Annotated in this window: 49 protein-coding genes (1 of these 49 running past the window's edge); 14 read left to right on the plus strand and 35 right to left on the minus strand. The window is 37.5% G+C overall.

Annotated elements, in window-relative coordinates; translation table 11 throughout:
• Positions 1-13: 13 nt before the first annotated feature.
• The 6 genes from B494_RS0105315 to B494_RS0105340 form a co-directional block, all read right to left on the minus strand.
• On the minus strand, positions 14-1,030 hold the full coding sequence (locus tag B494_RS0105315) for a glycosyltransferase family 2 protein (RefSeq protein WP_017471338.1): 1,017 nt from the start codon (positions 1,028-1,030) through the stop codon (positions 14-16).
• A gap of 17 nt (positions 1,031-1,047) precedes the next feature.
• The gene (locus B494_RS0105320; RefSeq protein ID WP_017471339.1) at positions 1,048-1,683 is read right to left on the minus strand and encodes a hypothetical protein; all 636 of its coding nucleotides are present in this window, start codon (positions 1,681-1,683) and stop codon (positions 1,048-1,050) included.
• On the minus strand, positions 1,680-4,139 hold the full coding sequence (locus B494_RS0105325) for a beta-glucosidase family protein (protein WP_017471340.1): 2,460 nt from the start codon (positions 4,137-4,139) through the stop codon (positions 1,680-1,682). The genes B494_RS0105320 and B494_RS0105325 overlap by 4 nt, the downstream gene beginning before the upstream one ends.
• 115 nt (positions 4,140-4,254) lie before the next feature.
• The gene (locus B494_RS19865; RefSeq protein ID WP_017471341.1) at positions 4,255-7,125 is read right to left on the minus strand and encodes a glycoside hydrolase family 3 N-terminal domain-containing protein; all 2,871 of its coding nucleotides are present in this window, start codon (positions 7,123-7,125) and stop codon (positions 4,255-4,257) included.
• A 378-nt stretch (positions 7,126-7,503) separates the two neighbouring features.
• Positions 7,504-8,832, minus strand: a complete 1,329-nt coding sequence (locus B494_RS0105335) for an ATP-binding protein (protein WP_017471342.1) — start codon at positions 8,830-8,832, stop codon at positions 7,504-7,506.
• Positions 8,829-9,539: a LytR/AlgR family response regulator transcription factor gene (locus B494_RS0105340; protein ID WP_017471343.1), complete on the minus strand. Its 711-nt coding sequence runs from the start codon at positions 9,537-9,539 to the stop codon at positions 8,829-8,831. Before B494_RS0105340 ends, B494_RS0105335 begins: the two co-directional genes overlap by 4 nt.
• A gap of 318 nt (positions 9,540-9,857) precedes the next feature.
• On the opposite strand from B494_RS0105340, the gene glf reads away from it, so the two are divergent.
• Positions 9,858-10,958 (plus strand): UDP-galactopyranose mutase, encoded by a 1,101-nt coding sequence (glf, locus tag B494_RS0105345; protein WP_017471344.1) that lies wholly within the window; start codon positions 9,858-9,860, stop codon positions 10,956-10,958.
• A 723-nt stretch (positions 10,959-11,681) separates the two neighbouring features.
• Here glf and B494_RS21635 read toward each other — a convergent pair.
• Positions 11,682-11,954, minus strand: a complete 273-nt coding sequence (locus B494_RS21635; protein WP_026065160.1) for a hypothetical protein — start codon at positions 11,952-11,954, stop codon at positions 11,682-11,684.
• Positions 11,955-12,424: 470 nt separating this feature from the next.
• Here B494_RS21635 and B494_RS0105360 point away from each other — a divergent pair, with 470 nt between their 5' ends.
• Positions 12,425-13,801, plus strand: coding sequence for an alanine/glycine:cation symporter family protein (locus B494_RS0105360; protein WP_017471346.1), 1,377 nt, complete (start codon positions 12,425-12,427; stop codon positions 13,799-13,801).
• A gap of 401 nt (positions 13,802-14,202) precedes the next feature.
• Here the strand turns inward: B494_RS0105360 and B494_RS0105365 are convergent, their stop codons facing one another.
• The 10 genes from B494_RS0105365 to B494_RS0105410 all read right to left on the minus strand — a co-directional run bounded on the left by B494_RS0105365 (position 14,203) and on the right by B494_RS0105410 (position 25,130).
• Positions 14,203-16,485 carry a glycoside hydrolase family 2 protein gene (locus B494_RS0105365; protein ID WP_017471347.1) on the minus strand — a complete coding sequence of 761 codons (2,283 nt, stop codon included), beginning with the start codon at positions 16,483-16,485 and terminating at the stop codon, positions 14,203-14,205.
• Between the two features lie 264 nt (positions 16,486-16,749).
• Entirely contained in the window at positions 16,750-18,027 is a 1,278-nt protein-coding gene (locus B494_RS0105370; protein WP_017471348.1) for a PTS sugar transporter subunit IIC, read from the minus strand.
• A gap of 87 nt (positions 18,028-18,114) precedes the next feature.
• The gene (locus B494_RS0105375) at positions 18,115-18,420 is read right to left on the minus strand and encodes a PTS sugar transporter subunit IIB (RefSeq protein ID WP_017471349.1); all 306 of its coding nucleotides are present in this window, start codon (positions 18,418-18,420) and stop codon (positions 18,115-18,117) included.
• A gap of 78 nt (positions 18,421-18,498) precedes the next feature.
• Positions 18,499-18,810, minus strand: a complete 312-nt coding sequence (locus B494_RS0105380; RefSeq protein WP_017471350.1) for a PTS lactose/cellobiose transporter subunit IIA — start codon at positions 18,808-18,810, stop codon at positions 18,499-18,501.
• Between the two features lie 188 nt (positions 18,811-18,998).
• A complete protein-coding gene (locus B494_RS0105385; RefSeq protein WP_017471351.1) occupies positions 18,999-19,853 on the minus strand; it encodes an SDR family oxidoreductase in 855 nt (284 codons plus the stop codon).
• Entirely contained in the window at positions 19,843-20,916 is a 1,074-nt protein-coding gene (uxuA, locus tag B494_RS0105390; RefSeq protein WP_017471352.1) for a mannonate dehydratase, read from the minus strand. The genes B494_RS0105385 and uxuA overlap by 11 nt, the downstream gene beginning before the upstream one ends.
• A gap of 12 nt (positions 20,917-20,928) precedes the next feature.
• Positions 20,929-22,335: a glucuronate isomerase gene (gene uxaC / locus B494_RS0105395; RefSeq protein WP_017471353.1), complete on the minus strand. Its 1,407-nt coding sequence runs from the start codon at positions 22,333-22,335 to the stop codon at positions 20,929-20,931.
• 26 nt (positions 22,336-22,361) lie between these two features.
• Positions 22,362-23,381 carry a sugar kinase gene (locus tag B494_RS0105400; RefSeq protein WP_017471354.1) on the minus strand — a complete coding sequence of 340 codons (1,020 nt, stop codon included), beginning with the start codon at positions 23,379-23,381 and terminating at the stop codon, positions 22,362-22,364.
• 1 nt (position 23,382) lies between these two features.
• Positions 23,383-24,024, minus strand: coding sequence for a bifunctional 2-keto-4-hydroxyglutarate aldolase/2-keto-3-deoxy-6-phosphogluconate aldolase (locus tag B494_RS0105405; protein WP_017471355.1), 642 nt, complete (start codon positions 24,022-24,024; stop codon positions 23,383-23,385).
• A gap of 383 nt (positions 24,025-24,407) precedes the next feature.
• Positions 24,408-25,130 (minus strand): GntR family transcriptional regulator, encoded by a 723-nt coding sequence (locus B494_RS0105410; RefSeq protein ID WP_017471356.1) that lies wholly within the window; start codon positions 25,128-25,130, stop codon positions 24,408-24,410.
• A 441-nt stretch (positions 25,131-25,571) separates the two neighbouring features.
• Here B494_RS0105410 and B494_RS0105415 point away from each other — a divergent pair, with 441 nt between their 5' ends.
• Both B494_RS0105415 and B494_RS0105420 read left to right on the plus strand, forming a co-directional pair.
• Positions 25,572-26,288 carry a YebC/PmpR family DNA-binding transcriptional regulator gene (locus tag B494_RS0105415; RefSeq protein WP_017471357.1) on the plus strand — a complete coding sequence of 239 codons (717 nt, stop codon included), beginning with the start codon at positions 25,572-25,574 and terminating at the stop codon, positions 26,286-26,288.
• A gap of 35 nt (positions 26,289-26,323) precedes the next feature.
• On the plus strand, positions 26,324-28,132 hold the full coding sequence (locus tag B494_RS0105420) for a M3 family oligoendopeptidase (RefSeq protein ID WP_017471358.1): 1,809 nt from the start codon (positions 26,324-26,326) through the stop codon (positions 28,130-28,132).
• A gap of 360 nt (positions 28,133-28,492) precedes the next feature.
• Here the strand turns inward: B494_RS0105420 and B494_RS0105425 are convergent, their stop codons facing one another.
• The 8 genes from B494_RS0105425 to B494_RS0105460 all read right to left on the minus strand — a co-directional run bounded on the left by B494_RS0105425 (position 28,493) and on the right by B494_RS0105460 (position 37,582).
• Positions 28,493-29,392 (minus strand): ROK family protein, encoded by a 900-nt coding sequence (locus B494_RS0105425; RefSeq protein ID WP_017471359.1) that lies wholly within the window; start codon positions 29,390-29,392, stop codon positions 28,493-28,495.
• Positions 29,393-29,428: 36 nt separating this feature from the next.
• Positions 29,429-30,088 (minus strand): DUF624 domain-containing protein, encoded by a 660-nt coding sequence (locus tag B494_RS0105430; RefSeq protein WP_017471360.1) that lies wholly within the window; start codon positions 30,086-30,088, stop codon positions 29,429-29,431.
• Positions 30,089-30,117: 29 nt separating this feature from the next.
• The gene (locus tag B494_RS0105435; protein ID WP_017471361.1) at positions 30,118-30,945 is read right to left on the minus strand and encodes a carbohydrate ABC transporter permease; all 828 of its coding nucleotides are present in this window, start codon (positions 30,943-30,945) and stop codon (positions 30,118-30,120) included.
• Positions 30,942-31,784: a carbohydrate ABC transporter permease gene (locus tag B494_RS0105440; protein ID WP_051128221.1), complete on the minus strand. Its 843-nt coding sequence runs from the start codon at positions 31,782-31,784 to the stop codon at positions 30,942-30,944. The genes B494_RS0105435 and B494_RS0105440 overlap by 4 nt, the downstream gene beginning before the upstream one ends.
• A gap of 158 nt (positions 31,785-31,942) precedes the next feature.
• Positions 31,943-33,220 carry an ABC transporter substrate-binding protein gene (locus B494_RS0105445; RefSeq protein WP_017471363.1) on the minus strand — a complete coding sequence of 426 codons (1,278 nt, stop codon included), beginning with the start codon at positions 33,218-33,220 and terminating at the stop codon, positions 31,943-31,945.
• A 61-nt stretch (positions 33,221-33,281) separates the two neighbouring features.
• Positions 33,282-34,367 carry a response regulator gene (locus B494_RS0105450; protein WP_017471364.1) on the minus strand — a complete coding sequence of 362 codons (1,086 nt, stop codon included), beginning with the start codon at positions 34,365-34,367 and terminating at the stop codon, positions 33,282-33,284.
• Positions 34,368-34,369: 2 nt separating this feature from the next.
• Entirely contained in the window at positions 34,370-36,109 is a 1,740-nt protein-coding gene (locus B494_RS0105455) for a sensor histidine kinase (protein WP_017471365.1), read from the minus strand.
• Positions 36,110-36,247: 138 nt separating this feature from the next.
• Positions 36,248-37,582, minus strand: coding sequence for a glycoside hydrolase family 30 protein (locus tag B494_RS0105460; RefSeq protein ID WP_017471366.1), 1,335 nt, complete (start codon positions 37,580-37,582; stop codon positions 36,248-36,250).
• A 195-nt stretch (positions 37,583-37,777) separates the two neighbouring features.
• Here B494_RS0105460 and B494_RS0105465 point away from each other — a divergent pair, with 195 nt between their 5' ends.
• From B494_RS0105465 to B494_RS0105480, 4 genes are all read left to right on the plus strand, one after another.
• The gene (locus B494_RS0105465; protein ID WP_017471367.1) at positions 37,778-39,790 is read left to right on the plus strand and encodes a beta-galactosidase; all 2,013 of its coding nucleotides are present in this window, start codon (positions 37,778-37,780) and stop codon (positions 39,788-39,790) included.
• A gap of 436 nt (positions 39,791-40,226) precedes the next feature.
• Entirely contained in the window at positions 40,227-41,180 is a 954-nt protein-coding gene (locus tag B494_RS0105470) for a hypothetical protein (RefSeq protein WP_017471368.1), read from the plus strand.
• A gap of 1 nt (position 41,181) precedes the next feature.
• A complete protein-coding gene (locus B494_RS0105475; RefSeq protein ID WP_017471369.1) occupies positions 41,182-42,234 on the plus strand; it encodes a hypothetical protein in 1,053 nt (350 codons plus the stop codon).
• Position 42,235: 1 nt separating this feature from the next.
• Entirely contained in the window at positions 42,236-42,919 is a 684-nt protein-coding gene (locus tag B494_RS0105480) for an ABC transporter ATP-binding protein (protein ID WP_017471370.1), read from the plus strand.
• A gap of 162 nt (positions 42,920-43,081) precedes the next feature.
• On the opposite strand, the gene B494_RS0105485 is transcribed toward B494_RS0105480, so the two are convergent.
• From B494_RS0105485 to B494_RS0105505, 5 genes are all read right to left on the minus strand, one after another.
• Positions 43,082-44,098: a Gfo/Idh/MocA family oxidoreductase gene (locus B494_RS0105485; protein WP_017471371.1), complete on the minus strand. Its 1,017-nt coding sequence runs from the start codon at positions 44,096-44,098 to the stop codon at positions 43,082-43,084.
• A 198-nt stretch (positions 44,099-44,296) separates the two neighbouring features.
• Complete coding sequence (locus B494_RS0105490; protein WP_017471372.1) at positions 44,297-45,208, minus strand: PTS system mannose/fructose/sorbose family transporter subunit IID; 912 nt, start codon at positions 45,206-45,208, stop codon at positions 44,297-44,299.
• Between the two features lie 17 nt (positions 45,209-45,225).
• Positions 45,226-46,026: a mannose/fructose/sorbose family PTS transporter subunit IIC gene (locus B494_RS0105495; RefSeq protein WP_241211407.1), complete on the minus strand. Its 801-nt coding sequence runs from the start codon at positions 46,024-46,026 to the stop codon at positions 45,226-45,228.
• A gap of 41 nt (positions 46,027-46,067) precedes the next feature.
• Positions 46,068-47,036 carry a mannose/fructose/sorbose PTS transporter subunit IIA gene (locus B494_RS0105500; protein WP_017471374.1) on the minus strand — a complete coding sequence of 323 codons (969 nt, stop codon included), beginning with the start codon at positions 47,034-47,036 and terminating at the stop codon, positions 46,068-46,070.
• A 466-nt stretch (positions 47,037-47,502) separates the two neighbouring features.
• Positions 47,503-47,874, minus strand: a complete 372-nt coding sequence (locus B494_RS0105505) for a DUF956 family protein (protein ID WP_017471375.1) — start codon at positions 47,872-47,874, stop codon at positions 47,503-47,505.
• Positions 47,875-48,831: 957 nt separating this feature from the next.
• On the opposite strand from B494_RS0105505, the gene B494_RS0105510 reads away from it, so the two are divergent.
• From B494_RS0105510 to B494_RS0105535, 6 genes are read left to right on the plus strand one after another with little or no spacing between them, the layout of a single operon-like run.
• A complete protein-coding gene (locus B494_RS0105510; RefSeq protein ID WP_017471376.1) occupies positions 48,832-49,980 on the plus strand; it encodes a ThiF family adenylyltransferase in 1,149 nt (382 codons plus the stop codon).
• Between the two features lie 6 nt (positions 49,981-49,986).
• Positions 49,987-50,880, plus strand: a complete 894-nt coding sequence (locus tag B494_RS0105515) for a hypothetical protein (protein WP_017471377.1) — start codon at positions 49,987-49,989, stop codon at positions 50,878-50,880.
• A 46-nt stretch (positions 50,881-50,926) separates the two neighbouring features.
• Positions 50,927-51,874, plus strand: a complete 948-nt coding sequence (locus tag B494_RS0105520) for an ABC transporter ATP-binding protein (RefSeq protein WP_017471378.1) — start codon at positions 50,927-50,929, stop codon at positions 51,872-51,874.
• The gene (locus B494_RS0105525) at positions 51,858-52,637 is read left to right on the plus strand and encodes an ABC transporter permease (RefSeq protein ID WP_017471379.1); all 780 of its coding nucleotides are present in this window, start codon (positions 51,858-51,860) and stop codon (positions 52,635-52,637) included. Before B494_RS0105520 ends, B494_RS0105525 begins: the two co-directional genes overlap by 17 nt.
• Positions 52,637-53,377, plus strand: a complete 741-nt coding sequence (locus tag B494_RS0105530; RefSeq protein WP_017471380.1) for an ABC transporter ATP-binding protein — start codon at positions 52,637-52,639, stop codon at positions 53,375-53,377. Before B494_RS0105525 ends, B494_RS0105530 begins: the two co-directional genes overlap by 1 nt.
• Positions 53,361-54,077, plus strand: coding sequence for a hypothetical protein (locus B494_RS0105535; RefSeq protein WP_017471381.1), 717 nt, complete (start codon positions 53,361-53,363; stop codon positions 54,075-54,077). Before B494_RS0105530 ends, B494_RS0105535 begins: the two co-directional genes overlap by 17 nt.
• Positions 54,078-54,320: 243 nt before the next feature.
• Here the strand turns inward: B494_RS0105535 and B494_RS0105545 are convergent, their stop codons facing one another.
• From B494_RS0105545 to B494_RS0105565, 5 genes are all read right to left on the minus strand, one after another.
• Positions 54,321-54,938 carry an NUDIX hydrolase gene (locus B494_RS0105545; protein ID WP_017471383.1) on the minus strand — a complete coding sequence of 206 codons (618 nt, stop codon included), beginning with the start codon at positions 54,936-54,938 and terminating at the stop codon, positions 54,321-54,323.
• 270 nt (positions 54,939-55,208) lie between these two features.
• Complete coding sequence (gene nfsA / locus B494_RS0105550; RefSeq protein WP_017471384.1) at positions 55,209-55,964, minus strand: oxygen-insensitive NADPH nitroreductase; 756 nt, start codon at positions 55,962-55,964, stop codon at positions 55,209-55,211.
• A gap of 301 nt (positions 55,965-56,265) precedes the next feature.
• Positions 56,266-57,108, minus strand: coding sequence for a class II fructose-bisphosphate aldolase (locus B494_RS0105555; protein ID WP_017471385.1), 843 nt, complete (start codon positions 57,106-57,108; stop codon positions 56,266-56,268).
• A 14-nt stretch (positions 57,109-57,122) separates the two neighbouring features.
• On the minus strand, positions 57,123-57,509 hold the full coding sequence (locus tag B494_RS0105560) for a tetratricopeptide repeat protein (protein WP_017471386.1): 387 nt from the start codon (positions 57,507-57,509) through the stop codon (positions 57,123-57,125).
• Between the two features lie 15 nt (positions 57,510-57,524).
• Positions 57,525-57,671, minus strand: partial view of a PTS sugar transporter subunit IIC gene (locus B494_RS0105565; RefSeq protein WP_017471387.1) — the end only. The gene runs 1,137 nt beyond the window's last position; the window shows 147 of its 1,284 coding nt (coding positions 1,138-1,284); its start codon lies beyond the right edge, outside the window; the stop codon is at positions 57,525-57,527.

Here is a 57,671-nt window from a genome sequence, read left to right on the forward strand (position 1 = left end):
ATGGTTGTCGTTTCTAATTAAATCCAATCATTTTTCGAGACAGTTTATAGGCCCCTACTGAAATTCTCCGACCAAACCAACCGGGTAGGTTTATTAAGTGACCTAAAAGTCCAAATCTTATATTATGGTACATTTCCGGGTCTTTGTTTCGAATATAGATCATTAGTTGCTTTTTCTTACGCAAATTCTCTCTCGTGCCTGAACGAATCAGGAAGATAGCAGAAATAACAGTGACAATTTCCAATTGATGAAGCATATAGCGTTGAAGCTTAACATCATCAATTAACCTTAAATCAACTTGCTCGACCATAAGTTTATTGACCTTAATTTGTTGATCAATCCGTTTTATCATCATGTTTTCATTGACAGATTGATCGTCTCGACCAATGAAATAACGGTAAAAATCAACATTCAAATAGTAGATTGTCTTTACTAATGGCAATGGTTGATAGACATAGAGATTATCAACATAGAACGTATGCTTAGGAAGTTTCAACCCAGAATCTCTTAATAATTGTGTTCGATAAATAATAGAATGCATCATCAAATATTGACTTTTTCGGAAATCTTTAATGTCTTTCCACCGAAAGATCGTCCCCTCAGGAAGGACATCATCATATCTCATGACCTTTTTATACTTTGCACCTTCTTTTTCGTAGACAAAATTACTAATGAGCATATCTACGGTTAACTCTTCTTCCTTTAAGCTCCGCAACGTTTTCAAGACCTTTAGATAAGCTCGAATATCTACCCAGTCATCACTATCAACGACCTTAAAATACAAGCCATTCGCATGTCGAATACCTGTGTTTACTGCTTCCCCATGACCGCCATTACGCTGATGAATGACGTTTATCATGTCAGGGTACTTGTTTGCATAATCATCAGCAATAATCCCTGTTTGATCAACCGAGCCATCATTGACGATGAGCAGCTCCACATCCTCACGACCAGGTAAAAGGGATTCAATGCAATCGCTCATATAATCTTGAGAATTATAGCAAGGAATAACAACCGATAACAATTTCATGCTTACACAACCTTTATCTATTTATTAGGCTCTTCAGGCACTTGTTTAAAGATAATTTTGAAGATAGGGAAAAACACCCAAAATGAAATTGCACTATTAATAATCATTGTCACTACATCGGCTACAGTTTCTCCAAAGCTACCCCAACCCAATGTGTCCATAAAAAAGTTGTAGACAGGTGTTTGATAGAATCCTAAGGCAATTGCTGCAACAATGGTAATAATGATATACGCGACAAAATACCAAAATGCCGCCTTCCAGATACTACTGTTTGATTTAAACGTTATACTCCTCTGTGCGAAGAAATTAATAATTTGTGCAACCGCAATACTAATTTGTACCGCTAGAAAAAAAGCGAGACCACCGCCACCACCTTCAGAAATAGGGCCAGCAGGAAAATCAAAGATATAATATGGACTTCCATCGATATTTGTACCTAACTGCCAAATTTGAAAGTTTGTGCTCACTAATGCTGTTTGAGCAAAAACATTTCTAAAGACAGGCATCAATACCAATTGTAGCACCGTCACCCCATTACTCAGCATAAAAAACACAAAAAACTGTGCACTATTCGGGTATTTCTCTTTCATATTATTCCAAAAATTAGCTATCCCTGAAGAGGAATGAATTTTCTCCATACTACCTCTTTTCATAATACCTCTCCTTCCCCAGTTTTTGAAGTGCCAAATTCACCCTTATCCTTATTTAATTTTACCAGTTTTTTTCTTTCTCTTAACACATGTCGCATACCTTTAAAGAAATGTCCATTTACAATCATCAGAACACCATCAACCATCGGCATATTGATCACGCCTCCCGTCATTCGTGCATAACCACGAAACGGCATATGATAGACAGACATCATAATCAAGTTTGCTGTATCTCTTTTTCCTATCTTCCATAAAAATTTATGAGAAAGTTTAATCAACTTAAATGCAAATCGAGCAAACAAGCCCTTCGCATATTGACATTGCGCAATGGTATCGTTATAGCCCAGTGGCTTGTTTCTATCCCATTTAGGATCTGGTACCTTATGGCCAAGGAGAGTCTCAAACTCTTCGATACTAACATCATTTACTTTTCCAGAATAATAAGATGGAAGCTTATCTTTATCATAGGGTAGCGGTGCTTCCGTCCCTTCTATGAAAATAACATCTTCTAAGCGAATATCATCACTTGCTGCACCAATCATAATCTTATAATCAGCTGATTCAATCTCCCACTGGTTGGTTTTTACATTAAAATAACGAAATGTTTTATCATCAAATAACAGGGTTACTGTTTTTGTTTCACCAGCATTTAAGTCGACTTTTATAAAGCCTTTTAATTCTTTATCCGGTCTAAAGATCGCTTTAGACTGACACCTCACATATAGTTGGGCCACTTCTTTACCAGCAACTTCACCTGTATTTGTAATATTAAAGGTAACCCCTTCTTCACTCACTTTTATATCTGAATATCCAAACGACGTATAACTTAATCCGTAACCGAACGGAAAAAGAACATTAACATCAGCTGTATCATAATAACGATAACCAATATACGGACCTTCTCTGTACTCGACACTCACTTCTTTACCAGGGAATTGATGAGAGGCTGGCGTGTCTTCATATCGAAGAGGATAAGTTTCTGCTAGCTTCCCTGAAGGATTGACTGCCCCAGTGATGATCCTTTGAACAGCCTTTGCCCCTGCCTGACCACTTAAATAAGCATGGACTAATCCTTTCACCTTAGTCATCCATGGCATCTCAACTGCTGCACCACAAGAAAGAACAACAACAATATTTGGATTCACCTCATACAAAGCATCCAATAATTCAATCTGATTCGCAGGAATGTCCATACTTTGGCGATCTAAGCCTTCTGCTTCTGTCACTTCATCCAAACCCATATACAATAGCACAACATCAGCTTGTTCTGCTAATGCACAGGCTTTATTTATTTTTCTTGTACTTCGCTTCCCATAGCGATCAAATCCTTGCTCATAACCAATACTGTTTAGCTCAGTTTCCTCCAACAAATCTAATGGATGATCTAAAAACGTTGGATTAACAATTGACGAACCTGCGCCTTGGTATCTTGTTTCTCTGGCAAAATCTCCAATGACTGCGACTGTTTTATCCTGCTGAAGTGGGAGGATATTTGCTTCGTTTTTCAAAAGAATAATCGATTCTTCTGCGACGCGTTGTGCCATCTGATGATGTTCTTTTTTATCAACGGTTTTAGGTTTTTGTTTAAAAGCTTTTTCTGTTGTGAAGACGAGGTCTAGTAGCCGATCAACACATTGATCTAGTACGTCCTCCTTTATTTCCCCACTCTCAATAGCTGTGACGATATCTTGATTGGTTTCACCAGCAGTTGTAGGCATTTCTAGCTCATTCCCTGCAATTAAACCAGCAACCCGCTCATTACTTCCACCCCAGTCTGTAACCACCACACCATCGTAATTCCAGTCATCCCTTAAAATTTGCTTCATTAAATCCATGTTTTCGTTCGTATATTCACCATTTAACTTATTATAAGCTGACATAACAGCCTTTGTTTCACCTTCTTTAACAGCCATTTCAAATGCCGTTAAATACATTTCCCTAAGGGTTCTTTCATCGACAATGGTATCAATCGACATCCGCCGTTCTTCTTGGTTATTGACCGCAAAATGCTTTACACAAGCTGATATGCCGTAAGATTGAATTCCCTTAATCATTCCAGCCGCTAGTTTTCCAGCAAGATAAGGATCTTCACTAAAATATTCAAAATTACGCCCCGACAAGGGACTTCTCTTCATGTTGATTCCTGGTCCTAACAAAACATTAACTTTTTGCTCAACAGCCTCTTTTCCTAGGTAAGTACCCATTTGCATGGCAAGCTCCTCATTCCAACTATTCGCTACCGTTGCAGCTGTTGGAAAGCAAGTTGCCGGAATACTCTCATTAAGACCTAAGTGATCTGCCGCTTCCGCCTGCTTCCGAATACCATGCGGACCATCGGCTAAGAAAATACTTGGAATACCCAGTCTTTCTATGTCCATCGTTTGCCAAAAATCTTTCCCGGACATCAAAGAGGCTTTTTCTTCACGGGTCATCTTGCTAATTATCTCTTTGTACTTCATCGACATCCCTCTTTTTTAGAAATTGGTGGCACTTTAATGACGTGCCACCAAACTCAAACTTTTTCTCGTACAGCTATTTGGTTATTATCTCACTAACATCTTTTAAGTTTGTTGTTCATCCCGTTGTAACATGTGCTTCACTTTCATTATTTTTTCTTCTAAACGTGTAGTAAAAGCCAGCCCCTATAGCTAAAAGAAGAAAGGCATCGACAATAATTGTAATAATAACCCATGTTGGCATTGTAGAACTTAAATCACCCTCAACACCTCTACTATTTGCAACCATATATAGGATATTATGTGATGCATCTCGCATCGCCCATAACGTATCATTACTGCTTGTATCGACCTCTGGCGCGCCCATCGGTGCAACACCGGTTAGCATCATGTCATTACCATTACGAATGGCTTGTTCATAGACCATATAAGGGTAGAAATCAATGATATACATGTCTGTGTTTACTGTTCCTTGGAAGCCCCATTCATTGCGCAGGACTTCTTGAAGCAGACTTGAATTTGCCCCCGCCCAAACAGGTCCAATACTATTAAATCCAGACATAACACCACTTGCGCCGCCTTCTTTTACAGCCATTTCAAAAGGCTTCAAATACACATCTCGCATCGCTTGCTCATTGCTCCAAGTTAGCACGGCATTGGTTCTATTTTCTTCTTGATCATTTAATGCAAAGTGCTTCATATAGACAAATCCACCTTGACTCTCATAACCACTGATCGTGCCCGCTGCCATTTTACCCGAGATTAACGGATCTTCTGAATAATACTCAAAGTTTCTTCCACTAAATGCGGTACGGTGAATATTGATTCCTGGGGCATACCAACCTGTGGTGCCATAAGCTACACCTTCTGCACCTACAGCTTCACCCATCCTTTCGGCAAGCTCAATATTCCATGTCGATGCCAGCACCACGCCGGCTGGAAAAGCAATACCAGCTACGGGTGAGTTAGAAATGTAGGCTGTAATCCCTGAGGGACCATCATAGTCCACTGTTGCCGGCTTGCCAACAGATTCAATTTCATATGTTCGATAACCACCTAATGTTGTCAGATCAACGAGATCATCTACTGACATCTGATCTAATAACTCATCCCATTGCTCATCATCGTAGTCTACACCAGTGAGATCAGCGAGTGTTAAGCCATTATCTGCATTGGTAGTAGGCGCGTCCGAATAGGTGTCTTCCGGAATGTTATATCTAGCAGCATTAACCATATCTACAAAGCTACTTTCTACTAACTTTCCTCTTAACGTCTCGGTCTCGCCATCTGAATTGGTAACCGCAAATTCTTCGTGGTTAACTAGCTGATCCAAATTTTCAAAGCCATTTTCCCTTGAAAGATATGTGTCGATACTGCCCTCGCCCGTAACAAAATCATCAAATTGGTTTATAGGGGCTTGTAAATCAGTAGAACGGCCGGACTCGAACACGACTTCTGACAGCTCTCTAGACTCTATTTCTTCAATGACTTCATGAGAGTTATCCATAAGGTAAATCGTGTATTCTCCTTCTTCTAGCACATAGGCTCCGGTATCGCTATATACCCCGTTATGATCGAAAGCAGCCATATCCTCTGTGTTGTAGGAGATAGTGACCGTTTCAGATTCACCCGGTTCAATCATGCCTGTTTTCTCAAATGCAACTAAATCTCTAGCTGATCTTTCAATGTTACCTGTATATGGTGCAGAATAGTAGGTTTGTACGACTTCTTTCCCAGCCACAGAGCCTGTATTTGTAACCATCACATCAAAGGAAACCTCTGTATCATCCCAGTTTAAACTTCCATCAACTACTTCTTGCTCAAATGTTGTGTAGCTTAGTCCATATCCAAATGGAAATTGCACGTCATTATAGTAATCAATGACACCTTCATCTGCTGCTGTTTCATAATATCGATGTCCCACATAAATGCCTTCTGTGTAATCAACATATTTTAAAGGAACGCCAGCTTGATCCATCGCTTGTTCGTAAGATCCATCTTCCGTTTCAACAATGTAATTGAAATCACCAAAATTCGTTATTGCTGGTGCATCAAGAAGATCTCTAGTATAGATATCTACTGTTCTCCCAGAAGGATTGACTTCTCCGGACAATATTTTCCCTAACGAATTAAAACCACTTTGTCCAGGCCCTCCAATTGACACAACACTTTTAATTTCACTGTAATCTTCTACCCAACTAAGTTCGAGAGTATTGCTACTGTTTACAACAACGACCACATCATCAAAATGTTCTGTAACGATGTCAACCATATCTTGTTCCCGATTACTTAATTGTAAATAGTGTTTAGTTGGGTCAAGATCATCTTCGTAACCATAGCGACTACCCGTAGAGTAAAAATCGCCCTCTCCGAAAGTATCTGGACCATCCATAACTCTTGGAAGATCAGAACCTTCACCACCAGAACGGGCAATAAAAATGATTGCTGTATCTGAAAAGGACGTTGCTTGTTGCATCCGTTCCTCAGTATAAAATTCTGCAGCAATAGGTTCCGGAATCGTCCAGTCTTGATCATTCATTTCAACCTCTGGTCTTTCATCTTGAAAAGCAATGTAGTCCTCATATAATGCTTCATTTATTTCAAACCCTGCATTTTCCAGACCTTTTCTTGGTGTTACTGTCGTTTCAGCATTCACACCACCAGAACCCGTCCCTCCATATACAGGATGGGTAAAGCTCCAACCGAAAACGCTTACTTTTTCGTTGCTATCTGTTGTTGAAATTGGCAACATATCTTCATTGTTTTGCAGCAGAACTATACCTTCATCAGCTATTTGTTCTGCAACAATTTCTGATTGCTTCCTAGCTTCAATGGCTTCCGGACTTTCGATATCAATTTCATTAAAAAACTCTGTAACAACGTCTGAATAATAAGCTAGTGCTACATTACCTGCAACTCCAATTAGCAGTACTAACGATAAAATCACACTTATTATGACGCGAAATCTTTTCTTACTTTTCCTAGACATGTTTATTTCCTCCTTATTGATCGTGATGATATTTGGCCGGCTAAATTCCACCATACCTAGAGATACTTAAAGCGTGGGAAGAATGCTTAACAAGGTATACTGAGCAACAAGTATTAAACACCTGTTTTTGTTTGTCCTTTTAAGTAAAGGCTTACAAATGATTGCCCCAAATAGAAAATATAAATAGCAAACATTCCAACGTTTTGTAAAGGCATTCATTTTTTTAAATCTTTTCTCCCCATACGTTTAATAAAAACGTTAACATATATGTAAACCTACAAATGCGATTTGCATGAATGGTTGCTTTTTTTGTATGAGCTGCAAAATAAAATAAGTTTGAATATGCATGCAACAGCGTATTCAAACTTATACGTAACCTCATATAGTATTTTGCGACCTAACTGCACGGACCGGAATCAGTATCTTCAACTCGAACCAATTATTTTTTTGATCTACATTGACCACACCATCATACTTCTGTGCTGTATAGCGAATACTCTTTAAACCATAGCCGTGGTTATCTGTATCATTCTTTGTTGTTGGTGGTAAACCGCCCTCTAATTTAAGACCCTCTCCTTCAAAGTAATTTTCAAAGCGAATCATCAAAAAACCTTTTTGTGCAAAAACTGAAACATGAATTAATCTTTTTTCTTCATCTACTTGTTTCTCATACTCAATAGCATTGTCGAGTGCATTACCAAAAATCGTACATATGTCCATCACATCCATATCATTTAGCAACGAGCCATCAGCTACGCATGTTAAAGTAATGTGGTGATTCATACAATACATATTTTTACTTGCAAGCAATGTATCTAACACCTGATTTCCTGTCTTATTCTGTGCTTCAAAAGCCTTGATCTCTTCTTCCATCTTTGTTAAAAAGGCATGTCTTTTCTTCGGATCCTCTTCAGCCCTAAGCGCAATAATTTGATGCTTTAAATCGTGATATTTATAATTGATAATTTCAATACTCTCTTTTGATTGCTGATATTGCACATATTGATTTTTAAGGATGTTTTGAACAGCTTCTAATTCATGTTTTATTCTTATATCGTTGATCTGTATATGATAGGCATATAAGATAGCAAAACCACCCAAATCGACTAAGGTGCGAATATTAAGAATCTCTTGAGCATATTGACCACTAAACGGGGTTCGAGAGGTGATAAAACTTAAATTACTAATTCCGAAGACAGCAACACCTGTAATCACTGTTGCCCATAGTTCACGTTTTCGAATATTTAATTTCCCATCATCAGGTATATATCTTTTTTCGAGCAACCAAATTAATGAAAACACACCGCCATAGATAACCACTAATAATAAAACCTCAAGTAACTGAACACCCTGCTCTCCATATCCCAAATAAAATTGCACTTGCCACTGCAATGAAGCAACTAATTCCGCAGCAACAAATGCCTTGACCGTAAAATAACCTGCTTCAGTCGCCGTAATATGACAACTTATATAAATGAATAAAAACATCATTCCAATAGCTACAAGCATACTAGGAATCCAAAACCCAATAGGTAAATCTCTTGTTACCACTAAAAAAACAGATTGCAGACAAAGTGCGAGTCCCGAGACAGCCACAAGCCTCCAACCTGTTAAATACTTCTTTAATATCGAGATATAAACCAAACAAGCTAGCCATTCCGCTAAGGCAGTATATAGCCTTGGAATATCAGGAAAGACATCGATCATTTTAACACCTCTCCCCAATGATTAGAGACCGCTTCCATAAATGTTTTTCTTCTATTACGACTGACAGGAATCTCTTCGCCATTCACGATCGCACAGCTATCATTGACGCCATCAACATGTTCTAAATTAATCAAAAAACCTTTATGCCCACGAAAGAAAGGCAGACCAGACAGTTCCTTCTCTAGCTCTTTCATCGTCCCAATCGTCGTTAACGCTCCCTCTTTTGTAAAAAAAACAAGCTTATGCTTCTGACTTTCCACATAATAAATGTCTGATATATTTAGGCGCCTTACACCACCCTTTATCCTAATCGTAACAAATCTAGCTTCTCTTTTTTTCATACGATTAATGGCGCGTTTCAACCGTTCTGAAAGCGAAAAATATGAGATCGGCTTCAACACGTAATCTAGTGCATCGACGGCATAGCCTTTAATGGCATACTGCGTCATATTGGTTATAAAAATAATCACCACTTCTAAATCTATTTTTCTTATTTCTTCTGCTGTAGACATCCCATCCATCAAAGGCATTTGTATATCCATTAAAATAAGATCAAATTGAGCTTTATAACTATTAATAAATGCATCACCATCTGAAAACGTCTCTATGTCAATCGATTCTTCGCTTTCCTGTTCGAATCGTTCAATATATTCAATTAGCTGTTTTTGATAATTAATTTCATCTTCCACAACGGCAACGCGCATCATAAAAAAAGCCTCCTTTTGAAGCACTCCTAAGTTTCTGTTGTAATTAATTGTAACACGCGTATGGCTATTTCACACGATGGACTTTCATCATAATAGTTAAATGATAGCATTCAAATAAAGATTCTATCAACTAGAACAACTTAGTTGTATATAACACATCTTACCATTTGAAAGTGTGACTTCTCGCTTATTTTTCACCTTTCAATCCTGGTCTGATTATATTTTAATGATCAATCGTATTGCCAAACCTTTATTATTGTGAAAAAATTAAAAAAGGGAATAAAACCATAATTAAATGATTAATAAGGAGACCTATCCATGTACGATTACTTAATAGTTGGGGCTGGATTATTCGGATCTGTATTTGCACATGAGGCAAGTAAAAGAGGGAAAAACTGCCTTGTTATTGACCAACGCGAACACGTCGGTGGGAATATTTATACAGAAGAAATAGAAGACATCCATGTTCACAAATACGGCGCCCATATTTTCCATACAAATAATAAGCACATTTGGGATTACATTAATCAATTTGCTGAATTTAATAGATATACGAATGCTCCTGTGGCTAACTATAAAGGAGAAATTTATAATCTTCCATTTAACATGAACACATTTAATAAATTGTGGGGGGTGACAACACCAGAACAAGCTAAACAAAAAATTGATCAACAACGCATAGCAGCTAAAATTGAAAATCCGACAAACTTAGAAGAACAAGCGATCTCTCTCGTCGGCACTGATATCTATGAAAAATTAATTAAAGGCTACACTGAAAAACAATGGGGAAGGTCGGCAAAGCAATTGCCCGCTTTTATTATTAAACGGCTCCCTGTTCGATTTACTTATGACAATAATTATTTTAATGATCGTTATCAAGGGATTCCAATCGGTGGCTACACGGCTATTATTGAAAAAATGCTTACAGGTGTTGACGTTAAATTAAATGTAGACTTTTTCAAAGAAAGAGACCAGTTAGAAGCGTTAGCAGATAAAGTTGTGTTTACTGGCATGATCGATCAATATTTTGATTACCAATTTGGCGTGCTCGATTACCGAAGTCTACAGTTTGAAACACAAGTATTAAGTACAACTGATAACTTCCAAGGTAACGCGGTTGTAAATTATACCGATCGCGAGACCCCTTATACGCGAATCATAGAACATAAACATTTTGAGTTTGGCAAACAAAAGCATACCGTCATTACTAGGGAGTATCCTGTCGAATGGGCAGATGGCCTCGAACCCTATTACCCGATCAACAATGATCAAAACAATGCTATTTACAAACAATATAAAGCGTTGGCTAACAAAAAGCCAACTGTATTATTTGGTGGTAGACTAGCGACTTATAAATACTATGATATGCACCAAGTCATTGGAGAAGCATTAGCTACGGTTAACAAAGAATTTGAATAGTACACGATTAAAACAGCTTTAGAAGGAGGTTTAATTATAAATGGAGAATAAAAGGAAATTCAGTTTAAGTATGCTCATTATTGCTATATTGTCTTTGTTTTCACCGTCAATCGTATCTTCGATGCTTAGCTTCAAGCAGGGCGTTATAGTTTTGGATGCATCTTATTATTTTACTTGGTCAATTCATGTTATTAGTATGAATATATCCTTAGTTTTTTTGGCTTTTTTATCTTACGTAATATTTATAAAGGCAAATAAGTAATATAAACTACTTGCACAATTGCGATTTTTATTAAAAATGTTAATGATAGTATTATCAATAACGGTCAAACGAGGAGCGAGCGTTTAGCTCACCCCAACTTTTTTTGACTTAGAAACATGATTAAATGAGTAGCACAAGACTATGACTCAGCATTTGTGCTACTCTTTCGTATACATACCACAGATCCTTATAACGATTAATTGGCTTTACCCTTGCTAATTGCATCTTACACCCTAACAGCACAAGGATGTTAACAACCTTTATTTTGTTTAATATTTTCCATTATAAACCGACTTTTCGGAATGCTTGGCATATCAACTAAACTATAGCTGAAATCTTGCTTCGGTACATTATAAGTCATGTCGTTCGCCAAACAATCTAGGCTAATCTTCATAATATCTAAGGTAATCCATTCCCCTGCACAGCGATGACCGGTATGATGGTCCCCCCACCTTGCGGAATCAAAGTAAAAGGGTTTTCCTCCCAATTGGTAAAGCGGTCAGGATTAAATAAATTTGGATTTTCCATATATTTGGATCATGATTGGTACCATAGAAATCTAATAAGGTTAACGTTCCTTCTTTAAATTCATAACCTTTCCAAACAAAATCTGGTTTAATCCGCTCTTCTCTAACCCCTTCAACTAATTCTTCAATCCAAGCTTCTGATTCTGGCCGAGCCTTTCTACCTCTATGTTGCTCTAATCCAAAGAAAGAACCGCGATTCTTTTTCAAAAAATTTTAATAGTTACAAATCAAACCTTTAGTAGCTAACCGTTACTTATCACACTGAAACTTAACTTTCTGCCACAACGTTATTATTAATTCTTTAAAATGCGTTCACCTAATGCTCAACATTTAACATGTTTTTTGTTTAATTATCTTCCCAATCGAATAATTTTGTGCTAATTTATTGTAAGAAGTTTCTGTATATTCCGCTTTTTTATCAATCACGCTCCCTATACGATCAGCACCTTGATTTAGTACTCGCCATAAAACAAAAACCTTCGATCACTGGGCGTTTTCGTTCTCCTTCCTCTGATTGGTAGCTGAGTCAATCAGGAGATTAGCGTCCATTAGCTTCCGCCTAAATAATCTACTCTCTTATTTTGAGACAGACGTTTTACGGACGATTATCTGGATAAACGATCTTTTCTAGATGTATGATAATTAAGAAACTTTTAAAAAACTTTAAGGAGAAGCACATGAATTACATTGATATTATTGAAAAAATTAACAGTATTTTATTGGGACCCATTATGTTATTTCTTTTGGTGGGAACAGGCATCTTTTTTACCTTTCGACTAAAAGCGATACAAATTAGAAAATTCAAACACGCTTGGAATGAAACTTTCACTGGAGTATTTAAGAAAAAAGATATTAACGGCTCTAAAGATGGAATATCACCGTTTCAAGCCCTAACAACTGCGGTTGCCGCACAAGTAGGGACAGGCAACTTAGCAGGGGTCGCGACAGCCATTGTATCCGGGGGACCTGGCGCCATTTTTTGGATGTGGGTTAGTGGTTTTTTTGGTATGGGAACGATCTTTGCCGAGGCAATTCTCGGTCAGCTCCATACAGAGAAGTTAGATGGTGAAATAACTGGTGGACCCGCTTACTATATTAAAAAGGGATTAGGGAGTAAGTTTCTTGCTGGCTTCTTTGCTGTCTCAATCATCCTCGGACTTGGTTTGATGGGGAATATGGTGCAATCCAATTCAATTGCTGAGTCAGCTAAGGTTGCCTTTAATATGCCAAACCTTGTGACCGGGATTATTACCGCACTAATCGTTGGCTTAATCATTATTGGTGGAATTAAACGGATTGCTTCTTTTACTGAAATGATTGTTCCAATCATGGCCGGCTTTTATATCGTTGGTGCACTAATCATTATTTTTATGCATGCTGACATGATTTTACCTTCATTTCGAATGATTTTCCACGGTGCTTTTAATCCATCAGCAGCCACTGGAGGCATAATCGGCGTGTCCGTTAAAGAAAGTATTCGATACGGCGTTGCGCGGGGACTATTCTCTAATGAAGCCGGGATGGGGTCTACCCCACATGCCCATGCTGTGGCTAAGGTCAACCACCCAGCACAACAAGGTCTTGTCTCGTTTATGGGAGTGATTGTCGATACCGGCGTGGTTTGTACCTTGACAGCGCTCGTTATTTTAACAACAGGCTCTTTCTCAACTGGCCTATTTGGTGCACAACTTACACAAGAAGGCTTTACAATCGGATTTGGAAACTTCGGCTCCACGTTTATTGCCATTTGTCTGTTTTTCTTCTCTTTATCAACGATTATTAGTTGGTATTACTTTGGAGAAGCGAATGTTAAGTTTCTGATGGGTAAAAAAGGGATTACATTCTATCGAGGGACCGTGCTCATTTTTATCGTGATTGGTACAACAATTAATGCTAAAATCATTTGGGAGCTTGCTGATACTTTTAACGGTCTGATGGTAATCCCAAACTTAATTGCACTTCTGGGCTTAGCCTCACTTGTTATTAAAGTAGCAAATGATTACGAGGATCATTTTATTAAAGATAAACCGTCTAAATATCGACGGAACGAATAGATCATTAATACCATTAAGAGGTCGGGACAAAAGTAAAAGACGTAAGATCAGTTGCGAATGATCCGTTTGTTTTGTGAATGGATTATTCGTCTTTATTATATTAAAACGAATGATACCAAATAGCTGAGGAAATATGCGACACTCTAGCGGGAACAGCACGAGCTGAAGATCCATTCAGTAAAGCGCTTTTGGCTTTACTGAATTAGCTGAAGCCGTGCCCGCAGAAAGGGAGTATATTTCCTCTGCGGGTATGTGATAAACCTACACATTCTAACACCATTCGTATTTGGAGAGCATATTTTTGTTATGTCCCGGCCTCCTAATTCTCGTTCAATTTATTAAACTTTATGCTATGCGAGATGACAAACTTACCTGTCGTTATATTGTCCGTCCGCGTTCATTTAATTGTTATCATCATTTAGTGGAATAACATTTAATTCACTATTGATGACGCCAAGTAATTCTTTTGGAATCTTAAAACGCGAACGTTTTGACATACTTTCAACCGTCATTAATCCGGTCATTAGACGCATGGTGTCATTTTCCATTACGTCCCCAAAATACTTTTTAAAAACAGCTTTTGCCTTTTGATTTTTATATAGATCTTCTATGGTGTCAAAAATCGAATAATAACCCTCTTTTACATTGACTTCTTGTACTTCTTTTAAGTCAAATTTTTCAAACCAGTTCGTTACATTACTTTTTTCTTCCGCCTGAATAAAGGTATAGCCTTTATCTTGTTCCTTAACGTGATGAATTCGCATTTCATCTTGATACTGATTCCCATCTTGGTCATAGCCGTTTACTTGAATGACGTTCTCTCCTAATGTTAAGGCTACATCCTTAACGGTTTCCAAAGGCTTGGTCACCACTCGTTCAACAACCTTGCTTCCGTTAACCAGTAACTCCAATCGGGGCAGATTTGATAAGATAACGATGTCATTATTTTTTCTGTGACGATTTACAAACCTACTGCCCGCTAATTTGACAAATGCATCATCTGACCAATAAGCTTTACACAAATAAAAAGCATCTTTTTTTGTTTGTCTATCAATGGTCACGAGCCCCTTTTGATTAATGCCCTTCGCTCCACCTTCGTTTCTGATTTCACTGCCAAAATCAAACATAGCCCATACGTAACCACCAAGAACATAGGGCCGTTCTTCAAAAGTTCGTAAGGCGTTATCTTGAAATAACAATTGGTACTCTTCTGTATAATCTTTTACTTCTGGATGATAACTATGGAATTTAGGATTTGTATCAACCCCATATTCTGAAACGAGGACTGGTATATTGGGTCTATCTTGGTTAAACGCATCGAGTCTTTCACCTAGTCCACCCATCTCACCATAATACCAGCCATAATAAAGGTTATAGCCAACTATATCTGTTAATCCATTTAAGTAACTATTGTTATTGACAGAGTGGATATTGGCTTGCGCAATAATCCGGCTTGAATCTAATTTTCGAGCCAAACCAACAAGCTCTTCCACTAACTCATAAATTCTTTCATTTTCCACGGCGATGGTTATTTCATTTTGCACGCCCCAACAGTAGATTGAACTGTGATTGTATCCTTGTTTAATCAGCTTTTCAAGTTGTTCTTTTGCATTTTGATTTTCTGCGTCAGTTGTAGTCGGGACACTAATAAAAGGGATTTCCGCCCAAACCAATAAACCAGCCTCATCACACAGCGTGTAAAAATAATCATGGTGTTGATAATGAGCCAATCGAACGGAATTTGCACCTACCTCTTTTATTAAAGCAAGGTCCCTTTCCATATGTTCTTTCGTCAAAGCATTGCCTACTTCAGAAAAATCTTGATGACGACTAACACCATTTAACTTAACAGGCTCTCCATTTAATAAAATACCTTGATCAGAGGTTACTTTTACTGTTCTAAATCCAATCGATAGTTGTCTGTTATCGATAAGGTTGCCATCGGTATATAAGCTTACGTGTAATTGATAGAGGTAAGGATCTTTTACCCCCTGCCAAAGATGAGGACTTTCAATCTGTTCAGTAAATTCGAAACGTAATGCATCTTTACACTGATCGAGTTTCTCGCTTTTCAAAACACAATTATTCTCACGATCAAACAACTCAATTGCAACGACTACGTCATCAGCGGTGTTTCTCTCATTGATCATCGTTCCTGTTATTGATAGTTCAAAAGCATCCTGATTTAAAGCTTGCTGAGTAACATAGATACCGTCTCTTCCATTATCCATTAAATCAAAGTGAATATGGTCTACTTCAATTAATTTAACATCTCTATATAACCCGCCATAAAATGAGAAATCGGCCATTAAAGGATACACGTCATCATGTCTGGCATTATCAACAAAAATAGTAATTGTATTTTCACCATTAACCAAATACGGCGTTAAATGCACTCTAAACATAGAAAACCCACAACGATTGAGACATACATAGTGATCGTTCACATAAACCTCGGCAACTAAACTTGCTGCACCTACCTCAAGAAAATAGTAATTAGAAATATGATCTAAGGTTATTTTCCTTTGATAACGAAACTTTCCTTTAAACATGCCATGACCACTCTGACCATCTTTAGCATTAAAGCAGTGCGGTAGATCCACACGTGTTTCCTTATGATCAGCTGAATTTTCATTTACTTTAGTAAATAACCAATTTTGATTTAGTTCTTTAATATTTATCATACAATCCCCCTCTACTAAATCATCTATGGACGCTAATCTCTTGGTTCAATCAACGAACAATCAGTGGGCGAAGAACGAAAACGCCCACTAATTGAAGGTTTCATTTTATACTTTTTGTGATTTTATGTCGTGACTTACTTAAATTGATTTATTAGCGACGTAATAACGAAACGGTAGCTTTTATCACAGTTTAATTACCAAATGAAATCATCTAACGTCTTTTGGTCATGACGCGCTTCTTTTAACATCACCGTCTTATTGTGACTAGACCGTTTCTGCTGCCACTTCTTCATCTTGCTCTTTTTTAAATGCAGCCCGGTCTGCTTTTTTAAAGAATGGATACCATACTAAGACTTGCAAAGCAACTAACGCTACTTGTAAAGCTGCAATTCGCCAACTTCCCCCTACAAAACCTCCGATAACAATCGGCATGCCAGTTATTGGTGCGATTCCATTAACCCTTGGTATCAATTCTATAAAGGTTAGAAAATAAGCAACGGATATACTAATGGCATTCATAAAAATGAAAGGGATTGCAAATTTAAAATTAAATACTAAAGGAACACCAAATACTAAAGGTTCCGAAATACCGAAAAGAGCTGGAATCGTTGTCAATTTCCCTAAAGCTTTATATTGCTTGCTCTTTGCCACAAATAACATTAACAGGGTCAGACCAATAGCACTAGCTGACATTGTATACGTACTAATAAATGCACGGCCAACAATATTTGGTAATGGATCACCTGCAGCATATGCTGACAGTTGGGCAGCATCCATTGCCGTGAAAATTGGTAATACTACTGAATAAACAACCAAGGTCCCGTGAATTCCGAAAAACCATAATAATTGTGCAATTGTCCACAAAATAATAACAGAGAATACGTTCGCTCCTAGTCCTTCAAGCGGAATCTGCAGAAATGTATAGATTAAATCGTGAAGCGAACCTAATGGTGTTGCTTCAAAGGCAACCGATACGACAGCAAAAAACATAACAGCGATAATACCAGGTATTAAACCACTAAAGCTATTGGAAACCACTGGGGGAACACTAGATGGCATCTTAATAGTTATTCCTTTTTGTTTTATTACGACATATATTTTGGTTGCCACCAATGCAACAATAATCCCCGTAAAGATACCAAAACCGCCTAGCCAGTGCATAGGAATAGCTATCCCCTCTGCGTCTGTTACTGGTGTGACAATAAAGAAACTCATTAAGGTTATTAGACTTGCAGTAACCCCATCCTCACCCAATTGCTTGGCGTAATTACTCGCAATCGCGACTGCAAAAATAACAGCTAAGAAATCAGTAGAAAACATAATAACAACTTCTAATACAGAGCGGATACCACTCGTATCAATGAAACTTTGCCAAAACTCTAATGGCAAATTAATAAATAGAGCCGCAAACGCACCAACCAACGTAATTGGCAAGGCACCCATCATCCCGTTTGTTATCCCATTTACAATTTTACTTTTTTGAATTTTATTAACTTTCTTTGATAGCTTCTTCGAAAACTCTTGTGAATTAAACTTCCCCATTATAACCCTCCTCCAATTAGTTATTCCTTATAATGTTTATCCCGCTCAAGCTTCTAAACACGATTAAGCTTGAATGAGGACAGTCCCTTAATCCAATAGTGCAATTGCTTCACGCAAAACCTTGTCTCCATTCATCATGCCGTAATCAGCCATATTAATTACATTAACTTTCATTCCTTGCGGTTCGTATTTTTCCCTTAGTTCATCTTCAAGGTAAGAAATTTGTGGCCCAAGCAACAAAACATCCGTTTTTTCTGTATACGCTTCAAATTGAGCTTCTGACATCGCAATAATTTCTGCATCAAGATCTTGTTTTTTTGCACTTTCTTTCATCTTCGCCATTAACATAGATGTCGACATCCCTGCTGCACAAACTAATGTAATATGAATCATCTAATCACCCTTTTTTATTTATTAGCTATTTTAATAACGCTCTAAACCATACACGTGCAAACAAACATGCTTTTACATTTAGATTGCTTCTAATTTTTCACTTAGTTTAATCACATGTTTGGCTAGATCCCTTACTGTTATAGCATTCATAAGATGATCTTGCGCATGAACCATTAAGAGCGATAGTTCTGTTTGCTCACCTCGTGATTCTGCCTGAATTAAGTTAGTCTGGATTTTATGAGCTTTACTCAACTCTTCATCGGCTTCTGAAACCAATTGATTTGACTGTTCTAATTCATTTTCTTCTGCCTTCTTTAAAGCTTTCATCGTTAGGCTCTTAGCATTTCCAGCATGCATGATAATGCCCATAATCAATTCTTGATTGACCATACGTGATGCCCCCCTTATTTTCGAATGCGCTTTCTTAACTGCGCGTATACTTGTAAACTTTTGTTTCAGGTTTCTCTTATCAATAAATTTTGTGCTTGAATGAATGGTTATTAATTTAACGATAGATTTGCAAACATAACGTAAATCATTTTCTTAATAATAGGACTAACCGTCACATCATGCGCACTCTAAACACCCGAGTAGCTAGAAAAACCACCATCCACCGGAACGACCACACCAGTCACAAAACTTGATAACCGGGCGTCAGCAAGGAATAGTACCGCTCCCACTAATTCTTCAGGCTCTCCAAAACGCCCCATAGGTGTAGCGTTTAAAATCTTCTCCGCACGTAACGTGTAATCCCCTTCTTCATTTTTTAATAACTTCTCATTCTGTGTAGTAATTAAAAACCCCGGGGCAATAGCATTTACCCGCACCCCCACTTTAGACATATAAGTAGCCAACCACTGTGTAAAGTTACTAATAGCTGCTTTAGCACCACTGTATGCCGGAATCTTCGTTAATGGCGTAAAAGCATTCATTGATGAAACGTTAATGATCGTTGCACCTTCTCGCTTGGCCATACTTTCACCGAAAACCTGTGCAGGTAGTATGGTCCCCATCACATTCAAATCCATGACAAAACCGATACCTTTTGGATCTAAATCAAAAAACGTCTTTACATCTGGGTCTTGCTTATTTGCATCGACACTGTAGAATTCATCATCAGTTGTACCGTTTGGATGATTTCCTCCAGCCCCATTTATGAGAATATCTATCTCACCTAACTCGCTTTCAATAATCGCTTTTGCTTCCTTCAAGTTATCGATGTCTAAAACATTTGAAGCAACGCCTAATGCCGTGCCTCCTTCCTCAATAACTTCATCCGCAATTTTCTGAGCAGATGCTTCTGATAAATCAACTACGGCTATTTTCGCCCCTACTTTTGCTAAAGCTTTGCAAAAATAACTACCTAATACACCTCCACCTCCTGTTACAACAGCAACCTTTCCTGTTAGATCAAAACCATAGTTATTCAGCATTTTTACCCTCCTTTTGAATGAAACGACTTTTGACTTCAGCTTCCCATAATCCATTTAAATATGTTGCTCCTAACGCACGATCAAATAGGCCATAGCCTGGTTTCCCTGTTTCTCCCCAAATCATCCTGCCGTGGTCTGGACGAATCGGACCCTGGTAATCAAAGTCACTTAAAGCACGAATAACTTGGTACATATCAATTGAACCTTCTTTTGATAGATGAGCCGATTCTTGGAAAGAATATCGTCCCGAACGTTTGATATTTCGAGCATGTACAAAATTCACGCGCTCTTTCTTTCCAAAATAACGAAGCATATCATAAAAATCATTGGTTGATACGGCCCCCAGTGAACCACTGCACATCGTTAAGCCATTATAAGGACTGTCATAGATGTTAATAAAACGCTCTAAATTGTCTTTATTCGTTATAATTCTAGGTAAGCCAAAAATATCGAATGGTGGATCATCAGGATGAATAGCCATCTTCACACCAACATCCTCTGCAACAGGCAAGATTGCCTTGATAAAATACTCAAGATTTGCCCATATTTTCTCATGATCAATCTTCTTATAATGACTAAATAGCTGACTCAATTCATCTTTCTCATAGCTAGCATCCCACCCTGGTAAAGATAGCTCTCCACTTAGTGGATCCATCTTTTTCACGATGTCTTCCTCAAAGATCAATGTTTTAGAACCATCAGCTAACTCATGGTCAAGTGACGTTCTCGTCCAATCAAAGACAGGCATAAAATTATAACAAACAACTGGAATGCCACATTTACCCAAATTAACAAGGGTCTGCTTGTAATTTTCTATATACTTATCTCGAGTTGGTAAACCTATTTTAATGTCTTCATGTACGGGTACGCTCTCAATTACTGATAAGCTTAAACCATGCTTTTCAACTTCCTGCTTTAACGCTCCTATTTTATTTAATGGCCATACCTCTCCAACTGGGATATCATAAATTGCCGAAACAATCCCCTTCATACCAGGTATTTGACGAATATATTCTAATTTGACCGGGTCACTATTCCCGTACCAGCGAAATGTCAATTCCAATTAAAATCCCCCCTAATCGCTTTTAAAATATCTTTTTGCATTATAGTAGCTTATATTAGTGACTAATCTCTTGAGTAGACTTTCATTATTTGGAAGTTCACCTTCCTCCACCCACTGTCCAATTAAATTAGCAAGTACGCGTCGAAAGTACTCATGCCTACTAAATGAAAGGAAGCTACGTGAGTCCGTTAACATACCGACAAAGTGCATTAATAAGCCCTGATCAGCTAATGTCGCTAGCTGTCTCTCCATCCCTTGTCTTGTGTCATTAAACCACCACCCTGATCCAAGTTGGACTTTCATCTTTATGCCTGGTTCCGTTTGAAAGTTCTGGATGGCGCTACCTACAAGGTTGTTATAGATAGGATTTAGGTTATACAAAATGGTTTGCGGCAAGCCATCGTTTTTCTCACATTGATCCAACAACCCATTTAGTGAAGCACCAAGATCAGATTGATCAGAAATAGAGTCAAATCCGGCATCTTTACCGACTCTTTTAAACATTTTCGTATTATTGTTTCTAATCGCTCCAAAATGAAGTTGCATCGTCCAGCCGCTCTCTTTATATTTCCGCGCAAGCGCAACCATCATTGCTGTTTTAAACTTGAGCTCTTCCTTGGTTGAGATGCCTTCCCCTGCCAGAGCTTTTTGAAAAATAGCTTCAATCTCTACATCTGTAAAACTTGAAAAAGGGACTTTAGCTAACCCATGATCCGAGAGCTTACAGCCCATCTCATCGAAGTAATCGATTCTTTCTTCTAAAGCTTCAATATAACTTCGATACGTTCGAATCGAACGATTAGTAATAGTAGATAGTTTATCAATAAAATGACGGAATATTGGTTTGGTTATCTCCATGCCATCATCAGGACGAAAAGTTGGTAACACCGTAACGTTAAAGTTATCCTGTGCTTTAATCTGCTTATGATAGTCTAATTGATCGACAGGCGAATCCGTTGTACAAATGCTTTCAACATTTGAACGTTCAATTAATTTTTGTACAGAGAAATCCAACTGTGCTAGTTTTTCATTTGCCATTGACCAAACGTCTTCCCAATTCTGTTCATCCAATAAAACATTGATATCGAAGTACTTCTTAAGCTCTAAATGCGTCCAGTGATACAATGGATTCCCAAGGGTATTTGGTACAGTTTGAGCCCAAGCTCTAAACTTATCTTTAGCGCTTGCATCTCCAGTAATATAGTGCTCATCAACACCATTTGCACGCATCGCTCTCCATTTGTAATGATCACCTTCAAGCCAAATTTCTGTAAGATTTTTGAATTGGCGATTTTCAGCAATATCTTTCGGCGATAAATGGCAATGATAATCAATAATAGGAAGGTCCTTTATATAACCATACAATGTTTTAGCGGTTTCATTTTTCAGCATAAACGTATCATTAATAAATCCCTTCACAGTCAAGACCTCCTTGTTTAAGTGGTTTAGCGAATAATAGATAAGGGGTGGTCTGCGTTCATAAAATGCAGTATGTCACTTAAATCTAAAATGTTCGCATCTCCTTCAATGGTATGTTTTAATGCAAAACTTGCCGTAGCAAAATCTATTGTTTTTTGCATGGAATCAAATTGAAGTAAGCCATAAATCATACCAGCGGCAAAAGCATCTCCTGTCCCTACTCGATCAACAATCTGAACATCAACTGTTTTTGATTTAAAAAAGCCTTGATCGTCCATTACGATAGCACTAATTTCGTTCTGATTGACTGATTTCTCTGTCCGGAAGGTATGAACAATTTGGGTAAATTGATACATTTCTTTTAATTGGGACATAATTTTTTTTATCTCTTCCTCAGAAAAGGGCTTTTCACATCTATCTTTATAATCTTGGTCATCGTATGTTGGTAACTCGAGTGGTTCAATCCCAAAGCAAACATCAATATTTTTCATTAGTATGGACATTTTTGCTCGAGCCGATTTAAATGACCAAAGTGATTTCCGATAATTCAAGTCACAACTCGTTTTTACGCCTTTCTTTTGGGCTATCTCTAAAGCTACTAGACTAATCTCAAACAATTCCTCAGACAAAGCAGGTGTGATACCACCTAAGTGGAACCAATCGACATTTTCAAAGATGATATCGAAGTCATAGTCATTAATTTTCGAACAGGCAAAACTAGATTGTTCACGGTCATAAATCACACGTGTCGGTCTAATAGAATAACCTTTTTCTAAAAAATAGACGCCCAATCGTTGCTCATCATATACGACATGATCTGTGTTTACACCGAAATAATTAAGAAATTGCATGGCAGACCTACCTAAGGCATGTTTAGGAACCTTTGTTACAAAATTTACATTAAAACCATATTGAGCAAGCGCCATTGCTACATTAGCCTCACCCCCACCAAATACGCCATCAAACGATTGCGACTGTTTGATCGTCTTGAACCCTGGTGTCGTTAGACGGAGTAAAATTTCGCCAAACGTTACAATATTTTTCATATCAGCTCCCCCTAATCCGCGCCAGTTCTTGTGTGAATGATTTTGATATTTCTGTAATCGATTCATACCCACTTTCCGTTACACGCTTTGTTAAAGCGCTTCCAACACCTATTGCAAATGCACCCTTATTAAACCACTCTTGTAGATTGGTCATATTCACTCCTCCTGAAGGCATTAGTTCAACATTCGGAAGTGGCCCCTTAATATCATTTATAAAACTCGGTCCAAATTGACTGCCCGGAAACAGCTTTACAATATCAACTCCCACTGATAACGCTGTCACTATTTCTGTAACAGACCCACAACCAGGTAAATACGGGATAGAATAACGGTTACAAATTGTTGCTATCGCTGGATCTAAGTGCGGACTTACAACATATTTCGCCCCATTCAAGATGGCAATTCTCGCTGTCTCTGCATCTAATACTGTTCCCGCACCAACAATTACACGTTCATCACTCAATGCGGAAAGCTCTTTAATAGCTTGATCGGCATGTGGTGTAGAAAAAGTAATTTCTAAAGTAAAGATCCCCCCTTCATAAGCTTTCTCAGCTATTTTGACGGCTTCAGACTTTGTGTCTCCTCTTATAACAGCAACGAGATAGTTTTGATGAATAGATCTCAATATTTTATACTTTTGCAATGATTTTTCACCCCACTTCATCGTTCTATACTTGTATACTAGCATCCCAATATACAAATTTCAATTGTTTTTTACAATATTCTTTATTTTTTTTACTAAATTCATTTCATAATTAGCATCTGCGTAAAAAATGAATCTCGTTGTCAATCTGTATCGTTTATTTATAAAAACAAAAAAAGAGCGTTGCATCTATTCGATGAACGCTCAAAAATTGTATGTCATTTAAAGATATTTTTGTCACAGACTAAGCTTGTAGTACAATTAAAAACATTAATCAATACTTAGAAGAAACCCAATATAAAAAACTTTAATTAGAGCCGATCCTTTTACGAGCGGTTATCTGTCGCAGATGTACTACTAGTTATTCTTTAAATAGATTTCAATTAATTTAAATTAAAGACAGAAGTTGAAACGGCTCGCTCAAAGTAATCTGAAAACGGACTATCTTCTTGATAAAGATCTTTCCAAACTTTCATGGGTTCCAATATATGTTCATTTATAATTAATTGGACTTGATTTACGGCTTTTGTTTCAATCACGTCTATAATTCTTTTATGTTGAATAACTGCATCTTCAAAACTAAATTCTAACTCTGATAATAAACGAATTCGATTATAGTGAGTACTTAGTCTTGTTACAGCAAACCATACATTTTCTTTTTTATTCGCTTTAAAAATCATGTAATGGAACTGCTTGTCCAATTCATGGAATTGTTGGTGTGACTTATTTTGTTTTAGGAGCTTTTCTTGCTTCAAAACATTTTGCCTTAATTCAAATAGAATATCATCTGGAAAGTGCTCACAAGATAACTTTAATATCTCTTTTTCCAAGGTAACCCGAGTAAACACCGCTTCCTCCACCAACTGTGGTTTAATTCTAGTTACATATGTTCCTACTTGAGGCTTCACCTCTACTAAATTTTCCTCTTTTAATCTTGCTATAACTTCTCGTATCGGGGTACGTGATACATCAAGTCTTTTGGCAATTTCAACTTCACTTATGATTTGACCTGGTTTCAGTTCAAGTGACATTATTGCATTTTTAATAACACGATAAGCATAATCTCGATTTCTTTCATCTGGTAACCTCTCAAGCACAGCTATCATAACTCCACTCCACATTTTAATAAATTTTGTTAATTGATTTGCTCATTAATACTTTCCACTAGCTTGAACGTATATGATCCTCCATTCAGTGGGCGATTTATGGACAGAATGATATGTTATAAATAACTTATATACACTCATCAAACCACTGACATACTTGTATTTTAATGTTTTCTACTTAAATTATCAATGCTTTGCCTGTTAATTTTTTCATTTCATAGCTTTATTAAAATTCTTCACCTCTAATAAACCTAGACAAAAAGATAGGTACTTATTAATAAAAGTGGCGATCTCTCATTGAACAAAACTAAAATAATACTGTATAACCACACATTAAATCTTAAGAACCATCACCTATTTCATTCCAGATCCATCAAAATCGTGTATAATAGAAAAGCAAAGAAATCTAATCAAATTATAAATAGAAAGTGGGTTTGAACAATGGGACGTAAATGGAACAATATTAAAGAAAAGAAAGCCAACAAAGACAAAAATACAAGTCGTATTTATGCCAAATTCGGTCGAGAAATTTATGTAGCAGCCAAACAAGGCGAGCCAAACCCTGAATCAAATCAAGCGTTAAAATTTGTTCTCGAACGCGCAAAAACATATAGTGTTCCCAAACACATTATTGACCGTGCGATTGAGAAAGCAAAGGGTGGCGGTGACGAAAATTATGATGAATTGCGGTATGAAGGATTCGGGCCCAATGGATCAATGGTGATCGTTGATACGTTAACGAACAATGTTAACCGTACCGCTGCAGAAGTACGTACGGCTTTTAACAAAAATGGAGGTAACATGGGGGCAAGTGGTTCAGCCGCTTACATGTTTGATGCTACCGCGGTACTGGGCGTTGAAAACCACACTGTTGACGACATCTTAGAAATGTTAATGGAAGCGGATGTCGATGTCCGTGATTTAATTGAAGAAGATAGCGCCGTGATTATTTATGCTGAACCTGATCAATTCCATGCCGTGCAAGAAGCATTAAAGCAACAAGGTATTCAGGATTTTACTGTCGCAGAATTAACAATGCTTCCGCAAAACGAGCTTCACTTAAGCGGTGATGACTTCATTCAATTTGAAAAGCTCCTTGATGCATTAGAAGACTTAGAAGACGTGCAGCAGGTTTATCATAACGTTGAAAACGATTGAACATATTAAATTTACCTATTGAAAGGACGGATTTTGTGGCCAAGAAATATATTGATACGTGGAATCTTGATAGCATATTTGTTGGAGGAACAAAGTCAGCTACGCTCCAAACTAAATTAGAGGGTGTTAGTCAACTAATTAATAACTATCAAACTTCACTTCACAATTGGAAGAACACCACACCTCATACAGATGTGTTTATTGACTTACTGACACAACAAGAAGCCATTGAAAAAGCTCTAGGACAAGTGGCTACATTTATTAATATGTGCCACGATGCTTATACCGATGATACCCATGCCAGTGTAGTCAAGGGCCAAGTCATGACACAATACAGTGAATTTAAAAAACTTTTAAATCAGTTTACCAAGAAGGTAGTTGCCATTCCAGCACCAGATTGGCATACACTTTTATCAGATAATAAACTAACAGAAATCGCATTTCCATTAAATGAATTACGCAATAAAGGGGCTCGCTTACGTTCAGAGGCCGAAGAAGCGTTGATAGCAGAATTACATAAAGATGGCTTATCTGGATGGAGTGACATTTATGGAACGGTTGTATCAACGATGACGATTCCATTTACCGACAAGCAAGGTGATACAAAGATGCTCTCAATCGGTCAAGCAATGAATCGGATGTATGCTGACCCTGATCCAGCAGTCAGACAACAATTGTTCAATAATTGGGAAAGTGCTTGGCAAAAGCAGGCACCCATTTTTACAGATATAATCAATCACCTAGACGGCTACCGCATTACACTACAGAATAAGCATGATTATAAGGAACATTTAGAAGAACCTTTAGAATATAATCGCATGACAAAAGCAACTTTAGAAGCGATGTGGCAAGCTATTTCCAAGCACAAGCAACCATTTATTGATTTTCTTAACAAAAAAGCTGAGCTTTTCGGTATGGAGGAATTGGGCTGGCAAGATGTTGAAGCCCCATTAGCTCTCGATGATTATCAAACAAAAGCGTTTAGCTATGATCAAGCGTGCGACTTCATCATTGAGCATTTTAGCTCTTTCGGTCCTGAGTTGACCGATTTTGCAAAACACGCTTTGACCAACCAATGGGTTGAAGCTGAAGACCGTCCTCATAAAAGACCGGGGGGATATTGTGCAAACCTGCCTGAATTTAATGAATCTCGAATTTTCATGACTTTTACTGGTTCTTCATCAGACACAAGCACACTTGCACATGAATTAGGACATGCTTTCCACAGTCATGTCTTAAAGGACGCCCCCTACTTGAATCGGCACTATGCCATGAATGTAGCTGAAACAGCAAGTACCTTTGCGGAAACGATTATTGCCAATGCAACCGTACAACAAGCAAAATCAAAACAAGAGAAATTAGCACTTTTAAATACAAAGTTAGAGAATGCAACAGCCATGTTTATGAACATTCATGCTCGTTTCTTATTTGAAGATGCCTTTTATAAAGAGCGGACGGCAGGTATTGTGTCGACAGAACGCTTAAACGAATTAATGATCAATGCACAAAAAGAAGCTTTCGGTGATACACTTTCTAGTTACCACCCACACTTTTGGTGCAGTAAACTGCACTTTTTTATTGATGATATACCGTTTTATAACTTCCCCTATACGTTTGGTTTTTTATTCAGCCTAGGGGTATATGCTAAATATTTAGAAAACCCTAACGAATTTGAAGCAAAGTATATTGCTTTACTTAAAGATACTGGTGCAATGACGGTAGAAGATTTAGCGAAAAAACACTTAGACGTCGACTTAACTGATCAAACGTTTTGGACAAACGGGATACAGTTAATGGTAAAAGATGTCGAATCGTTTATCGAACTTGCTGACCAAATTGTTTAGGTTCTATACTATTGATAAGAAAAATTAAAATGAAAAGAAACCGAATCAGCTCGGTTTCTTTTTTCGTTTGAGATCATAGCATATAACTATAAATACATTTTTTTCATAAAAACTATGATAAAGTCAGATCTTTTTAACTATTATTATAAAAGGAACCTTCATATCAGTGGGCGTTTTCGTTCTTCGTCCACTGATTGGTTGTTGAAAAAATCATCACATTCGCGTCCGTTAACTCCCGCTAAATAGATGAGCTCTGTTCACTATTTTGTGGCGGCGTTTTTCCGTCGATTATCTGTGATAAAGCTACAAGTCTTTTTATTTCAATACTTCAAAGACTTCACCTAAGTGTATTCAACTGTTTTACGACATCACTAATCCTTGATATTCAAGGAGATGTTGATATAATGCTCCAACCAAATTAGCATTGTTTTTAAACTTACATGGTGTCACTTTTGGATTTGCCATCGAGAACTCAGATGCTTGCTTGACCACTTCAATTTGTTTAATGATTTCATCAATTAATATTGATTGTTCACTAATTCCGCCGCCAATCGCAATAATATTTGGATCGAGAATATATTGTAAATTAAGGATTTGAACAGCAATATGACTGCAGTAGATTTTAAACGATTCAAGTGCTTCATGATCACCCTTATTAATATAATCAAACACCCGTTCACCAGCATTTTCGGGCAACCCCTTTTGCATGGCAATTTGATTAACCATTTGGGTGGCAGAACAAGAACGGCCAACCATTCGTGCCCTTTTCTGTTTGTAAGGAAAGCGATCCACAACAAAACTTAGTTCACCTGCCCCCAAGTGTGCACCTCTTAGTAATCTATCATTAACAATAATTCCTCCACCAACGCCCGTACCAAGTACGAGTACGATACTATTTGAATAACCGGCTGTTGCCCCTTTCCAGTACTCAGCTAAGGCAGCACATTTACCGTCGTTCTCAATCGACACATGAATAGATAAACGATCAGCTAGATCGTTTTTCATATTTTGCTTATGAAGATATGGCAATGCGCCACCATAAAAAATCTGTCCCTCTTTCGTATCCACCGTTCCTGGCGCACTTATTGCTAACCCTTTAATTTGTACATTTAGACCATTGTAAATCGCTACAATCTGCTCAATAAGCGCCTGATAGTTTGCTTTTGGTGTTTTCAGTTTACTATTTTGCACAATCTTACCATCAATGGTCGCTAATCCATATTTTAAATACGTTCCACCTATATCAATGACTAAAAACAATGCGTCTCCTCCTTGTGCTTTGATCTATTACTTACTTTAACGAGTTAAGTGCATACTTGTTAAATAAATACGATAGAATAAGGCAAACAACAAGTAACTGTATAGACTACTCAAGAAAGCGAGATAAAAAATCCCGCTGTACCAACCAATTATGATGAATATCGCCGTCAATAGAATAACGCGCACACTAAATTTCAAATGCAATAAAAGCAAAAGCGCTTTTTTAAAGTACGCGTTTAACTTAAAGTCATAATGAACAAACGTTATCAATAAGCAAAGAGCATAGAGTGCAAAAGCAAAGGCAACAAACAAAAACAAATAAAACAAGGCCATTTGATTTTCGCTAAAATAAACAATGTCAACGATTAATATCCCTGTAGCAATTGTGATAAATAGACCGATGACTAAGCTCTGTTTATATGTCTTTTTCAAATAGTAAAAATACCCTTGCTCAATACTATCTTGCTGATTATGAATGACCCAGTGTCTAACAACCGAAAAAAGAGCAATGGTTGCCGGAATCAAACTGAAGGCTAGAAGGAAGAGCAAAGTTAAAATAAAGAAAGGCCTGTCAACAGAATTAGCCATTAACAAATGAGACAAAATGAACCAAACAGGTAATGTGGCAACTAGCCATTTAACACTTAAGCTAAAGAATTTAATAAAATAAACACAAAACTTATAAACAGTTTCCATCACCCGCTTCTCCTCTCTTATTTATCGACTTAGCCCTTTACTGCCCCTTCAGCAATACCGTCTAAAATATATTTTTGCAAAAAGACATAGGCAGTAATGAGTGGAATTGTTGTAATGACCAATGATGCTAAGATCTTCGGCCAGTCGTTATTGTATTCACCGAACAATGTATTCACAGATAAAATAATCGTGTAATCATTAACATTTGTTAACATAAGAAGAGGTAATAAAAAATCATTCCAAATCCACAGTAAATTTAAAATCCCAATCGTAACAAGTATTGGCGATAAAAGCGGAAGAATCACCTTAATAAATGTTTGCATTTCATTTGCTCCATCTATTTTGGCAGCTTCTTCTAATTCTTTCGGAATTGTTTTGACAAAGCCTGTTGTGAGGAAAATCGACATGCTCACCCCTAAACCAATATAAATAAGCCCTAACCCTACCGTTGATCCTTGAATACCAATCATGTTTGCCATGCGAGTTAACGTGATCATAATGGAGTGAAAGGGAATCAGCATGGACGACATAAAGAAGAGAAAAATGATCTGACTTAACTTCCCTGGTGTGCGGGCCAATTTGTAGCCTGCCATGGAGCCAAATAAGACAATGCCAGCAATCCCAATCCCTGTAACAGTAAGCGAATTCCATAGTGCTTGGGCAATATTGATTTGTGAAAATGCTTCAGTATAGTTGGTAAAATGTAATGTTGTTGGGAGTTGCAAGACACTGTTAAATATTTGATCTTGGCTTTTAAATGAGTTGATGACGACCATATAGATAGGAAAAAGTGAGATTGCACCAAATGCGATCAATATGACCATGTTAAAAATTGAAGATAATCTGTTTTTTTTCATGATTCTACCTCCTTCCCTCGCATTACATACACTTGAACAATAGTGATTATGAGTATAATGACAAATAAAATCATTGACTTCGCATTCGCATAACCATATCTAAAATTACCAGAAAAAGCTTCTTCAAATATATTCAAAGCCACAACTTGTGTACTACGCCCTGGTCCGCCTCCCGTTAATCCATAAACCACATCGAAGACTTTAAAAGCTTCATTTAAAGTTAAAAATACACATATTGTTATCGCGTGCATAATCATGGGTATCGTAACATGGATAAAATTTTGAAATGAAGAGGCGCCATCTATAATAGCTGCTTCTTTTAAGTGAACAGGTACACCTTGCAAGGCAGCGATATATATAATCATCATATAACCGGTTCCTCGCCAAATCGCCACGATAATAATTGAATAGAAAGCAACGTCTGGATTGCCAAGCCAGCCCTGATCCAGAAGAGACAACCCATACTCCGAAAGCTGAGGTAAGACAATAGTGAAAATAAACGACCACATAAAGGCACTGATGATCAAGCTAACCATGTTCGGCATAAAAAATACGGTGCGAAATAAATTTCGCGTTCTATTTCGATATTCAATTAATAAAGCAATCAACAAAGCTAAGACGTTCTGAACAATGACGACAATTGATGTATACTTAATTGTCAATAACATCGATTCTTTAAAATAAGGATCGTTTGTAAAAGCTTCAATATAATTTGATAATCCAACAAACCGTGTCACTTGTGAAGCCGCATTCCAATTAGTAAAGCTATAATACACTGCACCAATCAAAGGGATTAGCATGAACAATGCATAAAATAAAAAGGCTGGTGTTAAAAACATTAAAAAAGATAAGCACTTTTTCTTTTTAGCTTTATTAAATCGAAACGTGTTGGATTTGGTTTTTACAGTTGCAAGCTCTGTATCCATATCAATAACCTCCTTCGCTATTTAAAAGTTAATAGGCAACAGTATAAAGTTGCCTATTAACTTTTTTCACTTTAATCTAACGCTAATGATTGTTCCCATGTCCGATCTAACGCTTCTAATACATCATCTTGACTGTCTGAACCTGCTAAATAGGTTTGGAAAACGCGCTCTGATTCTGATTTAACCGCATTAGGTATTGGTGGATCTTGATAAGATCGTCCTGCCTCCACGTATTCCATTGCTTCATCTAACCATGGAAAAGGTTCGAAGTCATGATTAGTCGAGACTGGATTAAAGAGTAAGTCTTGGAATAAGTCATTTGAAGCTTCACTTTCTAAGAAATAGTTCACTAGATCCTTTGCTATATCTTTATGATCACTGTCCTTAGATACAGCTAGCGATGTTGATACACTTGCATTAATTAATGTTGCTTCTGGATTATCATTAATAGGTAAGGGTGCCACTCTAAAATTAAGCGCTTCATTTGAAGCTAGAATAGACTCTGCATACCATGGCCCTTGCACCCACATAGCAGCTTCTTCATTGGCAAACATGTTACTACCTTGTGCACCATCAATTTCAAACGGTCGATCTGTTCCGTGCTGATTCTGAATGTCCATCATGTCGAAGAAACCTTCAAATTCCTTTAGTGATGCATCATTATTATCCATCCGCTCAAAGAAATCCGGTTTTTCTGTTTCTGCAAGCGCTCCTACTACTAATGGTAAAAATAATTGTGGAATGTTACGTTCCTGGAATGAGCGAATGAACGGTGTCACATCATTTTCATTTAACGTTTCCACGACCGTTTCCATCTCACTGATCGTTTCTGGCACCTCTAAATCATAAGCTTCAAAAATATCAACATTATACAAATAACCCCAATATATTGTTTCTAAAGGTGCGGCTAAAACTTTCTCATCTCTCGTTACCGCATTTAATGGCGCATCCAATAAATTTTCTACAAATGGCAAATCAGACAAATCTTCTAAGTAACCAGCGTTATCATAGACAGGTATATTGTTTAAAGCATGTAGCGTAAAAACATCGGGGCTATCATTTGAAGACAGGCGCGTTTGTAAAATTTGAGCTGCTTCATTTGGACCCGGCATTTCAAGTTGGAATCGAACGGTTATGCCGTTTTCCTCTTCGTAATACTCAGTAAAGCCATCTAAAAAGTCCTCATAGTACGTTTTAAATCGCGGTTGATCAATAAATACTTTTAATTCCACATCATCTGAAGCATTCGCACCCTCATCTGTAGTTTCTGAAGTGTCTGCATCGTTTCCACATGCAACGATTAAGACAAGGGTGGTCATTACAGATAGAATCATGAATAACTTTTTCATCACTTATTCCCCTTTCTTTATTTGAATGCGCTTTCATTATAAGGGTATTAAGTACAGATTATTATTGATTATCTTGATTTGCTTTTTTGGACATTATTAATTCTTTAGGGGTACACCGAAAATACTTTTTCCATACACGGTAAAAATAAGAGAGGTCGCCATAGCCAACTTGTTCTGCCGCATGCTTAATCTTGACTGCATCGTTAACGATTAATGCTTCCGCCTTCTTCATCTTTAATTCAATAATATATTCTGTTAAATTGTTACCATATCTTTGTTTAAATACCCGGCTTAAATACTCTCTCGTCACATGAAATTCATCAGCAATTTTACTTAATGATATATCTGCATCACTGTAGTTTCGATCAATATAATCCCTTACATCGATTAAATTTAAAGCATTATTGCCGATTTCGAGTTTCTTATCTATCAGCATGGCAAAGATGTCATGATAAATTTTAGTCAATGCAGCCAAATCTGATTGTGCATCTATTCGATTTAAATAACTAATCGATAACTGATCCAATCTTAAGTTATAAGTGTATAAAATATCTTCAATCGATTTATTTAACTCTCTTAAAAATTTATTGAGAAGTGGCTTGTCGCGGTAGATTGCTTCACCTTGATCCGCAAGGGAATACGCAATAAGCTGATCAATCTGGTCTAAATGATTGTTTTCAAATCGCGCTCTAACATTGAACACAATATCCTTGAGACGCTGCATTTTTTTCGCATCTATATCTTGAAGCCATTGGTTATTTGTTAAAGAACGTGCTAATTCAATTTCAACATGTTCTAAAGCTTGATTTAATTCATGTTTGTTAATTGGCTTTAATAAATAATCAATAGATTGTGCCTGAATCGCTTGCTTAACATAGTCAAAGTGATCATAACCACTAATAACTAATGTCTGTGTAGAAATCTGACTCTCTTTTAAATAGTTAAGCAACTCGACCCCTGACAAACCTGGCATCTCCATATCTGTAATAATAAGATCAACTTGATGACGCTCTAGATGTTGAATAACGTGTTGGGCATCATCAAACATACCGACTACTTCCATATTATAAACATCCCACTGACCCAACTGCTTAATTGTTGCGATCGTAGTTGGCTCGTCATCGACAATAATTACTTTATACGTCATTACTATCTCGCCTCCCTTACAATGGGTAATCGAATCTCAATCTCAAATCCTTTTTTAAAATCACTTTTAATAAACAAACCATAATCATGTCCATACATATATTTAATCCGAGCATTTACATTTTTTAAGCCAATATGGTAATAATGATTAACATCTTGCTCATCATTCTTTTCCAACTCTGCTTGGAGTTCAGCGAACCGTTGCTCTGTTACACCCATACCATTATCTATGATTCGAATCTCTACATCATCAAATACTTTCTCTGCTGATATAAACACGTGCCAATTATCTTGCTTATAAGCAAATCCATGCTGAAAAACATTTTCAATTAAAGGTTGAAGCATTAAGATCGGAACCTGCGCATCCTTGATCGCTTCATCAATGTATAAATCTATAGCTAAGCGATCTTTGAAACGTTCCTGTTGAATAAATAGATAATATTCAATGTGTCGGACTTCCTCAGCTAACGTTACACTACAGCCCTCTGTTCGAAGGGTATATTTAAACATCGCTCCCAATGCCTCAATCAAGCGATACACGGTAGCACCATCCTCCTGTAGTGCACTATTCCCGATTGTTTGTAACGTGTTATGCAAGAAGTGGGGATTGATTTTGTTCTGTAACATTTTAAACTGAGCATCTTTTTTTGCCAACTCACTGCGATATTGTGTTTCAATAAGATATTTAATTTGATTAATCATCTTAATAAAATTATTATTAAGTACGCCTATCTCATCTTTTCTAAATTGATATGGCTGATGATCAAGTGACCAATCCCCTTGCTCAATTTCTCTCATATTATTGGCCAGTGCCTTAATCGGTTTAATTACAGAACAATAAAAATAAGTGATAAAAATGAGATAAAGGCCTATCGATGAAAAACCGATGACCATACTAACTTCCAACAATGATTGACTAAATCTAAATACGCTTGTCTCTTCAACCACTTTGTTGACTTGCATGTAGTCATCGATTACGCTCGTAAAGAGGTGGAAGCGATCAACATTATAATGGTGGGTGCCCTGAGTAGCGTTCACCATTAAATCGGTGTGATTAGCTAATAGGCTGGCGGTTTGATCCGTATTTGAATAAACAAGATCGCCTTGTCGATCGGTAATGAACACATAATCAGTGTTAGTAGCAAGGAGGTCAAAGGCGGTGTCCATTATAGACCAATCCAAAACAATGGATACTAAAGCGATTCGCTCTCTTGTATGGAAATCATTAACCTCTCGCGTTAACATAAAACCACTATCATGAAATTGAATCGCTTGATGAATGACATCTTGATTTGGGATATAGTCATAGTTAATATAACGATCAGTTGCCAAAAAAACATGGCGCTGATTCCAATAGGTATAGACTTCAACACCTTGAATCACTTCTGTATTTAGATTGTGGATATTGATCATTTTAGATTCAATATAATTTTGTGCTGCAAAATTCAATCGTTCATTCCCACGATCTGTCAAACTGGAAATAAACTGCTCATCAAACAGCATTGAATACAAAATTTCATCATACCTCGCCATCTGTTCTTCAAAATAATTCGTTGCTGTATCCATACTAGCTAAATTCACGTCTAACATTTCATTTCGAATCTCTCGCGATGATATTGTATAGAATGCTATTGCAATAATCGCAATTAAAATGATGAAAAACAGTGAACCAAAAAAGAAAATACGATAATGCAGTTTTTGCTTGAAGTTGTTTACTAAATATGACTTATTCAAGACATCCAAATCTATCAGCCCCTTCACCTGTTATCCAGCTTCTTGTGATGAAAAACCTCATGTGCTTTTGCACTGAAAAACAGTGGAAACAGACAAAACTTAGATTGCGACCTTTCCAGTCCGAACAACCTAAGTTCTGATTATGACTTACAATCCTTTATATACAATCGTATTAAATGATTCTGCTTTTAACTCAAATTGATATGGGCGATTCGCTATCATTAAATGCAATGGACGATGATCTTGAAATGGATTCGATATGATGACAACGATCTCCCCATTGGGATTCACAAATGCTAATGCGTTACCCGCCCATGGCCCAGTTAGCATTAACCGCTTTGCACCGGGTTGAATCACATGCGAGAAATGCTTCATCACATAATATTCAGGATTAGGCTTATAGTCCTGCTTGACTGGGTCTATGGTTAACATACTATTTTGTTTCCATCCCCATGTACTCTCACCATTTGGTTCCAAAATCATATTCCAATAGAAATAATTGTTTACACCGTTAGAAAAATAGTGATGATAGAGGTTAAAAACATAGCGAGCATAGCCCCAACTGTTCTCTCCGTCGCCACATTCATTTTCCGTTTGTGAATATTTTAATTCTGGGTAACTTTGTACCGTGCGTTGTAGCGCATACTTACCTGCCCATTGATAACCAACACCTTGAATATACTTATAGGCTTCTGGATCACTCAGAACTAGGTTGGCATAGACATCATAATCGGACGTTTTCTTATGAATCAACTCATCTAATGGTTCAGGCGCATTAATTGTACCTAACCATATGCCTGTTTTAATTTTATATTTCTCAAAGGCGGGGCCTAAATAATCGCGAATGAACACTTTTAACTGCTCACCTGTCCAAACACATGAAGGAAACTTCTGGTCTGCAACAACTTCATTCTGGACATGAATATGATCAATCATAATTCCCTCTTTTTCATACGCTTGAATAAATTTCACAAAATACAAGGCATAGGCGTTTAAAATATCTTCTTCCCATCTTAACGTCCCATAATTATAAGCCTTCGGTGACTTCATCCAAGTTGGTGGACTCCATGGTGAGGCAAAGCATTTTAAATCCGGATTTTGTGCAAGTGCTTTTTTAATATATGGAATTAAAAATTTCTCGTCACGTTCAATAGAAAAATGTTCCATTGAATAATCATTTTCTACTTCATTTAAGCTGTACCATTCCATCGCGTAGTCACTTGCTCCAATTGGCAAACGGCACATCGTAAACTTATGGTCCCCTTCAGGATGAAACAGATCATACATTAGTTGATCCTGTTTTTCTTGAGGTAATTTTGATAAGGCTTTAAAACCTAATTCATTAAAACAACCTCCAAAATGCCCAACCTCTTGAGCGGTTATTTCAGTAACTGTTAAATTCACTCGTTCAGTTTGTCCATGATCCTCGTTTCTAAGTTCCCAAGCTTTGTCCTTTGTTGTTGAATACCATTGAATGGTCATATAAATCCCCTCCTATATAAAGCGCTTACATTATATTTTACTTAATCCTTCCCAAGATTCTATTGACTATTTTGCAGGTCAATATTGTACTATATTAATATGTTACAATATTGACCTACAAAATAATACATAAACTTTTAATTGTAAGGGGTTACAATGTGTGTAAACACGCTTTTTAGAAAGGGAGCTAATATGATGAACAAGCTATACTATGGGGTCGCCTATTATGACGAATATATGCCTTATGACCGCCTCCAAACAGATATTCAGTTAATGAAAAAAGCAGGTATAAATGTTGTCCGTATTGCGGAATCGACCTGGAGTACCCACGAACCCCAACCAGGGTCTTTCGACTTTTCATCAGTTGATCGCGTCTTAGATGCGATGTATGAGGCCCAGATCGATGTCATTGTTGGAACGCCTACTTATGCCATTCCAACGTGGATGGTTAGCGCTCACCCTGACGTTTTGGCAGTCACAAAAACAGGTCAAGGAAAATATGGTGCGCGTCAAATCATGGATATCACCAACCCCACTTACTTGTTTTACGCTGAACGCATCATTCGTAAGTTAGTCGCTCATGTCAAGGACCATCCAGCCGTGATTGGCTATCAAACAGATAATGAAACAAAGCACTATGGTACAGCGGGTGAAAATGTTCAACACCAGTTTATCAAATACCTTAAACAACAATTCACTAGTTTAGATGAACTAAATGAAAAATTTGGTCTTGCTTATTGGAGCAACCGTATTAATGCTTGGGAGGATTTCACAAGCACAATTGGAACGATTAATGGTAGCTTAGGAACAGCTTTTGAAAAATTCCAACGGCAACTCGTGGCGGATTTTCTGAAGTGGCAAGTCGATCTTGTTAACGTCTACAAACGAAGCGATCAATTTGTTACCCAGAATTTTGACTTTGAATGGCGCAATTATTCATATGGCATCCAACCTGATGTCGACCATTTTAAAGCTTCCGAACCATTCGATATAACAGGTGTGGATATTTATCATCCATCACAGGATGAGTTAACAGGCATCGAAATTTCCTTCGGAGGCGATGTGGCACGTTCAACTAAGCAAACAAACTACCTGGTACTTGAAACACAAGCACAAGCGTTTACCCATTGGACCCCATATCCCGGACAATTAAAGTTGCAAGCGTTTAGTCATATTGCCTCGGGAGCGGCGATGGTATCTTACTGGCATTGGCATTCGATTCATCATTCATTTGAAACCTATTGGAAAGGCCTACTGTCTCACGATTTTAAACCAAACTATATTTTCGAGGAAGCGGAGACGATTGGTTCAGCATTCAAGCGCTTATCTCCTGTGCTTACAGGCTTAAAAAAACAAAATGAAGTTGCCTTTCTAATTAGCAACGAAGCATTAACAGCCCTTGAATGGTTTAAGCTAGGTTTCAATAGCGACGTCAATTATAACGATATTGTCCGTCGCTATTACGATGAACTTTACAAATTAAATATCGAGTGCGACATGCTAAGTGCAACAAATGAGAATGATTTTTCCCAATATAAATTAATCATTGTTCCCGCACTATATACAGCATCACAACGATTACTTGAGCAACTCAATGCGTATACTGAGCAAGGGGGACATGTCCTCTATACATTTAAGACTGGCTTTACCGACGAGCACGTCAAAGTCCGCCATAGCGAACAACCCGGCGGTATAGCTCAAGCTTGCGGCATTTACTACAATACGTTTGTCGAGCCAAAACACGTCCAGCTACGGAGCAATGACTTAGCATTGCCTGATATAACGGATGTAACCGATTGGATGGAACTGATTACACCAAAGACCGCTGAAGTATTAGCCTATTATCACCACCCACACTGGGAAAAGTACGCAGCCATTACGACCAATCGCTATGGTGAGGGACGAGCAACCTACGTTGGCGCATTTATCAATCAAACATCGACACGCGCCCTGTTACAACGCGTGCTTGAGTACGCTAACGTAACCGATTATAGCCATAACCAATACTTCCCTATTATTATAAAGCGTTGTCGCAACACCGCCGGTAATGACATTTATTTTTACTTTAATTATTCAAACGAGACACGAACCCTCAAGCTTCCTTGTAAAGAAGTGATCGAGTTGCTGTCTGAGCAACATAGCGCATCTGGACAAGAACAGTCAATTGAAGCTTGGGGTGTAAGGATATTTAAAGTATATAAGAAATAAAAAATGGCGATTGTAAACCACCAGTTAATAACTGGTGGTTTACTAGTTTATCGATTCTTGTCAATAGCTCTATTTCAAACATTACAATTGAAAATGATGAAGTTTTTTCAAAATTATAACCACTTTTTTGAATTTATCGGTATAATTATACACACGAAGTCACTTTAATAAATTATGAAGCGATTAAAAGAAGAGGAGAGAAGGAAAATGAAAGTAACCACTTTATTAAAACTAGGTGGCTGTTCAATACTTGTATTCATATTATTTACCAATCGTTTGATGGTAAATGCTAAAACTACTACACTTTGGCGCCATTCGAATTTAAGACTATTAAAGTGACTTTATTACTTTCATTTATCTCGATTACCATGAAGATAATTAAAAAAAATAGTTTGTTTATAACGCTAGCCTAGCCTTACTTACGAATGTTTGTCTTTTGTTTACGGCAAATTATGCAGTAGCCTCAATTATAAATGAAGAGCTTATGCCATATGAACTTAGCCAAAACTATGTTGAATTAACAAGAATTAAAAAAACAGATACTCAAGCACAGGACATCATTGATTTTAACGACTATGATCAGCTTGTTGTCATTGCAGAGATCAACGATTCACATGTCGTTGGATTACTTGATCTTCAAATGAAATTTTACAACCAATCTACCAAAGCCATTGCACCACACATTTATAGATACTTCTCCAAAGAAGATTACATGAGTGGTGCGGCAATTGGATTCGCGGTTAATACTTGTGATTTTGTAGATGTCGAAGCTGTCAAAGCGATGAATAGCAGTTATGAATTGGACGAAGTTATCAATTGTCTCTATTCAGAGGTTTGGGATGAAGGCACCATTGACATGGTACAAAACATTTATTCCATTGATTTTACTAAAGTGGCGCGCGTATTTATTGATTCACCTGATAGTGAAGAAGTTATAATGGCTAAAAGTAAGCTTACCGACCATGGATTTGCTAGCGTCAATAAAGATTATAAGCTTTCAGCTGTAAACATCTTCTTAGACTCCCTTTCCCGTGGAAAACATGAACAATTTCTCACGGTAGCCAGCCTTTCAGTATTTGCACTTTACGTTTCAATGTCAGTCTTGTTTTTTCATAGATATACAAAATACATCCGTGTCAGTAGGATTGTCGGTGGCAACTTTAAAAGGATGCTGATATTCACATTCACTGTGACAGCTGCCATTAGCTTAATCCTTTCCTGCTTAGCTTATTTAGTCCTCTTCTACTTTAAATTTATTAATGCTTATTATATGACTTTTGACATTTTTTTAAAAATACAAGTATTCATGCTTTTATGCAATTTAATCCTTACAACGCTTAATCTGAGCTTATATTACAAACGCACCAGAAACTTAACAAGGAGATCTTAATATGATGGATGCATTGATGCTCGGTTTTAAAGATTTATTTAAACACAGACGGTTGTTTTTCATATTTGAGGCTTGTCTGTTGATGGTTTGTGTGATCATTATGTCTGCATCATTCGCTTTGATATGGGAGCTCGATCAACGTTCAATAGACACGACATCATTAGAGGCGTACACGGTTATCCCTACTTCTAATGATATGACATCCAATTCCCAGCTTATTCGTAAAGCAAATCAATTACTAAATAAAGGTGGACGCTCCTTCTTCCATTCAGAATACTTAACAAGTCAAATTGGCCTTACTACCATCATCGTGATTGATAGTGACCTGAATAACTTACTCTATAACGATGAAGAGATGAGTCAAACAACATATGCTAAGATTTTTACAAAGGCTGATCTTGGTCAGACACTCACGACATTCGATTTCCCAGAACCTACTGAAATTGGATCAACCGATATCAGCCGTTTCGATGACAGAATATTCGAATCTTTGTTTGAAGATGAAGTTGTTATTGTGCTACTTAACACCAATCATTTGGACAAATGGATGGAGAACACGTATGGCTCAGAAATATTTGACTTGGTAGACAATGTACAATTCAATGCCTTAGATAAGAAAAATGGAGTAGTAGCTGAGTTTGAAGCCATCTTTGAGGATAGCTTTTTAACATTGCAGTCGAACAACTATCCAAATGATGAACTGAGGTTTATTTTACTTTATGTCTTTCCCGCCGTTGCATTTGTTATTGTAGCCTTACTTGTAGCATTAACCATTATGTATGTCAGTCTATTCAAGAAACTTTATCGAGAGTATACGATACACTTAATAGCTGGGGCGACATTAAGAGCTATTTATGTGCGTAATTCTGTCTTTATTATTACGCTTATTGTCCTTTGCCTTTTTGGGGTGTCCGTTTTAAATGGGTTTGAACTGAACGATATATTCGGTATCATTTCTATTACTCTATTACTAATATTTTTCATCTTTGAACTTCTACTATATGTCGTACTCAAGAAAAGAAATATTTCGATAACCTTAAAAGGAGAGGATTGACATGCGTTTACTTGCTTTAGAAAATCTGTCAAAAGTTTATCATAAAAATACACGATCAGAAACTCATGTGCTCGAGAATTGTTCTTTTGAATTAAATAAAGGAGACATTCTTGTTATTTCCGGAGAATCTGGGTCTGGAAAATCAACATTTTTAAATATTACTGGATTATTGGATAAAGTATATGATGGAGAATATACCATTCGTGGTCAAGCTGTCAAAAAACTCAATAACAATCAACTTGCTATTTTGCGAAATGAGATGTTTGGGATTGTTTTTCAGGACTACGTATTAGTTGAACATGCATCAGCTTATGAAAATATCATTATACCACTCTATTATTCAAAAAAGTACAAACGAAAAGAACGACGACATCGGATCCGTGAAATCGCACAAACACTAAAAATTGAAGATATCCTAGACAAAAGTGTCAGTCAATTATCAGGTGGACAAAGACAACGCGTTGCAATCGCACGAGCCTTAATTAATGATCCTGATGTGCTACTATTAGATGAACCGACCTCTGCTTTAAACCCAGATTTAGCTCTAGATATATTAAAATTTATATTGTCATTTGGACAAAAACACCATAAAACCATTGTCCTCGTTACACATGACACGCAAACTTTACCGAATGTTTTCAACAAACACTATCAGTTAATTCAGGGTAAAATGACGTTATCTTAATTAAAAATATAGCATCCCCCAAAAAAAGTTTTGCCAAAACGATTAACGCCATCAGTTATTCCTGATGGCGTTAATTGTGCGTCACTGATGTTAGGCTATAGTTACTACTTTATTTACCATAGCAAGCAATATTAAGTGCATCTATTGGTGTTAATCACCTTATTACTTCAAGTGTTTAACGCCCGTCTCTAGCATCTCCATTTGCAACAATGTTTCTTGATCGGTAATTGTTTTCTCTTTTCCATTTATAACTGCTTCATATAAATCATCATATACTCTACCATAATCACCATCTACCGATTTCACCGTTTCTTCATGGATCGTTCCTTCTTGATCGATAGAGGTCAATACACCATAATGGGCTAACGTATCTACACCAAAGTCGTCATGATCTGGCATGTGGAATAACTTTAAGTGTTCTTCCTGACGGTCTTTTGTTTGTTTTACAAAACAACCCTTCGTACCGTAAACAACAAAACTAGGTCTCGATTTCAGCCTAAAATAACTCGATTTGACTGATACTTTTAATTTACCGTAATATAAGTCTAAATCAAAGTAATCATTCATCCGGCCTGGTCCTAATAATTGTCTTACATCATAGTGAACATGATCTGGCTTGCCAAAATAACTAACGACTTGGTCGAGTGTATGACAGCCGTGTTCATATAAAAATGACGCAGCAGCATTGAAAGAATTGACGGACTCTGGTACATGGGGACGATAGTAATCATAGTGCATCTCCACTTCCAGCAACTCTCCGACTTTCCCCTCTTCAATCACTTTTTGAACGGTTAGAAAATCACTATCAAAACGTCTATTTTGATAGGCTTGAATAATTAAACCCTTCTCCTTAGCCAATGCAAAGATCTCTTTCGCTTGTGCTGAAGTTTCCATAAAGGGCTTCTCAACCAAGCAGTGTTTATCGTGTGCTAAAACTTGCTTCGCGTAATCGTAATGACTATCATATCTGGTGCAAATGACAATAAGTTGTATCTCCTTGTCCTGTAGCAGTTCATCTAAATCCGTTGTATAATGCACATCTTCCACCTTATCCCACTGATCACGCTCAGGACTTCTTCGGTAAATCGTTTTTACTTTAATATGTTCGCGTTGCTGGACAAAAGGAAAATGATACCTGTTCGTGCTTTTTCCATTTCCAATATAACCAATAGTTAGCATTGTGGCCTCCTAAAATATCTTGATCTGTTTTTGTTTCGTTTAAACTTAAAAAAACGTGTCATCAATCACATGATTTCTCCTATTTAACCGTATCAAAAAGCACCTCCTAATGGTGACATCTATCATACTAGGAGGTACTTCTCAATTGTGATTCAACAGGTATTATTTTTAAAAAATATTAATCAATTATTACCCGTATTACATAATTCCTAAGACGTGGAAGACAATACCGACTACGAACAAGCCAAGAATCATCGTAATTGGAGAAACTTTCTTTCTTAACAACCACATACAAAGAAGTGTAATTAATAGCCCTGATAAACCTGGAATAAAGCCATCTAAGTTGTCTTGCAAAGTGGTTACATCATATTGGGACAACGAGAGACCAGCTGCTTGCTGTTCCAGTGCCGTTCTTATGCCTTCCGCTCCAGCAGGTAAGCTATCCCAATCAATATAAGCACCCTCGTCAAGTTGCACTCTTGATACAACAGGGGTAAACGCTACATTTACCCAACGGTTAACAAGTGCACCAAGAACAAACATCCCGAGGATCGATGCACCTTTAGTAACATCTTGAAGCAAGCCGCCAGACATGTCATCAGTAATTTTTGCACCGGCTTTATAGCCAAGTTCTTGTGTATACCATTTGAATCCCATCCGAATAAGATTCCATAAAACGAAATAAAGAATTGGACCAAGTATATTCCCTGTTAAGGCAAGTGAAGCTGCTAATGCGCCGAGAATGGGTCTTACGGTAAACCAAAAAGTTGGATCCCCAATGCCGGCTAATGGACCCATCATACCGACTTTTACCCCTTGGATTGCCGCATCATCAACTGGCACACCACTTGAACGTTCTTCTTCTAACGCTAAAGTTACACCAATTATCGGTGATGCCACATACGGGTGGGTATTAAAGAATTCTAAGTGCCGTTCTAGTGCCGCTGCGCGGTCTTCTTTTGATTTATATAAGCGCTTGATGGCAGGAATCATCGCGTATGCCCAACCACCGTTTTGCATACGTTCATAGTTCCATGAACCTTGAATAAAAGTGGAACGCCACCAAATAGCAATGCGATCTCTTTTTGTTAATTTCATTTCTTGTGCCATGTTATCTCCTCCTCCTTTTAATAGTCTTCTATAATGTCGCCTAACGGATCACCAGTGTTTCCACCACCGCCATTACCTGAACCACCTTGTTTAGACAGTGCCAAATATATAAGGGCAAGAGCTACACCGATACCACCAAAACCTAAAAGGGTAATCGACGGAATCGTTGCTAACACGAAACCAATTGCAAAGAATGGCCAGACTTCTTTTGTTGCCATCATATTAATAACCATCGCAAAACCTACGGCTACAACCATTCCCCCACCAACAGCTAAGCCGTCGGTTAACCAATCTGGCATCGCTTGAAGTAACTCTCGCACTGGACCCGCACCAATCGCCATAATTAGCGCTGCTGGAATCGCAATACGTAACCCTTGTAAAATAATTGCAACAACATGCCAAAATTCAATTGCTCTAATGTTGCCTTCTTTAGCCGCTTTATCCATTAAATGGACCAAAGCTGTTGCGATTGTACGCACAATAATCGTAAGTAATAAACCAGCCACTGCAAGTGGAATAGCAATCGCAATTGCGGCATCCACACCAGCTTCCCCACGACCACTTAAAACAAGAATAATTGCAGACGCAACGGAGGCCAAGGCAGCATCTGGTGCCACAGCAGCTCCGATATTTGCCCATCCTAAAGCAAGTAATTGGAGCGTCCCACCCAAGATAAGGCATGGGATTAAGTTTCCTGTCACCAAACCGATTAATGTACAAGCCAAGATCGGTTGATGGAATTGAAATTCATCTAAAATGCCTTCAATACCAGCTAAAAACGCTATAATTACAACTAATATTATTTGAATAATTGTCAAATCCATAATGATTTATCCTCCTTTTTCATCTAATAATTGGACTACTTTTGTTTATCTAATTCTACTTGTGCTCTTCTAAGAATTTCATCCATATTCCCCTTCGAATCACTTGGTACTTTGCGCACATCGAAGTTCACACCAAACGCTTTTAATTCCTTAAATGTATCAATATCGTCTTGGTCAAATGCCAACACTTTATTCGGTTGAACCTTACCAAGTGAATGTGCCATCGACCCGACATTTATCGTCTCTAATGGAACACCACCTTCTACTGCACGCAGTACATCTTGTGGGTTCTCGAACAGAAGCAAGGCGCGTTGACCACCAAAATGCTGGTCGTCTTTTGCTAATTCAATCATTTTGTCTATCGGAACAACATGGGCCTTTACCCCCGATGGTGCAGCCTGTTGAATTAATTTCTTACGAAGTTCATCTTTCGCTACTGCATCAGATACAACGATAATTCGTGTTGGCAATGTATTTTTCGTCCATGCTGTCGCTACTTGACCATGGAGTAGACGAGAATCAATACGTGCTAACACGTACTCAAATTGACCCGGTCTACCAGTCGTTGAAGGTCCAGCAGCAGCTGTATCTGTCGTAGCTGGCTCTAATTGTTCAGGCTTTACTTTAACTGCTTCTTTAGCTGTACCTATAATTTGTGCAGCAATTTCATGTGCTGTGTCCATCGATAAGCGAGATGCATAAGCCTCGATCAACATCGCTAAATTCATCCCAGCGACGATCGCCCAGCTCTCTTTGTGTGCTTCAATTAAGCTGTTGGCTTGATTGAAAGGGGTTCCACCCCAAAGATCAACTAAGAATAACACTTGATCTTGGTTGTCAAAAGCGGCAATTGCTTGTTCCATTTTTGCTTTTACATCATCAGGTCCTTCACTAGGCTGCAAGGTTACTGCTTTTACATTTTCCTGCTCTCCAAAGATCATCGCTCCAGATTGCAACAGGCCATTAGCAAATTCACCGTGACTTGCAATGATAATCCCTACCATCTTTTTACCTCCCTATTTTTAATATTAATGCTTGGTAAACTCTTTAAAATCCGCCATTCCACAATCAAGGGAAGCGATTTCATTTTCGGTTCAATAATTTAAAAACAAAAAAAAGAGTAAAAAGTAGATTAAATGAAGACATAGGTACACTAGGCCCTTTATCTTTCATTTTAATCAAACTTTTTACTCATGCCTGATCGAATCAGTAACACGCAAAAGTGATTGCGTTCATTATTAAATTATTAAAACGTTATCATTAACTTAAAAAATCTATAAAGAGTTTACACGAAGAATTATAGCACAGCTTGAATACCCTTTCAAGAACATTTTTATTTTAAATTTATCACAATTTGTTAAGAGAACGTATTAAATAATGAAAAATTTATTAAAGGGAAAATACATAGCTTATACAAGCTTTATAAAAGTTATTGCAGTGATTTGAGATAAACATACAACAATTTTCTAATTACTTTTGAAATTTACGCTTAAAGCCACGTTTGATGACATCAAAGAAACCGAGTGATCGGACCATATCATTCGGATCTATATATTCACGCATGGCGCGAAGTACTTTCTTAGGATCTTTAGATGAAAAGGTATAAGTGCCATTACGTTTCGTTTTGATTGCATAGCGTGGAATCCACTTCCCCTTAAATAAAACAGAAGCGATCACACTATCAACTTCTTCCCACGGAATTTGAATGAACTTACGTTTATCTCGCTTGTTGAAAAATTCAAACCCCTTGTCGCCAATCATAATCTGACCATAATCCGACGCCCTTATATGTGAGGTAGCATCAATTACTAAATCGACCTTCGTATTGATTGATTGGACCATTTGATCACTCCTCTTCCCTACTTTATTCACCATTATTATACACGCTTTACTACTTTAAGCAAAAAAAATTAGTATTTTGTTTAACTTCCTGTTCGATAAACTAAGCGTCCTCTTTAACATAAAAGGTGTTGTAAAAATACTTTTTCACTCACGGAAATAAAAGCATTCTAATTTAAGATTTCAGCAGTTTTAGTAAAATTTAGTGCCTGACTTGCGACTTGAAAAGCAGTCAATTAAATATCGACTTAATGTGCCGCTCCCTTTATATCTAGCTATCGTTATCTATCCTCTATTGAAACGTTAGCATAAAATCCATTCAGAAGCACTAACACAGCAGAAAGTGAACTGATTGTGACAAAAACGTTACATTTAAACCCATTTTTATAAATTTATAACGAAAAAGCAGGATATCTAACCTTTTATATCGAATGTTAAATTATTACTTTAATATAGATGAGATTTCATGAGTCAAAAGTTTTTTGATTTTATTCAGCACAGAGCTACTAAAGACCAATTGATAGATCTTTAGAGGCGTCAAAGTCAGAAATACCAAAGACCAGTATCTTTAGAACTATAAATAATAATAATAATTCCATTTTTACGTAAAATTAACAAAATAAATATTTACAAATATAGAAAATACATGTAAACTATACTCAAAGGTGAGTTGAGATAACATAAGGCTATTAAACTCATATTTAATCATAAGATCAACTTGTCTAATTAAAAGCAAAGCAAAATTGATTTCGCAGCTTGAAGGGCTTCGTTTTCATTTCTTTGTCTTGCATTAGGAGGTGATTATGATGAAAAAAGTGACAGTGCGTAGAGCAGTTAAAGTTGAAGCAACAGCTTGGTGGATCGTTTTCTAAGATGATTTCGTGTAAAGAAATAAAAACAAAATTGAGGTTCTTAGTAGCCTCAATTTTGTTTTTATAAGTCATTTTTTTGGAGGCTAAGATGAATAATAAATACAACAATCCTCGTATTAAACCAATTTATCCTTTGTATCGTCTTAACAAAGAAGAGTTCAGAATTGGTGCACAATTAGGAATTACGGCCGAATTTGGAGATCCAGATGGTCACTTATGGGAATTAGCTTCGCGCTTAGATGGAAGAAATCTTGAACATGTGATTAAAGATATGATAGAAACCTTCCCTGAGTTATCACGAAAAGATATTATAGAAGGTATTGATTTATTAAACAATGAAGGATTCTTAGAGGAAACCTTTGACAAGAAAAATGACGAAATTCCACAACGTTATATGGCAAATGTAAATTATTTCAGCAGATATATAGGAACTGACGGTAATCGTTTTGACATACAACGGAAAATGAGCGAAACAACGATTCTACTGTTGGGTCTTGGCGGTGGGGGCTCGAATATACTGACGCTACTATCTGGACTTGGTCCAAAAAAAATTATTATTGTAGATTACGATAAGGTAGAAGAAAGCAACCTTGGGAGACAATTGTTGTATAAAGAGTCTGATATCGGTTCACCTAAATGCCAAGCAGCAGCAAGAGCTATTTCACAAATGAATGCTCAACTGGAAATTGAAGCACATAATGTGATGATTAAATCAGCTGAAGATGTCTTAAGATTTACAGATGGTGTAGACTTAGTCATTTGTGCTATAGATGAACCACCATTTGTTGCCCAACGTATCGTCAATCAAGCCATAATTAAAGCAAATGTACCTTGTGTTTTTGGCGCCTCTCAAGTTAGTCGTGGAAGAGTTTTTACGGTCATACCAGGGAAAACAGGTTGTTTTGATTGTTTAAACCTTCATTACAGTTTAAATGATCCACAATTTATAGAGCAGTTTGTTGCTTTTAGAAATATTAATTTTGACCCGCCTACAATAGCTTATGCACCCGCTATCTATCAATTGACTGCGGCAATTGTAGATGAAGCAGTCAGGCTTATAACAGGATACGCACCACCGAGAAGTCTAAGTACGCAATATGAGGTTAATTTTGAAGATGGCTCTTCATTCACTCATCCATCTTGGAAAAGGTATGCAGATAAGTGTCCAACATGTGGTGAGGGCGATGCCAAGAATTGGGAAATTTTTAGCTATTACGAGACCGCGAACAAGGTGTGACTTCTAATGATGACGGAATATGACCTTAAACCCGTATCTGTTAGACAATTAAAAAATGGCATGTGGATTGTATTAGCAGAAGATACAACTCCACTTGTAGTCGATGAGGCGTTCGCTAGGGCTTTGACCGAGCATGGTGCACTAAGCGCGTATGATGATGCACTATCTATTTTAAAGGATAATGGTTTTTATAAAGAAGTTTCTAGCGAAATAAAATCGCTCCCCAAAGAACCTAGCAGTTTAAATTGGAAAATCAGCATGTATCTGCTTTTTATTATAGGTTTAATGTCTGCGATGGTTGCATTTATATTAACAGCTTTCAATGGCTTATTTACTGGGATCGACATTATGAATGCACCCACTCCTGTCTTTATTACTATACCTTTTATCATTATATTTTCATTAGCAACAACATTGGTTCATGAGTTTATGCATGTCGTATTTGCACGCTCACATCGGTCTATGTTTGGCGGGATCCGTTTGAAATTTCTTCAAGCCAAAGCCTATGTTTCAATGACTCATATTTGGGTTTGGCCTTTGACAGCAAGACTCGCAGCTTTATCAGCTGGATTAGTCTTTGATTTTTTTCTGTTAGCTAGCCTGCTCATTATTCAATTGTTTACAACAAATGGATTATTGGCTACAGCTATTTCTATTCAATGGTTACGAATCACTTGGCAGTTCCGTTTTCATAAAAATTGTGATGGACAGCTTATGGCATTATCGATTTTAGACAACCCAACAGTAGCGATAGAAAAGACTGATCATTCAATTCGTGATGTTCGTATGTGGAGGCGTTTTGAAATAATAGGACATCTTGTTAACCTATTTATTTTTATATACTGGATTTTCCCTTTATTATGGATGTTAACTGCAAACCTATTTAATTTTTTTTCTTAATAAATGTATCAGGACAATATAAATAAGAAATATGGTGAGAACAAGAATGAATAAGCAGAAAACCAGCATAAAAAGCCTAGAAATTAAATCACTATCAAAGTCTTATAAACGTGGTAGTGTAAAAGCTAACCGTGATATTTCAGCTTCCTTTAATCCAAATGAAATTGTAGCAATTATTGGTCATAATGGCGCTGGAAAAACAACACTATTAAATCAAATTATCGGGATTGCCAAACCTGACCAGGGTGACATCACGTTTGAAGGTCAATCTTTTATTGATAACACAAAACTAGCTAGAAACCTTGTGTCGATGATGCCCCAATTCCACGCCCCTTTAGCAGGTGTTACGTTAAGACAGTCCATCTCCTCTGTTCTTTTAATTCGGGGGATTTCAGGGGATCAAAATAAACGCTATGTGAATGCAATTTTAAATGACTTAAAGATTGAACAATGGGCCGATCGTTCAGGAGATAAGCTTTCAGGTGGTTTACAACGTTTAGCTTCATTTGCAATGGCGGTTGTCTGCCCACCCCCGATTATTTTGCTAGATGAGCCCACTAATGATGTTGATCCTGTTAGGAGAAAACTGGTTTGGAGCTATATGAAAAAGCTAGCGAAAAAAGGACATATTGTCATTGTTGTTACACATAATTTATTAGAAGTTGAACAATATGCCGATCGCTTCTTATTATTTGATCATGGACAACTTATTAAAGATGAGGCGACCGGCGAGCAGAACAGACCCTTTGCATTAAATACGCTCACAGTTATTTTAAATGATTGGAATGATGTATCAAACTTACCCAAAGCTATGGATACGCAATATTTAGAAGATGACTTGCAAGTTGTTATTACACTGTCAGCAGAACAAGTTCCTGTTGCGATAGATTGGGTATTAGCCTTAATAAGCGAGCGGAAAATTGTTAATTATAAATTGACTTCAGCATCATTGGAAGTTTCATATGGGGGATTAACAGATGGAAACGAAAAATAATGTAATCTTACACCATGGAGGAGATGGGGTATTATTTAATCTAAAGAAGCTTTGGGGGCTAATTCGCTGGAGTTTAATCAGGCATAAATATTTGTTACCAACATTTAGTATTGTACAAGCAGCGTTTGCTTTAGCTATTGTTTACGGTCTAGCCTTACTAATCCCTGACGAGAGCCAGACTACAGCGATGTATTTATCGTCAGGCGCCATCTCGCTCGGTATTATCGCAGTCGGGTGTGTCTTAGCACCACAAATCGTCAGTACAGCAAAGCAAGAAGGTATTACCAAATATCAACGCACATTGCCAGTCACCCGATCCGCACTGCTGTTTGCTGATATTGCCATATGGTGCGTGGCCTCGTTACCTGGTGTGTTCATGGGATGTCTGGCGGCTATCCTTCGTTTTGATATTACGCTAGACATAACGCTATTAAGCTTCCTAATCATTGTCATTGCTCAACTAACGATGATTTGTATTGGGTTTGCGATTGCTTATGCTTTTCCACCAAATGTAATGGCTCTAGTGACGCAATTAATCATGCTTGGAGGATTGCTTTTTTCTCCAATCACTTACCCTATCGATCGATTACCGGAGTGGACGACTTATATTTATCAATCCATGCCCTTCGTACCGATAACTAATTTATTGCGTTCTACATTGTTTAACTATGGCCTCTTTTCTTTAATCGATCTAGTTGTTGCTATATTATGGGCCATTCTCGGTTTCTCACTATCTCTTTTCGCACTTTCCAGAAGGGAATAATGATCATGACACCTATTACAATTTCTAATCTGCAAAAATTTATTAATGCTAAACCGATTATAAAAGTCGCTAATTTTGATGTAGCAGAAGGTGAAATTTGTGCACTTATCGGGCCGAACGGGGTAGGGAAAACCACTTTACTTAAATGTTTATTAGGTCTAGTTAAACCCGATCAAGGAACGATTAAAATAAATGATACCATTCTTACAGAAACAACACGTCCTGAAATATTAAAGGCGATTGGAACAGTCTTTCAATTTCCACCAAACATTTCTGACATGACCATCTCTGAACTTCTTAATCAACATTTTAATTATCTTAAATTAGACATGCCAGACTCTTATGTACAGCTTTTAAAGGTTACTGAACTAGACGTGCCACTTACAACAAAAGTAGGGAAATTGTCATTAGGTATGAAACGGCGGCTTCAACTGACCATGGCACTTGCTCACCAGCCTAAAATACTAATATTGGATGAGCCTTTTAATGGCCTTGATATTGACGGAATAAATTTAATAAAAAATATCCTAACTGATTTGAGAAAAAAAGATATCTGTATAATGGTCACAAGCCACTCTCTATCAGAACTTGAAGAATTTGTTTCTAGTGTTGTATTTATGCTGAATGGTGAAACTTGTGAAAAACAATACCTTGAGCACATAAAGAAAGAATATGCTGGAGGTCTTCAGGCGTATTATCAAATAAAAAAGGAAGAATTTAAAAATGAAAAAAAATTATAGCTTTGAAGTTTCTCAACTTAAGAAGTATAGATTAGTTATTTTCTCAATAGCTTTTTTTACGCAGCTCTTATTTCTTTATTTTTTCACGATCGTTGGCCGGTTTGATAGCGCTGAATCGGATGATATACTGAGGAATTACATAAGCCTATCAGGCTTAGCTTCTACGATTTCGATGTGTATGCTCGTTGTTTACGGAACGGTTATTGTCAATCGGTTTCTTGTAAAAAATTATATTGGTGAAAATAAAGCAAGATTATACGCATATCCAGTCGGACGTTCACAACTATTCCATACTAAAGTCACAGCTTTTCTCAGTACATTTTTTATCTTTCAATTGTTAGGCATAAGTCTATCTAATATTCTGTTTCTAATCACAGAAACACTATTCCCGATCCTTGATACTGCACAACCGGCTGTAGTGTATCTCGTTGAATTTTTTGTCACTGCAATCGCAACGGTCGTACTTACTATTTCGATCATCTTTCTTTCAAGTATTGTCGGCATTCATTTAAATTCCACCGTAGCCACTATGGTTACAGGCATCATCTTGATTGTTATCTTTGGAAATATCCTAGCAATGGCGTTTGTCAGTAATTTACTTATTACCTTAAGCTCTGCAATTTTAATTGCAGTTATCACTGGTATTGCGATCAAAATAACCGGATCGAAAATTGATAAAGAAGATGTGCTTACACGGTAAGGCGTACGTTTAAAGGCCCTTCCCCTTTATGTTTGTACAGGGAAAAGAGGGACTTGGGACTTAAGAGTCAGGTGCCCTCTTTTATGTTGCCTATATCATCTACAACAAATACCTCTGCGCAAATGATTATAGTAGCTTTGATCGGTGAGCAAGATAATACAGGCTTAATAGAATAACAGACTTATTCCCATTAAAATAAGGATACTCACCATTAATTGGCAAGCATCCTTAGTTGGCAACTATTTAATCCAATCTAGCAAACTGTTCAGGACGGTTCCGCTGATCAAAAAGCCATTGGATTTGTGAAGCTGTATTACGACCTACCGACAATGGTGGACACTCTGTCTCTGCAAAGAAATCAACGTCCTTTGTTTCAATGCCGGTCTTTTCAGCACCACCAATTATTTTACACTCGATAAATAATTTATAGACATGATATGGAGAGGCAGGATGCGGGTGACACTTTTTATCAAGAACACCTAACAATTTAACGGCTTCGACTTCAAAGCCTGCTTCCTCTTCTACCTCTTTGACAGCTACCTCACTAGGTGTTAGACCAATATCGCCCCAGCCACCGGGGAGGGCCCAATGTCCATCTGTCACTTCCTGTACCATCAATAGCTTTTCATTTTGAAAAATAACCGCACGAATATCAACCTTTGGGGTGGCATAGCCTGTCTCGTTAGCAAATAAATCCTTAATTATTGTCTGATCAACTTCCGTGTAATGATTCATGATCTCAATACTCATGTCTCTAATTTGCTCAAATCGCTCAATGTCGTACACATCCTTTGAGTAGGTCAAGCCTGCTTGAGCAATGGCTTGAAGCTGTTTTGCCCATTCTAACCACTTCTCTTCCATCTCTTCACCACCAATTTTAGTATATCGTTCGCATAGACCACTATTAGTTATAGTCATGCCTTATTTTAGTGTGCCATAGACCGACACCGAATGCGAATCATAGCTTAAAAATCTTAGGCATGGGCGTAATATCAGTAGGAAATATGCGAACGGTTTTATATGGATAGGGAACAGATACACAGGAGTTTCCATGGCAAGGATGACACCCTCGAGCTAGCAACCTAAATACGAAAGACTAGCTTTCTAGGTAGGCTAGTCTTTGTTCAGATTTCAAATATACTTATTTTTATCATCAGCTTGTAAAAACCCCTTATTTTTCAAAAAGGCATCCATGTGAGGGCGTTTGCGCGCTTCTGTATAGGCTGCCATTAGCGCTGTCCACGATGTATGGCGCGCCCCATTCTTCCGCATGTGATAATACTGCTCCATTTCTTGATCATATTGCTCGATTTCGTTGATGTGATTTGCATTGTAGCCTTCATAATGGACGACAGCTGCTTGAGGTAGTCTTGGTTTTTGTCCAACCAATTGATCTGGGTGTCCCACTGTAAGACCAACAAGAGGAAAGACAAAATCCGGTAGTTCTAACAGAGCGCTCACTTGATCAGGATGATTACGAATACCACCGATCATAACCCCACCTAGACCTAGTGACTCCGCAGCAAGTTGCATATTCTGCGCAACTAGAGCAGCATCGACAGCTCCAACAAGTAATTGTTCTGCTCCCCCTACATCAAAGTTCATTTGCTGTTTTTCACTTGCATATTTCTGACGAGTATAGTCAACACAAATGACAAAAAACACCGGACACTGCTCAACCCAGCTTTGGCCTCCAGTTAGCTCAGCTAGTATACGCTTCTTCTCACGATCCTTAATCACAATAACCGTATAGGACTGCACATGATTTGAGGTCGAAGCCCATCTTGCCGCCCGGGTAATTGCCTCAATCTGCTGATCTGAAACAGCTTGATCCGTATAAGAACGAATCGATCGATGGGCTTCCATTTGCTTAATCACTTCATTCATTTATCATCACTCCTTTTGCTTTTGCAACGCTACTATTAGCGTACTTCATATCAGCTAAAATGCAAGCAGCAAGCATTCGGATTGGCATGTTTGCTGCTCAATTTCATCATTAGTCATCTTTGCACTAACCATGATTTTGATGGTATTGGCATTGCACTGGAATGTCCATCTATGAATTAGCAGATTATTTTAATATAACAACTCCAAAAAGCAGTATCAACCACTGTTAGGTCGTACTGCTCTTTGGTCATTATACGCTCTTTTCACTGTAAATAATTTGATGAATATGGTATAATACGACTTACATGAGTTGGAACAGCTTTGATTTCTCTACAACAATTTCTTTGATTCTATTATTGGCAGGTAATAGAAGCTTTCGTAATGACGTTAATGGTGTTGCTGTAGAAAAGGTTTGATTGACTTCTTCGATGTATGATTTATTCAATTCTGTTCCAACGTTTACTTTTTTCATCCCTTGTGTGACACAGTTTCGCATATCCTCGTCTGATACACCAGTTCCGCCATGCAAAACGAGCCCAACATCCCGAAGGTTAGTAGCGAGTTCTGTTAAGAGATCGAAATTGATTTTAGCCTTTGATTTGTATTGACCATGAGTCGTTCCGATCGCTACCGCTATTGCGTCTACCTTCGTTTCCTTAACGAATCGATACGCATCTGCTGGATCGGTGTAAATAGCGTCCTCTTCAGCTACAACCAAGCCATCTTCTGCACCACCAATCGTCCCGACTTCACCTTCAACTGACACCCGTTTCGATTTTGCATAGTCCGTGACCTTCTTTGTGTTTTTAATATTCTCTTCTAGCTCTAAACTGGAACCATCATACATGACCGAGGTATACCCAGCATCAATTGCTTCCTTTAAAAAGTCGATTGATTTACAATGGTCCATGTGTAGACAGGCATTGATCCCGAACCGTTCGACTAATGTACGCATACTTGAAACGAGCAGATCCAAGCCAATATATTCAGCCGTCCCCGGAGATGTTTGAATAATAATGGGTGCATCGAGCTCCTTTGCTCCTTCTAGCATGGCTGGCAGCATCTCCAAGCAATGAACATTGAATGAACCTATAGCCCGTTTTCCTTCATTTTCTTTAAACAACTGATCTAAACTTTTTAACATGATTGTATCCCCTCTCACATGTTTCCTCTAATTGTATCTTTCGTTAATTTCATTAACTCATCTGACTTCTGCAAGTAATATTGCACACCATCACGATCATTCTCACTTGAAGCTTGTTTCCGTTTAATGTTGTATAATTTAACCAAGTCAGTAAAAGCCTTACCCATCACCTTATTTTGCTCAATGCTTTGCTCATAATAGCGAATGGACTGATCGTAATCCTCTAGCTCGAAATAGAGACTGCCTAACCTATTGAACAAAGGAACGTGATCTTCATCATTGTTACTTGCTAGCTTATTTTGGCAGATTTCAATTTCCTCTAAAAGATCCTCTTTTTTCACCATTTGTTGCTCCTCTGTCTTTGGCTGCTGCTCTTGCTTTTTCCGTTTAAAAAAAGCCATTTACTCCCTCCTTTACTATCCGAATAAACTCATAATGGGTTGGATGATCCATTCAAATAACAAACCTGCTGTTACCGTATCAACATCGGTTGCAGTCGTATTAACAAAACCTAGACCATTAAAGCTAGGAACAAGCAATGCGGGTAGCAACGTGATGAAAAA

Origin of the sequence: Amphibacillus jilinensis Y1 (assembly GCF_000306965.1) — a bacterium.
Lineage (GTDB): Bacteria > Bacillota > Bacilli > Bacillales > Amphibacillaceae > Amphibacillus_C > Amphibacillus_C jilinensis.

Excerpts from the sequence above, each read along its gene's own strand:
- B494_RS0105315 (WP_017471338.1), bottom strand. The coding sequence starts at position 1,030 with ATGAAATTGTTATCGGTTGTTATTCCTTGCTATAATTCTCAAGATTAT.
- B494_RS0105320 (WP_017471339.1), bottom strand. The coding sequence starts at position 1,683 with ATGAAAAGAGGTAGTATGGAGAAAATTCATTCCTCTTCAGGGATAGCT.
- B494_RS0105325 (WP_017471340.1), bottom strand. The coding sequence starts at position 4,139 with ATGAAGTACAAAGAGATAATTAGCAAGATGACCCGTGAAGAAAAAGCC.
- B494_RS19865 (WP_017471341.1), bottom strand. The coding sequence starts at position 7,125 with ATGTCTAGGAAAAGTAAGAAAAGATTTCGCGTCATAATAAGTGTGATT.
- B494_RS0105335 (WP_017471342.1), bottom strand. The coding sequence starts at position 8,832 with ATGATCGATGTCTTTCCTGATATTCCAAGGCTATATACTGCCTTAGCG.
- B494_RS0105340 (WP_017471343.1), bottom strand. The coding sequence starts at position 9,539 with ATGATGCGCGTTGCCGTTGTGGAAGATGAAATTAATTATCAAAAACAG.
- glf (WP_017471344.1), top strand. The coding sequence starts at position 9,858 with ATGTACGATTACTTAATAGTTGGGGCTGGATTATTCGGATCTGTATTT.
- B494_RS0105360 (WP_017471346.1), top strand. The coding sequence starts at position 12,425 with ATGAATTACATTGATATTATTGAAAAAATTAACAGTATTTTATTGGGA.
- B494_RS0105365 (WP_017471347.1), bottom strand. The coding sequence starts at position 16,485 with ATGATAAATATTAAAGAACTAAATCAAAATTGGTTATTTACTAAAGTA.
- B494_RS0105370 (WP_017471348.1), bottom strand. The coding sequence starts at position 18,027 with ATGGGGAAGTTTAATTCACAAGAGTTTTCGAAGAAGCTATCAAAGAAA.
- B494_RS0105375 (WP_017471349.1), bottom strand. The coding sequence starts at position 18,420 with ATGATTCATATTACATTAGTTTGTGCAGCAGGGATGTCGACATCTATG.
- B494_RS0105380 (WP_017471350.1), bottom strand. The coding sequence starts at position 18,810 with ATGGTCAATCAAGAATTGATTATGGGCATTATCATGCATGCTGGAAAT.
- B494_RS0105385 (WP_017471351.1), bottom strand. The coding sequence starts at position 19,853 with ATGCTGAATAACTATGGTTTTGATCTAACAGGAAAGGTTGCTGTTGTA.
- B494_RS0105400 (WP_017471354.1), bottom strand. The coding sequence starts at position 23,381 with ATGAAAAATATTGTAACGTTTGGCGAAATTTTACTCCGTCTAACGACA.
- B494_RS0105410 (WP_017471356.1), bottom strand. The coding sequence starts at position 25,130 with ATGATAGCTGTGCTTGAGAGGTTACCAGATGAAAGAAATCGAGATTAT.
- B494_RS0105415 (WP_017471357.1), top strand. The coding sequence starts at position 25,572 with ATGGGACGTAAATGGAACAATATTAAAGAAAAGAAAGCCAACAAAGAC.
- B494_RS0105430 (WP_017471360.1), bottom strand. The coding sequence starts at position 30,088 with ATGGAAACTGTTTATAAGTTTTGTGTTTATTTTATTAAATTCTTTAGC.
- B494_RS0105435 (WP_017471361.1), bottom strand. The coding sequence starts at position 30,945 with ATGAAAAAAAACAGATTATCTTCAATTTTTAACATGGTCATATTGATC.
- B494_RS0105440 (WP_051128221.1), bottom strand. The coding sequence starts at position 31,784 with ATGTTTTTAACACCAGCCTTTTTATTTTATGCATTGTTCATGCTAATC.
- B494_RS0105445 (WP_017471363.1), bottom strand. The coding sequence starts at position 33,220 with ATGAAAAAGTTATTCATGATTCTATCTGTAATGACCACCCTTGTCTTA.
- B494_RS0105450 (WP_017471364.1), bottom strand. The coding sequence starts at position 34,367 with ATGACGTATAAAGTAATTATTGTCGATGACGAGCCAACTACGATCGCA.
- B494_RS0105460 (WP_017471366.1), bottom strand. The coding sequence starts at position 37,582 with ATGACCATTCAATGGTATTCAACAACAAAGGACAAAGCTTGGGAACTT.
- B494_RS0105465 (WP_017471367.1), top strand. The coding sequence starts at position 37,778 with ATGAACAAGCTATACTATGGGGTCGCCTATTATGACGAATATATGCCT.
- B494_RS0105475 (WP_017471369.1), top strand. The coding sequence starts at position 41,182 with ATGATGGATGCATTGATGCTCGGTTTTAAAGATTTATTTAAACACAGA.
- B494_RS0105480 (WP_017471370.1), top strand. The coding sequence starts at position 42,236 with ATGCGTTTACTTGCTTTAGAAAATCTGTCAAAAGTTTATCATAAAAAT.
- B494_RS0105485 (WP_017471371.1), bottom strand. The coding sequence starts at position 44,098 with ATGCTAACTATTGGTTATATTGGAAATGGAAAAAGCACGAACAGGTAT.
- B494_RS0105490 (WP_017471372.1), bottom strand. The coding sequence starts at position 45,208 with ATGGCACAAGAAATGAAATTAACAAAAAGAGATCGCATTGCTATTTGG.
- B494_RS0105500 (WP_017471374.1), bottom strand. The coding sequence starts at position 47,036 with ATGGTAGGGATTATCATTGCAAGTCACGGTGAATTTGCTAATGGCCTG.
- B494_RS0105505 (WP_017471375.1), bottom strand. The coding sequence starts at position 47,874 with ATGGTCCAATCAATCAATACGAAGGTCGATTTAGTAATTGATGCTACC.
- B494_RS0105510 (WP_017471376.1), top strand. The coding sequence starts at position 48,832 with ATGAATAATAAATACAACAATCCTCGTATTAAACCAATTTATCCTTTG.
- B494_RS0105515 (WP_017471377.1), top strand. The coding sequence starts at position 49,987 with ATGATGACGGAATATGACCTTAAACCCGTATCTGTTAGACAATTAAAA.
- B494_RS0105520 (WP_017471378.1), top strand. The coding sequence starts at position 50,927 with ATGAATAAGCAGAAAACCAGCATAAAAAGCCTAGAAATTAAATCACTA.
- B494_RS0105525 (WP_017471379.1), top strand. The coding sequence starts at position 51,858 with ATGGAAACGAAAAATAATGTAATCTTACACCATGGAGGAGATGGGGTA.
- B494_RS0105530 (WP_017471380.1), top strand. The coding sequence starts at position 52,637 with ATGATCATGACACCTATTACAATTTCTAATCTGCAAAAATTTATTAAT.
- B494_RS0105535 (WP_017471381.1), top strand. The coding sequence starts at position 53,361 with ATGAAAAAAAATTATAGCTTTGAAGTTTCTCAACTTAAGAAGTATAGA.
- B494_RS0105545 (WP_017471383.1), bottom strand. The coding sequence starts at position 54,938 with ATGGAAGAGAAGTGGTTAGAATGGGCAAAACAGCTTCAAGCCATTGCT.
- nfsA (WP_017471384.1), bottom strand. The coding sequence starts at position 55,964 with ATGAATGAAGTGATTAAGCAAATGGAAGCCCATCGATCGATTCGTTCT.
- B494_RS0105555 (WP_017471385.1), bottom strand. The coding sequence starts at position 57,108 with ATGTTAAAAAGTTTAGATCAGTTGTTTAAAGAAAATGAAGGAAAACGG.
- B494_RS0105560 (WP_017471386.1), bottom strand. The coding sequence starts at position 57,509 with ATGGCTTTTTTTAAACGGAAAAAGCAAGAGCAGCAGCCAAAGACAGAG.